The following is a 54441-nucleotide window of genomic DNA, read 5'->3' as shown; positions in this document are numbered from 1 at the left end:
ATGCACGGCCTCATCCCGCACGATGCCCTTCTTCACGTGATCTCGCCCGGCCTCGAATTGCGGCTTTATCAGAACGGCGAGCTTCGCGTGCGGCTTCAGCAAGGCGACAGCTTTCGGCAAGACCAGCTTCAACGAGATGAAGCTCACATCGGACACGAGAAGATCCGCCGGCTCGGGGGTGAGATCGGTATTCAGCGAGCGTGCATCCGTGCCTTCAAGATTGGTCACGCGTGGGTCGCTTGCCACCTTGGGGTGAAGCTGCCCGTGGCCCACATCCACGGCATAGACATGCTTGGCATCGCGCATCAGCAGCACTTCGGTGAAGCCGCCGGTTGAGGCGCCGATGTCGAGGCAGACGCAACCTTTAGGGTCGATGTTGAAGAAGTCGAGCGCCGCCGCGAGCTTCACACCGCCGCGCGAGACGTAAGGGTGCGGCTGCACGGCGGTGACGACAGCATCATCCGACACGGTGTCGGAGGCTTTGCGCACGACAGCACCGTTCACGGTGACGAGGCCTGCGGCAATGGCTTCCTGCGCCCGGGCGCGGCTTGTGAAAAAGCCGCGCTCGACGAGAACCAGGTCGGCACGTTTGCGGGTCATGGACGCCTCAACTTCATGTGACTTCACAATCCTTCCAAGCCCGGGAACCGGCTGTTGCCGGCATGCGTCTCCGGTCAGCTTCCCAGCAGATCAATGGAGATCCCATGCTCAACCGTCGCCATCTCCTGACCGGTGCAACATTGCTTGCCGCCAGCGCTGCCATTCCTCGGGCCTGGGCGCAAGAGGCTTCCGGCCCCCTCAAGCTCGATCCTCTGCCATATGCCCCTTCCAGGAACGAGCCTCATATCGACGCTCAGACCATGGAACTGCACCATGGAAAGCACCATGCGGCTTACGTCAACAATCTCAATGCCGCTTTGAGCCGGAATGGCGATTTGGCCAAGATGCCGCTCCACGACATGCTGGCGAAGCTCGGCGATATCCCGGAATCGGTCAGAACCGCCATCCGCAACAACGGCGGCGGCCATGCCAACCATACGATGTTCTGGCAGATCATGGGCGGATCGGGCGGCGAGCCATCCGGTGAGTTGAAGAGTGCCATCGACCGGGATCTCGGCGGCTTCCAGAAGTTCCAGGCTGATTTCAACACGGCCGGGGAGAAGCAGTTCGGCTCCGGCTGGGTATTCGTGACGGTGAGCCGCGACGGAAGGCTCGCCATCATCGCCAAGCCCAACCAGGACACCCCGCTCATGGACGGGCAGCGGGTCTTGATGGGTAATGACGTGTGGGAGCACGCCTATTACCTCAAGTATCAGAACCGCCGTCCTGACTATCTGAAAGCCTGGTGGAACGTGCTCGACTGGAACAGGATCGGCGAACGCTACGCCTCCGCGAAGGCGGGCAGGCTGACGATTTGAGTTCTCGTCATGCCCGCACTTGTTGCGGGCATCCACGCCTTTGATCCGCTGTGTTTTCCAAGACGTGGATGGCCGGAACTGATTCCCGGATCAAGTCCGGGACGGCCGTGACGTGGTGAGTTGTTATGCCCTTGCCTTGCGGCTCTCTTCCTGGCCGAGAGCCTCGAACACCTTGGTCACGATGCCGGCCGCATCGAGGCCTGCCTTGGCATACATGCGCTCCGGCTTGTCGTGATCCTGATAAGTGTCGGGCAGCACCATGGAGCGCAGTTTCAGCGTGCCGCGATCGAGCGCACCCTTGTCGGCGAGAAGCTGCATCACGTAGGAGCCGAAACCGCCGATGGAGCCTTCCTCCACCGTGATGAGAACCTCATGCTCGCGCGCGAGCTTCAGGATCATCTTTTCATCCAGAGGCTTGGCGAAGCGGGCATCGGCCACAGTCGTGGAGAGGCCGCGAGCATCGAGCTCTTCCGCAGCCCTCAGCGCTTCGGCGAGGCGCGTGCCGAGCGAGAGAATGGCGACGCGGCTGCCTTCCTTCACGATACGGCCCTTGCCGATCGCCAGCGGAACGCCGTGCTCCGGCATGTCGACGCCAACGCCTTCGCCACGCGGATAGCGGAAGGCGATGGGGCCATCGTCGTAAGCGGCAGCGGTAGCGACCATGTGCACCAGTTCCGCCTCATCGCTTGCTGCCATGATCACCATGTTCGGGATGCAGCCGAGATAGGCGACATCAAAGGAGCCTGCATGCGTCGGCCCGTCCGCACCGACGAGGCCCGCGCGGTCGAGCGCGAAGCGCACCGGCAGATTCTGGATCGCCACATCGTGCACGACCTGATCGTAGGCACGCTGCAGGAAGGTGGAATAGATCGCGCAGAAGGGCTTGTAGCCTTCCGTCGCCATGCCGGCGGCAAATGTCACCGCATGCTGCTCGGCGATGCCCACATCGAAGGTGCGGGTGGGAAATTCCTTGCCGAAGAGATCGATGCCTGTGCCGGTCGGCATCGCCGCCGTGACGGCGACGATCTTGTCGTCCTTGTGCGCTTCCTTGATCAGGCTTTCGCCGAACACCTTGGTGTAGGAGGGCGCATTGGCCTTGGGCTTTGCCTGCGCACCCGTCACCACGTCGAAGGTGACGACGCCGTGATACTTGTCGGCGGCGGCTTCAGCCGGCGCGTATCCCTTGCCCTTCTGCGTCACCACGTGAACAAGAATCGGACCGGTCTCCGAGTCACGCACGTTCTTCAGGATCGGCAGCAGGTGGTCGAGATTGTGACCGTCGATGGGGCCGACATAATAGAAGCCGAGCTCCTCGAACATCGTCCCGCCGGTCCAGAAACCGCGGGCGAATTCCTCGGCCTTGGCGGCTTTGTCGTAAAAGAACTTCGGCAGCCTTTTCGCCAGCTGCTTCGCCGTCTCGCGGATACCGCGATAGGTGCCGCCGGAGACGAGGCGGGCGAGATAGGACGACATGGCGCCGGTGGGCGGCGCAATCGACATGTCGTTGTCGTTGAGGATCACGATCAGGCGCGAATGCATGGCGCCCGCGTTGTTCATGGCTTCATAGGCCATACCCGCCGACATGGCGCCGTCACCGATCACGGCGATCACATTGTTCTGGTTGCCCTCGAGATCCCGCGCCACGGCCATGCCGAGGCCGGCCGAGATCGAGGTCGAGGAATGGGCCGCGCCGAAGGGGTCGTATTCGCTTTCCGAGCGCTTGGTGAAGCCGGACAGGCCCCCCGCCTGACGGAGCGTTCGAATGCGGTCGCGCCGGCCGGTGAGGATCTTGTGCGGATAGGCCTGATGCCCCACGTCCCAGATCAGCCGGTCGCGGGGCGTATCGAACACATAGTGGAGCGCCACGGTCAGCTCAACCACGCCAAGGCCCGCGCCAAGGTGTCCGCCAGTGACGGACACGGCGCTGATCGTCTCCGTGCGCAGCTCGTCCGCCACCTGCTTCAGCTGGTTCTCGGGGAGCTGGCGGAGATCTTCCGGGGTCTTGATGGTGTCGAGGAGAGGTGTGGACAAGGTTACTCTCACCAGGGGTTAGCCGAAGGCCGTTCAAACTTGGACATAGGGATTGCAGGAGGCAGGGTCAAACCGGGGCCCGACCTTTTGCCTTTGAATCTTTGCCTTATTCCGCCACGTCCAGCGGGGCCGTGCCGGAGGCTGCCCCATCCGGGCCGATGGTGATCTTCTCGATCCGGGCCTCGGCTTTCTTCAGAAGCTGCTCGCAATGCTTCTTCAGGGCCTCGCCGCGCTCGTAAATGGCAATCGAATCCTCGAGGGGCACATCGCCGCGCTCGAGACGCCGCACGATCTCCTCCAGCTCGGCCAGGGCCTTCTCGAAGGGGAGGGTCTTGATGGAAGTGGTGTCGGTCATGCAGCTATCCGTCAAAAATCGTTGTTGGACCGCTCTCCTCACGAGATTGCGGCGTTGCCCGGCCGGCGGACGAGGAATCTCTGATAAACGAGACCGATGCCGATGAGAACAAGCCCGAGGCCAATAAATGACAGGGCCCGCATCACGCCGTCCAAGTTGGCCAGGTCGATGATGAATACCTTCAGAACGGCCAGCACAAGATAAACCGCCGAGGCAATGCGCGCAAAGCGGTTATCGCGGCTGATTCCAAAGCCCAGCAGCGCGATGCCGATGACGAGGAGGGCGACCGAGTAGCTCCACTGCTCGCCCTGGGTGAACCTGCGCCAGAAAAAGCCCAGGTTCGGACCTTGGAAGACCCGCCGGATTTCCAAGGCCACATAAGCCCATTGCAGGAGGAGACTTAAGGTAGCGGAGGCGATGACGTAGTAGCGGGGGCGGGCATCGCGCTCCACATAGGCCAGCCCGCCTGCCAGGATCGAGGGCAGGAGGTAGGCCAGGATCAGGCTGTTGAAGAGGATGCCGCCTGTGATCGCGTCATTGGTCAGAAGTGGGTTTTCGATCACGAGCAGTCCGATGCCGGACAGCGCGAAGGAGACGACCTTGAAGATCAGGGAGCCCCATCGGTAGACCGGGTCGGCCCTCCGAATATCCAAGCGCGTCAGCAGGATCGCGAAAGCGAGACTTTCCGTCGCAATCAGGCCGGCCTCCAGGAAGCTGAAATCGGCCGCCAACGGGTCGCCTGCGTGAAGGGCGTGCCGGATCTCGAAGAAGACCAGGAACACCGCGAAGACGATGCTGAGGCTCTCAGTAAACTGGACGATACGGTCGCGTCCGGTCCGCTCCAGAAGGCGGCTCGCCAGCCAGAACGCCACGGCGGGAACGCCATAGCCCCAGAGAAGCCAATTGACGATGACAGGTCCCGGATCGCCGCCCACGATGGTGGGATCCCAGATCAGGCGACCCAGCACGATGAGGCCGATGACGCCCACCGCATAGCGCAGGGCCGGGATGGCAATGCGGTTCGCGACCCAGGCGTTTCCGAAAGCCATCAGCGCGAAGGCCACCGTCAGCATGCCCTTCTCCAGGGTGAAGGTCAGGCCGAGAGCCACGGCTCCCAAAGCCGCCGAGGCTGTGGCGCCGAGGCCGAGGCGAATGGCGGAATCCTCTTCCGCTCTCCCGCCGCGCATGAGCCATTGCGAGGCCAGCACGAAGGCGAGCGCCAGAACGCCCGCAACGAGAGCGAAGGAGAGGCTGCGCTCGAACTCGGTCACGCGCCAATAGGCGGCGACCAGGGCGAGCAGCGGCCCTACGCTCGCCGCCACCGCATACCAGGCGGCGACCGGCAGGCGCAGGCCCTGAGAGCGCGACAGCCGCAGCAGGGACGTACCGGCGATGACGGTCGGCAGCAGCGCGCCCAGAACAAGATAAGTGTCGAGGGCATAGGGGCGGACCGCGAAAACATCGCCGCTCCGGTAGAACAGGTTTTCAGGCTCGCCACCGATCTCGGTGGCGAGCGGCCAGATCAACAGGGCCCCCGCTGCCAGCAGTGCCGCACTGGTAGCGGCTGTTGAGATCGAGGCAATGCGTATGCCTGCTGCCAGCAGGACGAGCACCATGGCTGCCACGAAGACCGATCGCCCGTCACCTGTATAGACCGAACTCGTCACGACGATTCCGGCAAAGGCGAAGGCGAGGAGCACCGCGCTCGCAGCCCTGTCGATCCGCGCCTCGGTATCTGGAATGTGGCGGTAGGGATCAATTGCGAGAAAGACGGCGGCAAGGCCTGCCTGGAGCACCAGATGCACCATGGCCGGCAATACGTTCGATCCGTCGATGAAGAAGATCGGCGCAGCCCAGAGCAGCACACCCACTGAGCCTGCCAGAGCGAGCCAGCGCCAAAACCGCAACCGCGCGACGCCATAGGCGGGCAGCACCACGAAGGCGAGATAGATCACGAGCGCCCAAGGCTGCGGCCTGTCCGATGAGACGAGAAGCGGGCTTCCCATGGCGCCGAGAAGGCCGAGAGCCGCCAGCGTGGGACCATGGAGTGTCGAGGCGACCATCGCGAGAACCGCGATCAGACCAAGGAGCACAAAGGTCGTTCCGGGTCCGATCAGGCCATAGAGGGCGTACGCGGCGTAGGCCGAGGCGAAGGCCGTACAGGTGCCGGCGGCGGTAAGGATGCTCGGTACGTTGGCGCTGGGGATGCCGAGCAGGCCGAAGCGGCTTGCGCGACGGCGCATCCATTCGCCTGCGCCGATGAGGGCGAGCGCGAAGAGGATTCCGAGGGCGACGCGGGTCTGCGGGGTGAGCAGGTTCTGGTCGATGGAATAGCGCACGAGGAAGATGCCGCCGAGCGCCAGCGCCACGCCACCGACCCACACGGCCCAACGGGAGCCGAGCTTTTCCTCGAAGCCTTGGCGGGGCGGAACGGGCTGGATTGCAGTCGCGGGGATCGGCGGAACGGAAGTCGGCTTGGGTGCTTCGGGCTCTGGCGGGGCTGCCTCGGCCGGTTGAGCGGGGATAGGCTCTGGAGCGGGCGCGGGTGCTTGCTCCGCCGCCAGATCGCTCGGCCTTGGAGCCGTGCGCATTTCCGTCTCCAGCCGGTCCAGACGAAGCTCGATGCGATGAAGGTCCCGGCGGGCTCGCATGGCGAAGATCAGGCCGAGGAGTGCGGCGACGGGGGTGCCGATCCCGATGAGAGCAGCCAGAAGGATGGCAAAACCGAACAGCACGTCGTCCACGAAGAGGCCCTCGCATTCACAATCGGGGCAGCCATCGCACAGGCGGAATCGTGCTAGCCCCTGTTAAGCTGTAACATGAAGGGCGTGCCCTCCATAGCCTCCGTTCCCCGGCCAATGGCGCGGATGGCCTCCACCATGCGGCCCTGTCGACCGAGAAGATCGTCGGCGAGCGCGACGAAACGTGCGTTCGGCGTGGCTGCGGGGGCGGCTTGCCGAAGGGCTAGGGCTAGTTCTGGCTCGTCCCGCTCAGGCGCCAAGGCGCAGGCTGTGATATAAGCCGCCGCCGTCGAGCGACTGATCCCGGCCCAGCAATGAAAGAGCAGGGGGCTTGTCCGGTCCCAGGCCCGGATGAAGGCGAGAAGCTTCTCCATATGCTCGGGTTCCGCCAGCACATGTCCCTCCAGCGGTTCCACGATGTCGCTCACGCCGATGAAGAGGTGTCGGTCCGGCGCGATGGAGACAGGCCGCTCCACTGTCGTGCCCACGCCCATGAGGCTCACGACGTGGCTCGGATTGATCGCTGAAATCGTGTCGTGCAGGCGGGAGAGGGGACAGACGTGCAGTGTCGGCATGAGCCTTCTCACGCGATGACAGTGAGAACGCGCTCGCGGAAGCGCTCCTCGGCTTGCGCCACGGGCCAGGGCTCAAGAAGTGCGTGAACGCTGCGGGGCAGAGGTACGGGGCGACCGAAGAACTTGATCGCTTCCTCGCGACCGAAACCTGCGAGATGCGTCGCTTCGAGAAACGCAGCCTGTCGGTCCGCCTGCTTGATGAAGCGCTTCAGCACAGTGCTCGGCGCTGCAGGCAATCCGAAGTGGAGATGGATCGCGCCGAGCAATCCCGCTTCGATGGCTTTGTACGCATCGCCGATCACGGCCTTGAAGGGCGAGATGATGTCGCCGATCACGTATTCCGGCGCATCGTGCAGCAAGACCGCAAGGCGCGTGGTGCGCGGCATCTCGGGATCGAGATGATCGGCAATGGCCTCGACGAGAAGAGAGTGCTGCGCCACCGAGAAGATGTGGCCGCCGATGGTCTGCCCGTTCCAGCGCGCCACGCGCGCAAGGCCATGCGCGATGTCGTCGAGTTCGACGTCGAGGGGCGAGGGATCGAGCAGGTTGAGGCGGCGGCCCGAGAGCATCCGCTGCCAGACGCGAGGTTCCTTCGCCATTTACGGTTTCTCGGCCGGAGCATCGGATCCAAAAGTGGAGGCCCCTTTTGGGGTTGATCCGATGCTCTCGTTTGAATGTGGCGCATCGTTAGGAGCGGACAACCGGGGCCACTTTTCGCTGGCGCGGCCCTTCGGGTCCGCACGATGCGCCATGGCTGCGCATTCCGCATGGCGGTAGCAGCCGACGAGGTGATCGTTCACCATGCCCACAGCCTGCATGAAGGCATAGACGATGGTGGGGCCGACGAAGTTGAACCCTTCCGCTCGCAGCGCCTTCGAGATGCGCTTCGACACGTCCGTTTCCGCCTGCACGTCGCTCCGGCTCTTCAGGTTGTTCTGGACCGGACGGCCGTCGATGAAATTCCAGAGGAAGTTCGAAAAGCCGCCGCGCTCCTGAAGGCTGAGCCATGCGCGCGCGCCTGCGATCGTCGCTTCGATCTTGGCGCGGTTGCGCACGATGCCTTGGTCGAGCATCAGCGCTTCGACCTTTGCCTGATCGAACCGGACGATCTTCTCGGGCTCGAAACCCGCAAAAGCCGTCCGAAAGTTCTCGCGCTTGCGCAGGATCGTGATCCAGGACAGGCCTGCCTGGAAGCCGTCGAGAATGAGCTTCTCGAAGAGAGCCCGGTCATCGAATTCGGGCACGCCCCATTCGTTGTCGTGATAGGCGACGTAGAAAGGGTCCGTGCCGGGCCACCAGCAGCGGTGCTTGTTGTCAGGGTGAAGGATCAGTCCGTCGGTCATGGCATGAGGTGTAGCGGCCTTAAGCGAAAACGGAAAGGTCTCCGCAATCTGAAATCGTCAACGAGAGCGGAGGGGCTTTCGGTAATAGACGACCCGCTCGGTTTCCTCGAAGCCGACGGCGACATGCATGCTTTGGGAGATCTCGTTGTGGATCTCCACGTCGGAGGCAAGCTCCTGGCAGCCAAGGCCCCTGGCCCAATCCTCCACAGCCTTGCAAAGGAGGCGGGCGATGCCCCGTTTCCGGTACGCCGGACGAACGTAAATCCCTTCCAGGAAAGCGACCGGAGACGTAGTGCAGCCATTCACATAATCGCGGCGCAGCGCCACCTCGGCGAAGGCTATCGCGGCAGCTTTTGCATCATAAGCCAGAAAGGCGACGGCTTGCTGCGGATTATGGAGGATGGCTTCTGCTTCCAGGGTATGCTCAGCCAAGTCTGTATCAGGCCATAGCTCCTTCCGAAGAGCCGCCCATGCATTCAGGGATTGAAGATCGGAGGGAATGATCTGCATCATGCCCCTCGCTTGTCGACCAGATCCGCCATGTGGCGGGCGCCCTCATCACCCAGGGTGCGCAGTCCCGTGGCAACGCCTCTGCGGTCGGCCTCGCTGCGGTTCTGGCTCACCTTCCACTTGCCTTCGATCCGCGTGATCTCGATCTCCACGCCCACGATGCCTTTCAGCTGCGCGGCCAGGAAATCGGCTGGTGCATCGTTCACGGCCCAGGGCTCGGCTCGTGTTGATTCCTGAGCCGAGGTCATGGCCGTGATTTGTTTCAGGAGCCAGTCGGAACCGTCCATGACCCGCATCCGCCCGTAAGTCTGCACGATGGCGTAGTTCCAGGTCGGCACGACCTTGCCGTGCTCGCGCTTGGCCTCATACCAGGACGGCGTGATGTAGGTTTCCGTGCCCTGAAAGACCACAAGCGCCTCCTGATCAGGATCGAAGTCGCGCCATTGCGGATTGGCGCGGGAGAGATGAGCCCGCAAGGTGCCATGGGGCGAGGCCGTCGCATCCAGCACGAAGGGAGTGGGATTGGCGAGGAGGCCTGTGCTGCCATGGGTCACGAGCAGCCCAAGCGGATGCGCCTTGATGAGCGCGTGCTGGACCTCAAGGCGATCTTCACGAAAATGCGGCGGCTGATACATGGCATTCCCATTCCGGTGTGACGGGAATGCTAGACACGAAAGTGCAGGCAGGACCAATCAAAAAACCCGATCCAGTCCATCAAGGTGATGGATCAATGGCTCAAGTGCTGGTGCGCAGCGAGCGTAGCTTGTCAGCCAGCTCCGTCCAGCGATAGGGCTTGCTGATGAAGGACACGCCATTGTCGAACCCTTCCGACGGCAGCGCCGACATAGGATAGCCGGAGGCGAGCAGAACCTTGATCCGCGGCCGCAATTGGCGGGCTTTGCGAGAGAGCTCGACACCGTTCATGCCGTTGGGCATCACCACGTCGCTGAACAGCACGTCGATGAGGGTATCGGTTTCCAGCACTGCTATAGCGCCGAGAGCGTCCTTCGCCGTGAGCACGTCGTAACCCAGGCTGTCGAAGATCTCCGTTGCCACCTCCAGAACGGCAGGCTCGTCCTCGACGATTAGCACGGTTCCGGCGCTGTCGCGGGCGGGGCGCACAGTGTCGGATTGCTCCTCGTCGCCCGTTTCCTGTCCCTCGCCGTGAGCAGGCAACAGCATGGTGATCGTCGTCCCTTGGCCAAGCGTGCTGTCCACCTCGATATGGCCGCCTGACTGGGTGATGAAGCCATAGACTTGGCTCAGGCCAAGACCTGTGCCTTTGCCGACTTCCTTCGTGGTGAAGAAGGGTTCGAAGACACGCGAGGCAACATCCGGCGTCATGCCCATGCCCGTATCCTTAACCGTGACGACCACATAGGGTCCCGCAGGAATGCTCCGGATCGCAGCGCGATCCTCGGTCAGATTGGTTTCGCCGATGGCAATCGTCAGATCGCCGCCATCCGGCATGGCATCGCGCGCATTCACCACGAGGTTGAGAAGCGCGGCCTCGAACTGCGCACCGTCCACATTGATCATGCTGATCCGCGAGGGGAGGGAGAGCTGCAAGTTCACTGCCTCTCCGCAGGCGCGGCGCAACACCGTCTCGAAACCTTCGATCAACCTGACGGGATCGTGCAGTGCCGACTGCAGCGGCTGGCGGCGCGAGAAGGCGAGCAGCTGCTGGGTCAGCTGGGCGCCTCGCTCGGCGGCGTGTTGCGCGCTCTCGATGAGGCGGGTCTCGCGGGCGCCGGTCACGCTGCGGGTCAGCAGGTCCAGATTGTTGACGATGATCGTCAGCAGATTGTTGAAGTCATGCGCGATGCCCCCCGTCAGCTGCCCGACGGTTTCCATCTTCTGCGACTGGAAGAGAGCGGCCTGAGCCTGTGCCAGGGCTTCCTCGGCGTTGCGGCGCTCGGTGATGTCGCGCGTGATCTTGGCGAAGCCAATCAGCCTCTTCTGGTCGTTGTAAATCGGATCGATGACGACGTTGGCCCAGAACCGCGTGCCGTCCTTGCGCAGGCGCCAGCCTTCCGCTTCGAACTTGCCTTCGCGCCGTGCGATCTGGAGTGCGCGCTGTGGCAGGCCGGTGGCACGATCCTCTTCCGTATAGAAACGCGAGAAATGCTGCCCGCGGATCTCGTCTTCGCTGTAGCCCTTGATGCGCTGTGCACCGGGGTTCCAGTTCGAGACGTAGCCTTCCGGATCGAGCATGTAGATGGCGTAATCAGTCACGCCCTGCACCAGAAGCCTGAAGCGCTGCTCGCTTTCGCGGAGAGCCTCTTCGGCCTTGCGGCGTTCGGTGAGATCGCGGGTGATCTTGGCAAAGCCGAGCAGGTTGCCCTTGGCATCCCGGATCGGGTCGATGACCACATGGGCCCAGAACCGCGTGCCGTCCTTGCGCACGCGCCAGGCTTCGGTCTCGAACTTGCCCTCCCGCGCGGCCGTCTCGAGAACGCGCTGGGGCAGGCCGGCGGCGCGGTCCTCCTCCGTGTAGAAGCGGGAGAAATGCTCCCCGAGGATTTCGCTTTCGACATAACCCTTGAAGCGCTGGGCTCCGGAATTCCAACTTGCGATGATGCCGCTGGGATCGAGCATGTAAATGGCATAATCCGTGACGGCGTCGACGAGGAGCTGGAAGCGTTCCTTATCGTGCGCCGTCTCGTGCGCTTGAACAGCAATCATCGAAAATCCCTTGATCAGGCCCCCTTCGCGCATGGCTTTCGGCGCGTAAGAGGTCCATTCGCGGCTAACGCAGATTTGATCACCCGGTTCCTTGGAACCCAGTCCTAGGCCGAACCCGCGCCACTTTTGCTGCCAGTTTCCCCAGGGTAAGGAAAGTTTACCCAGAGGGGCTTTTCCAAACGGACGGGAATGCCTCCCGCCAGGATGGGCTCGCCCGCTGCCAGAGCATCGGCGGCGCGGTCCAGGCGGATCATGACAAGACCCCGACCTTCTGCCCCGGTGCCGGTCTTGCCCAGCGCTTTCCCGCCCGCTGTCACCTCGACGCCCACATCGGCGGCAAAGCCGCCTTCGTAGACGGCGGGCACGATGCGTGTGCGGGCCGTGCCCCGGTGCTGCATGCGCGAGACGACCTCCTGGCCCACATAGCAGCCCTTGTCGAAATCGACCCCGTGCAGTTGGTCCATGAGCGCCTCATGCGGGAAGGCATCCCCGAACAGGAAGTCGCGCCCGCCCTCGGGGACACCGAGTGCGATGCGGCGGGCATGGTAGGCCTCGGCCGGGATCTTCGCGAATTCGGCCGCGTCCTGCGCGGCGATGATGGCGCGCCAGCCGAGTTCGGGCCGGCGAGGGTCTTGTGCCACGAGGCCGACTTCGTCGTCTGGCCTCTGCTCGTCCCAGCCCGCCACGACGGCCATGGCGTCGGACAGGTCCTCGATCCCCGCCTTGGCCCGGAGCTTGTAGAAGGTCAGCCGTTTGGCGAGATCGGGAGCAAAGACCCTGAAGGTATCGAGGTAGTAACCGCCGCCGATCTCGTCCGGCGCCTGAAACACGATGAAGTCGAACAGGATTTTTCCTTGCGGCGACAGCAAGGCGCCGAGCCGCGCGGCTTCGGGCGAGACCCGGTCCAGGTCGCAGGTGATGAGGCCATCGAGAAAACTCTTGGCGTCCTCGCCCGAAACCCTTACCACGCCACGGTCGGCTAAATGGACTGACGGCATGTTCCGCTCCAGTTGCTCCTGCTGGTGCATCGGACCTAAAAGTGGAAACCACTTTTAGGACCCATCCGATGCTCTCTGGTCAATTGGCGCATCGTTGGATGCGGAAAACCGGGTCCACTTTTCCGCACGATGCGCTACAAGCGTGACATATGCCCCCTTTGCTCGAGCCTCAAGGGACGAGATTGCCATGCCCCAAACCTTCGACCTGATCCTCAAGGGCGGTATCGTCGTGAACCACGACGGACGCGTCGAGCGCGATATCGGCATCCGGGCCGGCACCATCGCCGCCATCGGCGATCTCTCCCAGGCCTCCGCCGGCCGGGAGATCGATTGCCGGGGGCTGCACATCCTGCCCGGCGTCATCGACACGCAGGTGCATTTCCGCGAGCCCGGTCTCGACCACAAGGAGGATCTGGAATCAGGCTCCCGCGCTGCCGTCATGGGCGGCGTGACCGCAGTCTTCGAAATGCCGAACACCGACCCGCAGACCACCACCCCTGAGACGCTCGCGGACAAGGTGAAGCGCGGGCATCACCGCATGCATTGCGACTTCGCCTTCTGGGTCGGCGGCACGCATGAGAACGCGAAGGATGTCGCAGAACTCGAACGTCTTCCGGGCGCTGCCGGGATCAAGGTGTTCATGGGCTCGTCCACCGGCTCCCTGCTGGTGGAGGATGACGAGGGCATTGCCAATATCCTGCGCAACACGCGCCGCCGCGCCGCTTTCCATTCGGAGGACGAGGCGATGCTGCGTGCGCGGAAGGACCTGCGCGTCGAGAAGGATCCGCGCTCCCATCCCGTCTGGCGTTCGGCGGAGGTCGCACTCACCTGCACGCAGCGTCTCGTGCGCATCTCTCAGGCGACCGGCGCGCGCATTCACGTGCTCCACGTCACGACGGCGGAGGAGATGGCGCTGTTGAAGGAGCATAAGGATCTCGTCTCCGTCGAGGTCACGCCGCATCATCTGACGCTTGTGGGGCCGGAGGATTACGAGCGCCTCGGCACCTATGTGCAGATGAACCCGCCCGTGCGCGACGAACATCATCGTGCCGCGATCTGGCAGGGGCTCGACGAGGGCATTGCCGATATTCTCGGCTCCGATCACGCGCCGCATACCCGCGAGGAGAAGGATAAGGCTTATCCCAATACGCCTTCCGGCATGACCGGCGTGCAGACGCTCGTTCCCATCATGCTCGACCACGTGAATGCGAGCAGGCTCACGCTCGAGCGCTTCGTCGACATGACGAGCGCAGGTCCCAAGCGCCTCTTCGGCATTGCCCGCAAAGGCCGCATCGCCGTGGGCTATGACGCGGATTTCACCGTGGTCGATCTCAAGCGCACCGAGATCATCACCAACGACTGGATCGCCTCGAAGTCCCAGTGGACTCCGTACGATGGCAGGAAAGTTACCGGGTGGCCCATCGGCACTGTCGTGCGCGGCAATGTCGTGATGTGGGACGGCGGATTGGAGATGCCGTCGCAGGGTGAGGTGGCACGGTTCGAGGAGACGCTGCGCCCCTAAAAGCGCAGCGTGATCATACGTCCCACACAGCGTTCTGAAGCACGACGCGGTAACCGTCGGGATCTTCGAATGTCATCCCGTGGCGATCCCAATAAGGGTTGAAGGAGGGAACGGGCGAGAAGCCATTGGCACGCATCCGTTCGATGGCAGCTTCCCATGCTGTGCGGTCGGGCAGATAGAAAACGAGGAGATTGTCCTGTGTTGGAGCCCGTCCGGCCCTGTGTCCGGGATGCTGCGTGAATTCCAGGTGCCAGGGTGCGCCGGGATGCCCGAGCATTCGGCCATCGAAGCCATCGTGATCGTCGAATGAGGCGATCATCTCGAAACCGAGACCGTCGCGATAGAAACGCACGACTTCTTCGAGCCTGTCGGTCGGTCTCGCGACCCGTAGCTTCACATCTTTCATGCGTCCACTCCTCGATCCGGGTGATAAGCCTCAACGGCGAATCGGAGACGCATCGCCTGCCAGGGCGAGGCGCAGGCCGAGAGCGATCATGATGATGCCGGCGCACCTCTCCTGCCAGGCGATGAGGCCTGGTCGACGTGAAAGCCAGTCGCCGATCGTTCCCGTGCCGACCGCAACAGTTCCGAGAACGAAGAAGCCGGAAGTCTTTTGGACGCCCCCCAGGAACAGCAGCTGTGCCGTCACGGACCAACCATTCGCCGGATCGACGAATTGCGGAAGGAAGGCCAGCATGAAGACCATCGCTTTCGGGTTGGTCAGATTGTTGATCATTCCCTGACGCAGAGCGGTGAAATCCGAAATCGGCTGCGGTGCCGTCCGTACAAGGGCGTGAGTGCGAAGGGATCCGATGATGAGTTTGGCTCCAAGCCAGACGAGGTAAGCCGCTCCCGACCATCGCAAAAGCTCGAAGGCCATTGGCGAGGCTTGAATCAAAGACGCGACGCCAAGGGCCAAGAGCGGAAGCTGGATAAGGCCGGCCACCAAGGTCATGCCGACTGCCGTAAGAACTGCCGTGCGCCGACCCTGACCGACGCCGCGGCTCAGCAGAAGGATCATGTCGGGTCCGGGGGCGAGCTGCAGGGCCAGCACGGCCGTGTCGAAAGTCAGAAAGGTCGTTAGAGCCGTTTCCCCTTACGTGGAATCAGCTCTCTTCTTTGGTCTGCCGCATTTTCTGACGGCGAACCGGATCCACTTCGCCGGAAAATGCTCTAGATCCGGCATGAGGAGGCTCTCTCTCGACATCTCGTTGGACAAAGCGCCGACACCGCGAAGTTGCTCAATGCTACCCGGATCGCGAGCGGTGGTCACGAAGACACGCAATTCGCACGGTGCTCGGGTGTCCTCGATGACGATCGGGCGCATGGTTTAGAGCATCGGACGAGAAAAATGGATCCGGTTTTCCGCCTCGAACGATGCACTGCTCTATAAAGGGAGCATCGGATTCAACCCAAAAGTGCAAGTCCACTTATGGGTCCGCTGCTCTAGCGAGCGGCAAGGGCTCAGGATTCTCCCCGGCCGGCAGCGATGCCACACGAGGTGAGCACTGGGTCGCGCAGCAGTTCCTCTGCCTTAATGCTTCAACGAACCCGCCATCGAGAACGCCCCGCTGCGGATCTTGTCCGCGAGCGATGAGGCGTATTGGGCCACGGCGTCCTCGCCGTAAGTGGCGACGAGTTCGGTGAAGGCTGCGAAGAGCGCGGCTTGCGCCATGCAATCGGCGTCAAGCCCGTCGAACTCGGCCTCGGCAAAAGCCTCGGTCACATAGCTCAATGCGGCCTGCTTGATGGCGCTGAGTTCGGGCAGCTCGGTGAGAGGGACGTCGTTATCGTTCATAAATCCAGGCCCCTTTAGGGGGTCGGCGCGGGTTCGGTTGATTCGACTCTTAAGGCATCGCGCCGTCCCACCGCCAGCATCACCTTGCAAAGAGGTTAACGCGAGGGGGGAGGGTTCTAATAAATGTGGATAAAGCCCTTGGTCCGCCAAGGATTGCGCGGTGACGATTCCTAGCCGCCGTAGCGCCCGGTGATGCTGCGGGCGATCTGCTCGCCTTCCCGGATGAACCGGACCGAGGCTTCCTGGGCCGAAGGCGTGCAGACGCGATAGGTGAGGGCATAGGCTTGGTAGCCCTTGTTGTAGGCTCCGGCCAGACGTTCGCGGCGGCCTGGCGTCGTGCCCTCCGTATCGAGCAGGATCTGCATGCGCCGACCCCATTCTTGGGCGTCGGGAGCAGTGCAGAGCGGACGCAGCATGGCGAGAGCCCCCATGATTTCGGCGAGCCGCAGAAGCTCCTTTTCGTAAGGAGCTGGCGGCGGCTCGACCGCGGGAGCGGGTTCGGCCTGCTGCTGTTCCGGCGGCGGCTGTTGGGCTCCCGGACGCGGCTGCGGATTGCTCTGTTGCTGTTGACGCCGCTGCTGTGGCTGGGGCTGGGGTTGAGGGCGATATTGCGGCTGCGGCCGATATTGCGGCGGGTAGGGCTGCTGCGGGTAAGGCTGTTGGGGCATGTTCGGATTACGAGGGGGGCCGAACAGGCGCTCGAAGAAACCCTGCGCCGCCGCCGGCTGGAAGGATGCCGGTCCCATCGCCAGAACCGTAAGCAGCACGACGGCGTGCTTCATGAGCGTGAATCCTCGCGGGCGAGCTCGAAGGCCCGCTGCAGAATTCCCGTGAGCCCCGCTGTCATGGGCAGATCGGCAATGTCCCGTTCCGTGACCCAACGGATATCCTTTGCTTCCGGTCCTGTCTGGGGTTCGCCGGAAACCCAGCGGGCGGCATGGGCGGCGATGACGACATGGTGCTTTATATGGCCCATCTCGTCTCTTTCAATGAACTCCACAGGCGCGATCAATCCGATGATCTCGGCCTCGACTCCAACTTCTTCGCGCAGTTCCCGCAGGGCCGCCTCACTTAAGCGTTCGCCGGTCTCCACCATCCCGCCAGGCAGCGAATAGAGGCCCTCGCTCGGCGGTTTGCCCCGTGCTGCGAGCAGGATCCGCCCATTCCGGATCACTGCCACCGAGGCGGCGAGGATGGGACGTGACGGATAGAAGCGCTCGCTCGTCATGGAATAACGCTCTCCCACCGCCTCAGGGCTTAAACGTGCTGGCCGCCATTGATGTGCAGCTCCGCGCCGTTCACGTAGGAACTCGCGTCGGTGCAGAGGAAGTAGATGGCCTTGGCCACCTCGTCAGGCGTGCCGAGACGGCGCATGGGGATTTGCTCAACGATCTTTTCCGTGCCCGGTGAGAGGATCGAGGTGTCGATCTCGCCAGGGGAAATGGCGTTCACGCGAACGGCGAGAGGGCCGAAATCGGCAGCCATCTCTCGGGTCAGCGCCGCGAGCGCCGCCTTGGAGGTGGCGTAAGCCGCACCGGCGAAGGGATGGACGCGGGAGCCCGCGATAGAGGTGACATTCACCACCGATCCCTTGGCGCGGGTCAGCTCGTCCTGCAGGCCACGGGCCAGCATGATCGAGGCGAAGAAGTTCACCTGGAACACCCGCAGCCAGTCCTCATAGGCCGTGTGGATAGCGTCCAGACGCGTGCCGCCGGGACCCTTGGGCGAGATGCCCGCATTGTTGACGAGCGCATGCAGGCAGCCGCCCTCGGCGGCGAGCCGCTCCTTCACCTCGGCGATGGCGCGGCGGGTATCCTCCGCATTCGCGAGATCGACCTGCAGATGGTCCTCCGGCCCCATCTCCCACGGGCAGTTTTCGGGAAAGCCATGGCGTGAGCAGGTGATCACCCGCCAGCCGGCGGCGGAGAAGCGCTTCACCGTGGCATGCCCGATCCCGCGGCTGGCGCCGGTGAGCAGCATGATGCGGCGGGAGGTGTTGGACGAGGAGGACATTTCAAAATCTCTCTGAGGGTGAGGTCACCCTTATCTCATCGGTGAGCGGAAGTCTTATGGATAAAGGCGGACTTTGCGCCAGCCGTCTCCCTCGCGGGTGAAGACCACGCGGTCGTGGAGCCGAAATGGTTTGTCCTGCCAGAACTCGATGGAGACAGGCGCGATGCGGAAACCCGTCCAGTAGGGCGGGCGCGGCACTTCGCCTAAAGCGTACTTCGCGGCGTTCAGGGCGACAGCCTTTTCCAGCGCGAAACGGCTCTCCAGCGGGCGCGACTGCTGGCTCGCCCAGGCGCCGATGCGGCTGTCTCGGGGCCGGCTCTGGAAATAGGCGTCGGCTTCCTCGTCGCTCACCACGGTCACCGGGCCACGGGCACGCACCTGGCGGCGCAGGCTCTTCCAGTGCAGGACGATGGCGGCCTTCTTCTGCCCCAGAAGCTCGCGGCCCTTGTTGGATTCCGTGTTGGTGTAGAACACGAAGCCGTTCTCATCGAAGCCTTTGAGCAGCACCATGCGTACGTTGGGCAACCCCGTCTCGTCGACGGTCGCGAGCGCCATGGCGTTCGGATCGTTCGGCTCGGAGGCTTCGGCCTCCGTCAGCCAGGACTGAAACAGGTCAAAGGGTTCTTCCGCTTCAGTGAAGTCACCGGTTGTTAACGGGTTCAATGGAATATCTCTGCGTGTGACTTTTCGATCTGGGGGATCCGACGCGTGCCGTGGACCAATCCGCGCCGTTATAGATCAGATGCTTTCCTGCGCGAAGCCGGGAAAATTCTGGCTGCGGGATTGATCGCCCTGTCGACATCGGCGTGCACGCTTTCCCTCGGCATGGCGGGGTTGGACGATGAGGAGCCCAGGACCACGGGCGCCATCGCCCAGGCTGCCGTCACTCCCGTTGAACCGGTTCTGCTTTCGCCCGATCTGAACGAGGAAGACTGGCGCCGGGCCAAGGCGGCTCTTGCCGTCGCCCTCGATCCGCAAGGGGCGGGAACGCAAGTCTCCTGGGATAATCCCGAGACCTCGATGAAGGGTACCTTCACGCCGACCGGCGTGCCCTTCGTGAAGAACGACGAGATCTGCCGCACCTTCACTGCCCAGCTCAGCGGCCCCAAGAGCGCCAATCTGCATGGCACCGCCTGCCGGCCTTCGGGCGAGGAATGGGCGCTCAAGGAGGTCAGGCCGGCGGCATCCGAGACGAAGCCGGGGAAGGCCCCGGCCAAGCTTCTGAAAAAGATCGCGAAAGCTTAAGCTGCTGCCAGCTTCTTGTTGCCAAGCAGCAACACTTTTCCCATATGAACCTCAATCCCGTAGGGCGGTTCTGCCCTCATCTGACGGTTCATGGATTTTCCACGATGCGAAACCCCTACGACGTTCTAGGCGTGTCCCGCTCCGCGAGCGAAGCGGAGATCAAGAAGGCGTTCCGCAAGCTGGCCAAAACCTATCATCCGGACAGCAACAAGAACGACCCGAAGACCAAGGACAAGTTCGCCGAGGTCAATGCCGCCTATGAGATCCTGGGCGATGCGGAGAAGCGCGCCCAATTCGACCGAGGCGAGATCGACGCGGAAGGCAAGCCGCGCTTCCAGGGCTTTGAAGGCTTCGGTGGCGGCCGGGGCGCGGGCGCTCAGGGCTTCGAGGGTTTCGGTTTCGGTGGCGGCAGCCCGTTCGGACGGCGTGGCGCGCGCGGCTTTACAGGCGGGGATACTAACGATTTCTTCTCCGAGCTCTTCGGTGAGGCATTCCGCTCGGCCGGGGCCGAGGGCATGCGCCAGCAGCAGAACCGCGCCCGTCCCCAGAAGGGCGAGGACGTGTCGGCCACCCTCACCGTGACCCTGGAGGAAGTGGCTGCGGAGGCGAAGAAGCGTATCCGGCTGCCGACGGGCCGCGACCTGGACGTGGTCATTCCCAAAGGCGTCAGCGACGGGCAGGTGATCCGCCTGCGCGGCCAGGGGCAGGGGGCTCCTGGCGTGAACCCGGGCGATGCGCTCCTCACCATCAGGATCGCGCCTCATGAGCGCTTCACCATGGAGGGCGCGAACCTGCGCTCGCGCCTGCCGATCCAGATCGAGGAGGCCATCCTCGGCGGCTCGGTGCGCATCCCGACCCTGACCGGCGCGGTGAGCATGAACATCCCGCCCATGACCGATTCCGGCCGCACCTTCCGCCTGCGCGGCAAGGGCCTGCCCATGAAGGGCGGGGAGCGCGGCGACCTTTTGGTCACGGTGGAGATCAAGCTGCCTGAAGTCGTGGACGAGGAGCTGATGGATTATGCCCGCAAGCGGCGCTCCGCGAAGGCAGAACGATAAAATTCACGATGAAGCCCCTGGATTCGGCTGCAGAACCCTGAAGCAGCGGATCGTTGTCAGCGGAAAACCGGGGCCCTTTTCCTCACCATGCGCTAAGAGGGCTTCCACACTCTTGCCGGGTCGGCTAAAGAAGCCGCTCTTTTTGCTGTCCAGCGACGATTTAGGTGAATCATGGCGGAGACAAAAGCCACCGGCATCCTGGCCGGTAAGCGTGGCTTGGTGATGGGCGTGGCGAACAACCGTTCGATCGCCTGGGGCATTGCGCAGGCTGCTCGCCAGCAGGGTGCTGAGCTTGCCTTCACCTACCAGGGCGACGCCCTCAAGAAGCGTGTCGAGCCCCTGGCGAAGGAACTCGACGCTCATGTGGTCGGCCATTGCGACGTGACGGACGGCGCTACGATCGATGCCGTGTTCGAAGAAGTAAAGCGCCTCTGGGGTTCCATCGATTTCGTGATCCACTGCATCGCCTTCTCCGACAAGGACGAGCTGACCGGCCGCTACGTGGACACCACCGAGGGCAACTTCAACAAGTCGCTCCTCATCTCCTGCTATTCGTTCACGGCCATCGCCCAGCGCGCCGAGAAGCTGATGAACGACGGCGGTTCGCTGGTCACGCTGACCTATTACGGCGCCGAGAAGTGGATGCCTCATTACAATGTCATGGGCGTCGCCAAGGCTGCTCTCGAGGCTTCCGTGCGTTATCTCGCCGCCGATCTCGGCCCCAAGAACATCCGCGTCAACGCCATCTCGGCTGGCCCCATCAAGACGCTGGCCGCCTCCGGTATCGGTGACTTCCGCTACATTCTGAGGTGGAACGAGTACAACTCGCCGCTTCGCCGAACGGTCACCATCGAGGAAGTCGGCGAGACCGCCGCCTATCTCGTCTCCGACATGGCGCGCGGCATGACCGGCGAGATCCTGCATGTGGATGCCGGCTATCACGTCGTCGGCATGAAGAACCCGGAAGCTCCCGACCTCTCCCTCGACAAAGAGTAATCCGACCGATCATGGTACTGTCTCGCCCGACGATCTATTTCATCCGCCATGGCGAGACGGATTGGAATCTCGAGGGCCGTCTCCAGGGTCAGAAGGATATCCCGCTCAATGATCTCGGCCGTGTTCAGGCCGAGGAGGCGGGCCGTCGGCTTAAGGACATCGCTCCGCATTGCGAGGATCTCGCCTACGTGGCGAGCCCGATGCGACGCACCCGCGAGACCATGGAGATCCTGCGGGCGGCCATTGGCCTTCATCCCCAGAGTTACAGGCTGGACGAGCGTCTGATCGAGCTGACCTTCGGCTCCTGGGAAGGCATGACCTGGAAAGAGGTTCGCAAGGCCGAGCCGCAACTTGCGGCGCTTCGCGAGCGTGACAAGTGGAACTACGTTCCGCCGGGCGGAGGCGAGAGCTACGCCATGCTCACCGACCGCATCCGCCCGGTCCTCGACTATCTCACCCGCGACACGGTCATCGTCGCTCACGGCGGCGTGGCCCGTGCCTTCCTCGCCATCTGCTGCGGCGTCTCCAGCCGGCAGGCCGCCAGCATGGACATCTGGCAGGGCAGGGTGCTCGTGATCGAGGGGCGCAATCACCGGTGGGTGTGAGAGGCCGCTCCGATTTCCAAGGTGCTCGCGACACTCGCCTCGCGTGCCTTGGCGAAGCGCTTGGCTCCCGCAACGCAGAAAATGACGGCGACGGTCACGGCGATCATCTGCCACCCGACGGCTTCCTTCAGAAGCAAAGCAGAAAGCGTGAGTCCAAAGAAGGGTTGAAGGAGTTGTAGCTGACCCACTCCGGCAATGCCGCCAAGAGCCAAGCCCCGGTACCAGAACACGAAACCGATCAGCATGGAAAACAGCGAAACGTATCCGAGACCCAGCCAGGCTGGCGTCCCGATGTTATCCCATGCCGTTGGAAGAGCAAGAAACGCCCCCATGGCCGTCATCGGCAGCGAGAGGACAAGCGCCCACGAAATCACCTGCCAGCCTCCGAGCTTACGTGAGAGTTTTGCGCCTTCCGCATAGCCGAGACCGCACAGCAGGATCGCTGCCAGCATCAGAAAATCCCCTGCTGCAGAAGCGGAGCCTCCGTGGATGAGGGCATATCCGGTCACCAGGGCTCCTCCCAGGCCGGAGAACGCCCAGAACGCCGCCTGCGGGCGTTCTCCGTTTCGTATTACACCGAAGATGGCTGTCGTGAGGGGGAGAAGGCCGATGAAGACGATGGATCGGGCGGATGTGATGGATTGCAGGGCAAACGCCGTCAGCAGCGGAAAACTCACAACCACGCCGAGCGAGACGAGCGCGAGTGGGACGTAATCCTCTCGATCAGGCTTTCTTTGCCGTAAGGCGGCGAGCAGCGCAGCCCCCAGAACGCCCGCGATGGTTGCCCGCGCCAGAGTGAGGAAAAGTGGATCGAAGTCCGATACGGCGATGCGTGTTGCAGGGAGTGATCCGCTGAAGATCAACACGCCAAGAAAACCGCATATCCACCCTTCCATTGTCCTGTCCATGCGCCCGCCTCCCGACTTCACCTCTTTTCGGTGAGGCGACGTGGCTTTCCCAGGTACGATCCAGTACAGTTCATCCGAACTGTAGCGGGATGGAGAGCAGTACAGTGGATGATCCCTCAATCCGGCATCGTTCCGGAACGCAGATTGAGCGCGTCATGCAGGCAATCCGCAGCCAGATCGCCAGCCGGTCGCTGACCCCGGGCGCGAAACTCCCTTCGATCCGCTCCACCGCCGAAATGATGCAGGTGTCCAAGTCCACCGTTGTTGAAGCCTATGACCGGCTGATGGCAGAGGGCATCATCCGATCGAGGCCAGGCTCAGGCTTCTACAGTGCCGCCCCGCTTTCCCCCTTGTCCTTGGCGGAGCTTGCCCCGCGTCTCGATCGCTCCATCGATCCGTTCTGGGTCTCGCGGCAGTCGCTCGAAGCCGGAAGCGATATGCTGAAGCCTGGGTGTGGCTGGCTCCCGAGCCACTGGATGCCCGAGGAAGAGATACGCCGTTCATTGCGCTCTCTCGCGAGGCTGAGGGACCGGACAGGGCTCACCGATTATGGCTCTCCTCTCGGATTGACGGCCCTGCGGCAGTACCTATCGCGGCGAGCGGCAGAGCAAGGTTTTGAGGCGGCTCCCGACCAGATTTTGCTGACGGATTCGGGCACGCAGGCGATCGACCTAGTCTGCCGGCTTCTGCTTCGTCCGGGGGATACCGTTCTGGTGGACGACCCCTGCTACTTCAACTTTCTTGCCCTGCTGCGCGCCCATCAAGTTGAGGTCATTGGTGCTCCTTACACTGCTACAGGTCCTGACATCAGCCTTTTCGAGAAAGCGCTGTCGGACCACCGGCCCCGCCTCTACATCACGAATTCTGGGATCCATAACCCCACGGGAGCAGCGCTGTCCGCTGTGACTGCGCACAAGCTCCTTAAACTGGCCGAGGCTCATGATCTCCTCATCGTCGAGGACGATATCTTCGCGGACTTCGAGATTGATCCCGCACCGCGATTGGCTGCTCTCGATGGTCTCAACCGCGTGGTGCGGGTCGGCAGTTTCTCCAAAACCTTATCGGCGGCGTTCCGATGCGGTTATATTGCCGGCAACCGAAGTTGGATCGACAAACTCACCGATTGTCGGATCGCGACGGGTTTCTCCAGTAACCGCCTCTCGGAAGAACTCGTTCTGAGTGTTTTGAGCAGTGGTGCTTATCACAAGCACAAGGACGCTCTCCGGGCACGCCTCGCCAAAGCAAGGGCGGCGACGATCCCACGGTTGAGAAGCCTTGGCATCGAGCCATGGATAGAACCCAAAGCAGGCATGCTTCTCTGGTGCCGGTTGCCCCACGGCATCGATGCTGCCGAGGTTGCACGCCACGCCCTGGCCGATGGTGCCGTTCTCGCGCCCGGGAATGTCTTCAGCCCTTCGCAGACGGCCGCCGGCTTCCTTCGGTTCAACGTCGCCCAATGTGCCGACGACCGGCTTTTTCCAATCCTTGAAAAAGCCCTGCGGCAGACAGGCTGATATCTCTGGGCCAGGGGGCGGGATATGGCCTCTTAACCTGCTCCGCAATCAACGGACCATGTTGGACGTGACACCCGCTCGCTTTGGTCTTAAGACGCCTTGAACCCTGAAGAAGCGCCATGTCCTACAATACGTTCGGTCATCTTTTCCGCGTCACCACCTTCGGCGAGAGCCATGGCCCGGCCTTGGGCTGTGTCATCGATGGCTGCCCGCCCATGATCCCGCTGGAGGCCTCCGAGATCCAGGCGGAACTCGACCGCCGCCGGCCGGGCCAATCGCGCTTCACTACCCAGCGCCAGGAGCCGGACCAGGTGAAGATCCTCTCCGGCGTGTTCACGGATGAGCGCACGGGCCGGCAGGTCACCACCGGCACGCCCATCGCCCTGATGATCGAGAACGTGGACCAACGCTCCAAGGACTACTCGGAGATCAAGAACTCCTACCGACCGGGGCACGCGGATTTCACCTATGACGTGAAGTACGGCATCCGCGACTATCGCGGCGGCGGACGCTCCTCGGCCCGCGAAACGGCGGCCCGCGTGGCGGCTGGCGCGGTGGCCCGCAAGGTCCTGCCCGGAGTCGCCATTCGCGGTGCGCTCGTGCAGATGGGACCCCACGCCGTCGATCGCGGCAACTGGGATTGGGACGAGGTGTCCCGCAATCCGTTCTTCTGCCCGGATGCGAAGGCGGCGGCCTTCTATGAGGAATATCTGGATGGCCTGCGGAAAGCTGGCTCCTCCATCGGCGCGGTGCTCGAGATCGTGGCCGAGGGCGTGCCTGCGGGCCTCGGTGCGCCGATTTACGGCAAGCTCGATTCCGATCTCGCCGCCGCTCTCATGTCGATCAATGCCGTGAAGGGCGTCGAGATCGGCGACGGCTTCGCGGCTGCGGCCCTGCGCGGCGAGGAGAACGCAGACGAGATGCGCCCCGGCAACCAGGGCGCGCCGACCTTCCTGTCGAACCATGCGGGCGGCATTCTCGGCGGCATTTCCACCGGCCAGCCGGTCATCTGCCGCTTTGCGGTGAAGCCCACCTCGTCGATCCTCACCCCCCGCTCCAGCGTGACCCGCACCGGTGCCGAGGCCGAGGTGATGACCAAGGGGCGGCATGATCCCTGCGTCGGCATTCGCGCCGTGCCGGTGGGTGAGGCCATGGTGGCCTGCGTTCTGGCAGATCATTTCCTGCGCCATCGGGGGCAGGTGGGCGAGGGGCTGTCCTGGCCGTTCAAGGCTTGAAGCCGCGATTTTAGTTTTACTAAAATCGCGGCTTCCATTAAGTCGGCGGCATGAAGCTGGCTGAATGGTTGTCCCGCAACGGTGTGTCGCGCGTTGAGTTCGCGCGGCGGATTGGCGTCACTCCTGGCGCCATCACCCAGATGTGCAACTCCGGCCATGCCTGGCTTTCGCGGGACACCGCGGAATTGATCGCCCGCGAAACCCGCGGGGCCGTCACGCCCAATGATTTTCTGCCCCAATCCGCCCAGGAGGCCCTGATGCCCAAATCCGTCACAGATGCCATCGAGGCTTTCGCTCGTGGTGAAATCGTCATCGTCACGGATGACGACGACCGCGAGAACGAGGGCGATCTCATCGTCGCGGCCTCCCTCTGCACGCCGGAGAAGATGGCCTTCATCATCCGAAACACCTGCGGCATCGTCTGCGCGCCGCTGACGGCGTCCGAAGCGCGCCGCCTGCGTCTCGACCCGATGGTGGCCTCGAACGATGCCCCGCTGGGCACCGCATTCACGGTGACCGTCGATGTGAAGCACGGGCTGACCACCGGCATCTCCGCCGAGCAGCGCTCCAACACCGTGCGCGCGCTTGCCAACAACAACATGGGCGCGGCCGATTTCGTGCGCCCCGGCCACATCTTCCCGCTGATCGCCAAGGATGGCGGCGTGCTCATGCGCTCAGGCCATACGGAGGCTGCCGTCGATCTCTGCAGGCTCGCTGGCCTCCCGCCGGTGGGCGTGATCTGCGAACTCGCCAACGACGACGGCACGGTGATGAAGGGCGCGCAGATCGATGCCTTCGCCGAGAAGCACAATCTCAAGCGCATACCGGTCGCCGATCTCATCGCCTACCGCCAGTCGCGCGAGAAGCTCGTCGAACGCATCGCCACCTTCCCGGTCGAGACGGCTTGGGGCTCGTTCACGGGCTATGCCTATTCTACGCCGTTCGACAGCGTGCAGCACATGGCGCTCGTCCATGGCCGCATCGGCGACGGCGCCAACATCCCCGTGCGCCTGCACCGCGCCAATGCGCTCACCGACGTCTTCGAGGGCGGCAAGACAGTGGCTGCCGCCATGCAGCGTTTCGTGAAGGAGGGCAGGGGCGTCCTCGTCTACCTGCGTGACGGAACGGCGGGCGTGCCCACCACGAGCTTCACGGAGAGCGAGGAGACCGCATCGGAAGCCGTACGCTCGAGCCAGTGGCGCGAGATCGGATTGGGCGCGCAGATCCTGAAGGATCTCGGCGTCACCTCCATCCGCAATCTCGCGACCTCAAGCCGGTCTTACGTGGGTCTCAGCGGCTTCGGCATCGAGCTTCTGAGCCAGGAGCCGATCGAGTGCTGATGGATACTGGCGTGGATGGCCGCAACAGGTGCGGCCATGACGAGGATGTTGGCTGAACTCAGGTGTGCATCTCACGCCCCATCAGGGCGTCGAGATGGAACGCGGTTGATTTTGCCAATCCTTCGAGATCGTAGCCACCCTCCAGCACCGACACGATCCGCCGGCCGCAATGCCGGTCAGCGAGATCCATCAGCTTCTGCGTCGCCCAGGCGAAGTCCGTCTCGGTGAGATTGAGGCTGGCTAGCGGGTCGCGCCAATGCGCATCGAAGCCTGCGGAAACGATGATGAGATCCGGCGCGAACGCATCGATGCGCGGCAGGATCGCTGTTTCCACGGCTTCACGGAAGGCTTCCGTGCCATCACCGGCATTGAGCGGTGCATTGACGATATTGTTGTGCTCGCCGGTTTCCGAGATCGCGCCGGTTCCTGGGTAGAGCGGCGCCTCATGCGTCGAGCAATAGAGCACGCTCGCATCGCTCCAGAAGATGTCCTGCGTGCCGTTGCCGTGGTGAACATCCCAATCGAAGATCGCGACGCGCTCGGCGCCATGCTTCTTCTGCGCATGGCGCGCGGCAATCGCCGCGTTGTTGAAGAAGCAGAAGCCCATGGCTCTCACCCGTTCGGCATGATGCCCCGGTGGGCGCATCGCGACGAAGGCATTCGCGACATGACCGCCCATCACCTCATCCACAGCCTTTACCGCGCCGCCAGCACCTCGCAGAGCAGCCTCGTAAGTGCCGGGTGACATCACGGTGTCCTCATCGATCCGGACCAAGCCCTCTCGCGGGGAGATATCGCGCAGCCGAACGACGTAGCTCTCAGGATGAGCGAGGATGAGGCTCTCCATCTCCGCCATGGGTGCCTGATCTCGGATCAGGGGCGTGAAGCGCTCCTTCTCCAGGGCGCGCTCGATGGCGCGGATGCGGTCCGGCCTCTCCGGATGGCCGAGAGGCGTCTGATGGTCGAGGCAGGCCGGATGGCTGATGTAGAGCGTGGACATTCAAGCACTTGATAAGGAGGTGGAAAACAGTGTCGCAGCCGTTCAAGCAATTGTCCATGTTGTTGCGACGCAACACATCTTGCAATTCAACCATGGCATTGTTCGGGTGATTCGCTCATTGACCGAGGGTCATTCAACCCAAGCTTAAGAGCTTTACCTTCCATCCCTGCTGTCTTCGTGACGGCAAAGCAGAGCTTTGTTCCGATGCGCCTCTCCAGCCTCTTCTTCCTCGTGGCAACCATGGCGGCCCTGGCCGGCTGTACCTACAAGGGTGTCCCGGAGCCTCAGGTTTCCGCCCGCGATACGGAGTGGCTGGCGCAGGTTCCCACGTCGCAGGAAGAGCCACGCTATGGTCGGTACCTCATCGAGGATCCGACCGGCGAGGCGCCCGGCACCATCATCGTCGATACCAAGCAGCGCTTCCTCTACTACGTGCTGGATAACAAGAAGGCGATCCGCTACGGCGTGGCTGTCGGTGACGAGGCCTATGGCTGGACCGGCACGTCGCGCATCGCCCGCAAGGCTGAATGGCCGGATTGGAACCCACCCGCCGAGATGAAGGCCCGCTGGCCGCATGTGCAGTTCACGAAGGGCGGCCCCGGCAATCCGCTCGGCGCACGCGCTCTCTACCTCTACGAGGGCAATCGCGACACGCTCTACCGCATCCACGGCACCAACGAGCCGGAGAAGATCGGTCTGGCCGTTTCCTCAGGCTGCATCCGGATGCGCAACATCGACGTGATCGATCTCTACAATCGCGTGTCGCTGAATACGAAAGTCATCGTCCGCTAAAAAGAAAAGCGCCCTTCGGGGCGCTTTTTGTTTTGTGCTTTGGCTTAGAGCATCGGACCCAAAAGTGGAATCCACTTTTGGGTCCGATGCTAGGTCCCTAGAGGAGCGCATCGTTGAGAGCGAAAAACCGGGTCCACTTTTTCGCACGATGCGCAAGTCAGCGGCCGAGCACTGCTTCCTTGCGCAGAATGGCAGGGGGAGCGGGCGTCTTGGCCTTCGCCGACTGATATCGCGCTGAGCGCATCGCAGCGGCCAAAGCGGGAAGAGCGACAGGTTTGAAGGCCGGGATGGCCTGAGCCTCCTTGGAGCCTGGTCGGAGATCGTGTTGCGAAGCATGCAAGGTCATGGGGGTTCCTCCTGTGATGGCAGGCTGTTCACGCCTGCCTTTCATGATCGGGAGAGCCATGACCTCATTGAGGCACGCTTTCGATCATGTGCCGGTTGTCCAAGGAATGGTCTATTCAGGCTTAATCCAGGATTAACGCTGCAACACCCCAGCGCTGTCGGGTAGCGGGTTGCCGGTGAAAGCCGCCGGCACGGTCGGCTTCGAGCGAGTGGCCAGGATCGAGACCAGAATCAGCGCGCCGATCATGCCCATGTGCTCGCCGGCCGTATGGAAAGCGGCAAGGGCGCGCTCGCCTTCGAGCCGCCAGAAGGCATGGACGATCGGGATCGTCAGGAAGGTGAAGACGCCGAGCATGCCCGCGCCGAACCATGTGCCGCGCTTGAAGATGATCATGGCCGAGCCGGTGAGCTGTACGAAGATAGTGAGGCTGTTGAAGAGCCCTGCGGGCTCGAGCCCGAACTGGCTCATCTCCGCCATGCCGCCGGAGAAGTCCAGGAGCTTGGCGAGGCCGCTGCCCCAGAACGGGAAGGTGAAGAGAATGCGAGCGCCGATTTCGGTGATGCGGCTCGACAGAATGGCCTCGACCCAGCTTGGCGTCATGATCAGTCCCCCTTGAGTGATTGACGTGAAGATAAGCTGAGACGGTACGTAAGGCCAAGCTCTGTTATATTATGTGCGCGCTCGCACGTTTCGCGAACTCCTCGCCATCCTGCAGCCCCATCTCGAAGGCTTTGCGAATGCCTGCAGGATTGGTGATGTCGAATTGTCCGATGGGCACGGGCTTCGACGGCTGGATGTAGGTGCGCCCCTTCACGTGGGGAAAGGCGCGGTAGAGGCGGGACAGAACGACGAGCGTCTTGCCGCCCTGCGCCTCCACCGGCAGTAGTGGTTCCGTCGGCACGTTGTCCACGAGGCCGCCGTCGAGAGCCGCCATGCCGCCGATGCGGCCCACGGGCATGAAGGGTGGAACGCTGGCGCTGGCCATGAGGGCGGCCGATAGGTCGGCAGCGGATTCCAGATCCTGCACGCGCACGAATTCGGGGCTGAAGCCGAGGGCTCTCCCACCGCGCGGATGCACGGGCGAGCGCCACTTCTTCTCGATTTGATAGGTCGCGATGCCGAGCGGGACGGCGAGGGACAGAGGCAGACGGCGGGGCTTGCGCGCAAGGCCGATCAGGATTTCCGGGCCTTGCTTGAGGCGCGCGAGCGCCGCCTCGTCGATGATTGCTTCAATCAGGCTGCGATACATGAGGGAAACGGGCCAGGGCGATCCTTCACTGCGCCATGCCCTCCATTCGAAATTGCGGCGGCCCTGGCTGCAGCCTTCCGCCACCATCTCGTTGACCTTCCGGCCGAGCCCCAAAAGGCTGTAGCAGGCGGACCACGCGCCCGCGCTCACGCCGACGACCATGGATGGCTTGAGGCCGAGCAGTGGAGCGGCCGCTTCCCAGAATCCGCCCTGCCAATAGCAGCGATTGCCGCCGCCTGCGAATGCCACCGCGTCGAACATGGGTCCTTATCGCTGAAGTTTCGCGAGCGTCGCGTCCTCCTCGGCGCGGGCACGCTCGCGCCAGGCGAGCACGATGCGCTCGAGATCGACAAGATCCTGCTCAGGGAGTGAGCCCAGCGTACGCTGCACGTAGGCGCGTTGCGCGGCGATGCCTTTCTCCGCGAGGTCCCGCCCTTTCCTCGTGAGGTAAAGCGCATTGGAGCGCCGGTCGCCAGGAATGGAGCGGCGCTCGACGAGGTCTGCTTCCACCATCCGGTCGAGAAGGCCGGAGACGTTGCCCTTGGTCACATAGAGCCGCTCCGCCAGTTCCTGCTGGCTCAATCCCTCGCGCTCCGTCAGCGTGGACAGAAGATCGAATTGCGGAATCGAAAGGCCGAGCGCCTTCAGTTCACTGGAAACGGTGTTGACCGCGCGGCGGTGAAGGCGAATGACGCGAAACCAGATGCGCAGCGGATCGGCGCCAAGATCGTCAGGGGCGGGAGAAGGGGACGACGTCAAAGATGATGGCTCCTGATGGGGCGGACAGTTTATAGCGAAACGAACTCTTCCGTCATCCCTGTACAGAGGCTATTCGACCAAACATGGACGAGCCTGCCGTTCTAATATCCGTGAATAGATGCGGCGCAATGTTCTGAAGTGGCAATGTTGTGCCAGAGCATCGGAGCCAAAAATGGGAGCCACTTTTGGGATTCGATCCGATGCTTCCTTCTTAGAGCAGCGCATCGTGAGACGCGAAAAACCGGGTCCACTTTTTCGCACGATGCGCTAGGTCTCTCACTGGGCCGGCCCAGGTATCCCATGGTATCCCATGGCGCTGTTGCTCAAACGCATTGAAGCGGATGAAGATGATGAGGAGGATAAGGGGGAGGGGAACGAAAGGAGCATTCCCGCTTTTCTGTCTACCCACCCGATCACCGATCACCGCTTGAAAGCTTTGGAAAAACAGGTGCCCTCCCGGCCCGGCGAGCCCCTTCTCAGCCAAGGGCAGTGGCGCGCACTCAAAGAGATTTGTAAGACCTCCTGATGCGTCGTCTCATCATCGAAGAACCGTATTCCCGGCCGGCCAAATGGTCGCCCATGCTGGCTTGGTTCGCGCTCGTCGTGACGGTTCTCTCCGCGCTGATGATCCGCTTCGGCCGCATCGATTACCAGGCCGGCTTCGTTGCTCTTGGTCTTGGCCTCGCCATTGCCGTCGTCGCGGTGGGGCTCTCCCTCGTCGCCTTCATCCGCATCTGGCAGGAGGGTCGCCGTGGCTTGGGAAGTGCGATCAAGGGACTGGTGCTGGCCGCTCTCGTGCTCGGCTACCCGGCCTTTCTGGGCCTCAGGGCCGTGACGCTGCCGGCGATCAACGATATCAGCACCGACACCGAGGACCCGCCTGCCTTCTCGCGTTCCCGCGCTGCGCTCGATGCTCGCCGGGGACGCGTGCCGCCCGACGTTCCGCTCCAGGAGCGCGAATTGCAGCGTGAGGCCTATGTGCAGATCGCGCCGCTCACCCTCGACATTCCGCCCGAGGATGCGTTCCCTCTGGTGCGCAAGGCCGCAGAAGATCTCGGATGGCAGATCATCGAGGCCGTGCCGCCCGGAGGACGGACCGGCATCGGAAGATTGGAGGCGGTGGATCGGACGCTTCTGTTGAAGCTGCCCGACGACATCACGATCCGTATTCGACCCCGCGCCGACGGCACGCGCATCGACATCCGCTCCGCGTCCCGCATCGGCCATCACGATCTCGGCACGAACGCCAAGCGCATTCGCACCTTCCTCGAAGAGGCCTCCAATCTGGCTCTGGCGGTGAAATAGCAGCGTCAGGCGGGACGGTACTCGCTATCGAGGCTAGGGACGCCGTCCGTCGCCGCCTGTCCCTTGGCGACCAGATCTTCCAGATGCGCAAAGACCGAAAGGCCTGCGGCGTTCACGAGGGCAGGATTCAGGCCCTGATAGATCGCGGCGACGATCTCGGGGATCGTCCGATCGCCTGCATTCAATCGATTGAGAATCGAGGCCTCCCGCAGGCGCCGGTGATGGATCAGGGCACGCACGAAGCGCTGGGGATCCTGTACCGGGCCGCCATGGCCAGGCCAATAGACTGATTCCTCGCGGCCTTTGAGCTTGTCGAGGGAGGCCATGAACTCGCTCATGGAGCCGTCAGGCGGCGCGACGACGGTCGTGGACCAGGCCATCACATGGTCGCCGGAGAACAGAGCCTTTTCTTCGGGCAGGGCGAAGGCGAGATGATTGGCCATGTGCCCAGGCGTCGCCACGGCTTCCAGGGTCCAGCCGGGGCCTTGCACCACCTCGCCCTCGGCGAGTTCTCTGTCGGGGGCATAGTCCTTGTCGGAGCTGGCTTCGAGAGAGTTCACCTCGCCGCTGAACAGAGGGCGGGAGCTCCGGTGCGGGCTGCAGCCGACGATCAGTGCGCCCGTCGCTGCCTGAATGGCGCGAGCGGCTGGCGAGTGGTCGCGATGGGTGTGGGTGACGAGGATGTGGGTCACCGTCTCTCCACGCAGGGCGTCGAGCAGTGACTCGATGTGACCAGGATTGTCGGGGCCGGGATCGATGATCGCGACCTTGCCGGAACCCACGATGTAACTGCAGGTGCCGGTGAAGGTGATGGGCCCGGGATTGTTGGCGACGATTCGGCGGACGAGGGGGCTCACCTGCAGGCATTCGCCCGATTGAGCCGGGGGGCGAACATCGAAAGTGAGGTCGTCTGCCATGAGGGATCCTTGGAAATCTCTACCTGTTCCGGACATCTTGGCCGTTCGGCTGCTTGAGGCGTTGGCCAGACCCTCCTATAAGGCGTCTTGAGCCGCCTGCGAATGGCGGAATGCTCTGGAGATTAATTTCATGTCGACTGGCGCTACCTCGCTGTCTTCTCCGTCGACCCTCGTCGGCCTCCTCTGGCCGTCCCGGGACGATGCCCGTTTTGCCGCGCTGCGCGCCATCGTCCTGATGGCTGTGGGTACGGCGCTTCTCACCCTGTCCGCCAAGGTCCAGGTTCCGCTGCCTTACGTTCCCATGACCCTGCAGACCCTGGTTGTGCTCATTATCGGCGCGTCCTATGGCTGGCGTCTTGGCGGCGCCACCGTCGGCCTTTATCTCCTGCAGGGCGCGATGGGCATTCCCGTCTTCGCAGGTCCGACGGCCGGTATCGGCTACATGATGGGCCCGACCGGCGGCTTCCTCTTCGGCTTTCTGGCCGCAGCCATCGTCATGGGCTTCATGGCTGAGCGCGGCTGGGACCGCTCGCTCCTGCGCGTCATCGTGATGATGAGCCTCGGCCATGCGCTGGTCTTCGCGTTCGGCCTTGCCCAGCTCTCGCTGGTGATGCCCTTCGCCAAGGCCTGGACCGTGGGCGCTGCTCCGTTCATCGCCGCCACGGTGGTGAAGACCGCTCTGGCCGTGGCCCTGATGCAGGCAGCCTGGGCGGTGACCCGCCGCGATGAGGACGCTCGCTAAAAGCCCTCGCGCATCGAGACAAAAAGGAAGCCGCCTTCGGGCGGCTTCTTTCGTTTGAGAATGGCTGAGTGGCTTAGCGCCTCGTGCGGAACCGGAGGTCCGCGTCAGCGACCCGAAAGGCCACGTCGGTAAAAAGTGGATTCGGCTTTCAGCGTAAGACAATGCGCTGCTCTATGAAGGAAGCAGCGGATCGACCCAAAGTGGAAAATCCACTTTTGGATCCGATGCTCTAGCCTACCGAGTGGACGAGCCTGAGATTGGGTTTGGTCTTGATGCTGCCATGATGGAAGGTGATCTCGACCCATTCCTCATCGCCGCCGGCCTCAATGGCGCGGTAGCCCATTTGCTTGGCGATGGCCTCCACTTGGCCCAGATTGGCGCGGGAAATCCAGCGCGAGAACTCAGGGATTTCCTGATCCATGAGGACCGCAAGCATGCCGATCTCGACCCCCTGGTCGAACTCTTCGCTGCGGCCGGGAAACCGCAACCGCAAGCCGTCATCAAGATGGATATGTCGCATGATGGGAGCCCCCAAATCGCCGTGTACGGCATTCTTTTGCTGAACTGTAGCAACATTCCGTCTGGACAGGAAGGCGGCATGGGCGCGCAGCTCCGCAACAAAACTTGGCCGTGATGCAAGAAAGGCCGGAACTGTGCCCGAGACCGCTCATTAGCCTTCCGAGTTCGAATGAGAATTTGTGGAGGCGACCCATGGCTGAGCGCAGAATCACGGCCTTCTTCAACACCTATGACGAGGCGGCCAAGGCCGTGCAGCGGCTGGAGGCTGCGCACATCCCGGATTTCGAGATCAGCCTTGTCTCCAGCAACGCCGACAACACCGTATCGCACCACGCGGCGCACTCCTTCGGCGAAGAGGGGGCTTCGCATGAGTTCGCCGGCGCGGGGGCCGCAGCCGGCTCGATTGCAGGGGGCGGCGCCGGGCTCCTGGCCGGCCTCGGCACGGTCGCAGTTCCGGGTCTCGGACCGGTGATCGCGGCGGGCTGGCTGGTTTCGACCCTGATCGGCGCCGGGGCAGGGGCTGCCCTCGGCGGCCTCGTCGGAGCGCTGGCCGATGCAGGTCTCAGTGAAGAAGAAGCCAAGGCCTATGTGGACGGCGTTCGACAGGGAGGGACGCTCGTGACCGTTCGCGTGGACGAAGGCGACATGGACCGCGTGGTGGACATCCTTGATGACGAAGGACGTGTCGAGCCCGGACAGCAGGAGCGGGACTGGCGCTCCGAAGGAGCGGCTCCGCCGATTGGCGCCGCAGCCTCCACCACCACGGGTCTCACGACGGACCTCATGCCCAATCCTCTAGACGAGGAGGATGATCGCACGCTGCATGTCGAGCTGGAGGATGAGCGCGTGAGGCGGATGACAGGATCAGGCAGCGACCAGACCTGATGCAAGAAGCGAGAGGTCGAAACAACCTCTCGCTTTCTTCTTTGAAAAAATGTGCTGAGGTTCAGCGGCTCTTGCCCAGGAGGTTGTCCAGGCTCCAGACACCGCCACCCGCTGCCACGAAGTAGAGGAACACGAAGCAGTAGAGGATGGCTGCATCGCCGCCGTTCAACGCAGGGAAAACGCTCTTCGGCGCATGGGCGATCCAATAGGCGGATGCCATCAGACCTGAGAGCACGAACGCGACAGGGCGGACGAAAAGCCCAAGCACGAGAAGAGCGCCCCCGAACAGTTCGAGCACGCCTGCGATCCATGGCAGGCTGAACATCTCCGGCGAGGCGCCTGTCGGGAAGCCGAGGATCTTCTGAGTGCCGTGCGCCATGAAAATGAGGGCTGCGATGATGCGCAGGACGCTGAGAAGGCGCGGCGACCAAACGGACTCGAGCGAGGTAGTCTTCATCAAATGTGTCTCCGGTGAATGGGATAACGGCGCTGTCATCGCCATGCGCCGGTAGTGAGGGCATCGGTTAGCGGTCTCGCTTCTGCTTTTCCAGGTGCGAAGGCACACGCGTCAGTAACGATTTGCTTACCAAGTTCGCAGGACACTTTGACCGTTCTCGGCGTTCAGGCGTTTCCCTTATGCCAACAGCACAGGAGGCTGCCATGACCATCCTCGATCCTTTGACCGGTCAGCTCGTCACGATCGATCTGACCCCCCGTCCGCGTCGCTGAGAAGGAGCGCATTTTCTACTGCCAGTAACCTGCGTTCCACTTTCTTTCGACTGTTTCTCTCCCGCACAGATGACTTTGACGCTCATCGCATTCTTTTGAATTCGAGCGGGTTTGTGCGGCACATCACCTCCCGACGATGCGACGCTCGGTTCCGGCGAACATGCCGGAACCCGAAGGCTCAACCTGCATTTGCCCTGTAGCGGCAAGGTCCGATGGACGTTGTAGCCGAGGTTTTACTCGCTTCACGTTCAGTAACCTTGGCTTTGGAGCGCACTTTTTGCAGGGACGATAATTTCGGGAGAGTTGAATGGGTCTGACAGGACGTTTTAATCTCCGCAAGACTTTCACGGGCCGGATCGTCTTGCAGGTCGAGGAGGAGGTGCCGAGCTTCTGGGGACGTCTGACGGGCCGTCCTAAGCTGCACCGCCGGTGGCGTGACGCCAATGTGCTCGATCTCGCTGCGCCCGAACTGCGCTCCCTGGTCGATCTGCGCTTCCGTCCCCGCTACATGCCTCAAGGCCAGGAGCCCGCTCAGGACTGGCCCAAGTCACCGCGCCAGCTGGAGGCCATGCCGGCCCAGACCCTTCACTACGAGACCTATGACGAGAACGGCCGCTTCTCGACCCATTGAATTTCACCTCGACGGGCCTTGGTGGAGCAGCAGCGGCCCGCCTGTCTGGGGTAAGTTGGTTGCCTCGCCACGGCGAGGTGCTTCGGTATGTTTGACTAGTTTCGCACACTTGGGCGGTCAGGCGGCAGTTTTAGGTGCTCGCTCAGAACTTGCACGATTTCGGCGACTTCAGCTCTGGAAATCACAAATCCAACGGCGCCAAAGGCGGGATGGTCGAAGGCAAGCAGGGAGCCATCGATCTTTGCCACCTGAATGTACCACCTTGGGGCATATACGGTTTCAATCGTTCGGCCCTCAAGCGGCGGCACCGGTCGACCGTTGACCATATGGCATCTGGTCTGCCCCAAAAGCCTGATCAGGGTGCTCAGCTGATCCAGGTCCAGCTCCACCGGGGAGGATGATTGTCCCACTGGTGCGATCTCGATGGACACTGACGTTCGGTTTTCCGACACCTGGATTCCCAGCTTAACCTCAGCCATGGCCGTCACGCCCTTTCTCTTGAAGCCCTATAAACTCTGGCCGTAACCAAACCCTCACAACGACCATAGAAGACCGGTATGGGGAGGATCAAGATCTCCCTGGTAAGGGTAGCTTCTGCGGCCTGGACCACGTGGTCCAAGCCAGAGTTGGTTGGATCAGCGCGTCCTGGCGCTGACGTGCCTGTTTGCGGTTGCGGGGCCACCATGTCGCCCGCAATCGACGTCGGATACGCTTTGTCTTGACGATGATCAGGCCGGAAACTTACTGCTGCCTTTGCATCAACGTTGGATGCAGTCTCTCTTCTTCCACCGGGGATTCTACGATGAAGGTTGAAACTGATACGGGGCACTCTGGAGGAGCTTGGGTGGTGTTCTCACGATCGGCGCCTCTGTTGGGTGGGGCTGCTTGTGTGGTCCGCGACAGCCAACGGTATAGCCGCGCCATAGCAGTTGGCGGAAGGCAAAGATGCTATAGCGGCATGACAGCGACTATCACCCCGGTCTCGTGATGGGTTGTCCGGGGTCCTTCTCTCGAGAGCGTCCTCTTTGTCGCTGTCCGGAGCTGTGTAATTCCAGCCCATGGTTTCTATGTGAAACGCTGCCCAACAACACTACAGCCGAGATTGCAAATGCACAAAGACGCTCTGCTCCAGAAATTGAACGCTAAAACAGCAGTGATCGGCATTGTTGGGCTTGGTTATGTTGGGCTGCCACTTTCAGTTCGCTATGCCGAGGCAGGCTATAAGGTGGTCGGGTTTGATATCGACCCAGCAAAGATCGATCTGCTCAACAACGGGCAGACTTATATTGCGCATATTGCTGCCACAGGGATTATGAAGGCGATCGAGAACGGGTTTGAGCCGACTTCGGATTTTTCGAAGGCTCACGATGTCGACGCCCTGATCATCTGTGTTCCGACGCCGCTGTCGAAGCACAGGGAGCCTGACCTGAGCTTCGTCCTGAACACTGTCGAGACTCTTTTGCCGCACTTGAGGGGTGGCCAGGTGATGGCCCTGGAGAGCACCACCTATCCCGGAACGACCGAGGAGGAACTGAGGCCCCGGATCGAGAAGGCCGGTTTCAAGGTGGGGGACGACTTCTTCCTGGTCTTCTCGCCGGAGCGGGAGGATCCGGGCAACGCGACGTTCAGCACGCGCACTATCCCAAAGATCTGCGGCGGCACGACCGCTTCCTGTCTGGAGGTGGGCCTTGCTCTCTATGGTCAGGTGATCGATACGGTCGTCCCGGTCAGCTCGACCCAGGCGGCGGAGCTGACCAAGCTGCTCGAGAACATCCACCGCGCCGTCAACATCGGTCTGGTCAACGAGATGAAGATCATCGCCGACCGGATGGGCATCGATATCCACGAGGTGATCCGGGCAGCGGCGACCAAGCCGTTCGGCTTCGTTCCCTATTATCCGGGCCCCGGATTGGGCGGGCACTGCATCCCCATCGACCCGTTCTATCTCACCTGGAAGGCGCGCGAATACGGCTTGCATACGCGCTTCATCGAGCTTGCGGGTGAGGTCAACAGCACCATGCCGGAGTGGGTGGTCGCGAAGATCGCCGATGCCTTGAATGAGCGCGAGAAGGCGATCCGCGGCAGCAGGATTCTCGTGCTGGGCATTGCCTACAAGAAGAACGTCGACGACATGCGGGAGTCCCCCTCCGTGGAGCTGATGCGTCTTCTCCAGGCGAAGGGGGCTCATATCGCCTACAGCGACCCTCACGTGCCGCGATTCCCCAAGATGCGCCGCTACGCGTTCGATCTTGCCAGCATCGATCTGACGCCGGAGGAGCTGACCAGCTATGATCTGGTGCTGCTGGCGACCGACCATGACAAGTTCGACTATGAGGTCATCGAGAAGCATGCGAAGCTCATCGTAGATACCCGCGGACGGTACCTAGGCCTCCGACGCAACGTGGTGAAAGCCTGATGCGTGCTGAGACCACGATCCGAGCCAAGCCTTCATTGCCCGGCCGGACAAGGCAGCGGGAAAGGGCCGCTGGCTGACACAAGGATGCCGGCCGCGGGCTGTTGACGGAGGCCTGGCTGAAACGTAGTGGTCCGCCGAATGATTTTTCGATACGAACCCTCCCACGTGCCATGAGGCATACAATGAATGGCGGAACCAGCCCCGCAACACCCAGGCGGTCTCTAAGCGGTGTTCTTGCCATCGTCGCTGCTGTTGGATGGGGCGCATTTGCGTGGTCCTGGACAGCCGGCGATCCAGAGGTGCCATCAGCCCAGGCAAAGCTTGAACGGGTCCAGAACGCCCTGGATCGGGTAACCGCCGAGCGCGATCAGCTGGCGGTCAAACACAACCAACTTCTAACCCAGGTGCGGGACCTGCAAGAGGCCGAGAGACGCGTGGTGCGGGCCCAGGAGGAAGTGGCCAACCTCGAGCGCATGCGGGTGCGGCTGACCGAGGCCGTGGATCGTGCTCGAGCGCAGTTGGGCGGCGGGCAACCCCTGGTGGCGGCAAGCCCACCTCCTGCGCAACCTCAGGTACCTGCGATGAGGCTCTCGGAACAACAGATCCGCGCTGCTCAAGAAGCCCTCATCGGCCTCGGCTATGGACCACTCCAGGCTGATGGCATGATCGGTCCCGGAACGCGGACAGCCATCAAAACCTTTGAACGGTCTGGCGGACTAGCGATCACTGGGGAGCTGACCGCTGCGACGGTCGAAGCGCTGGAGGCGGCGGCCGGGGTGTCCCTGCAATAAAGGTTTGTTGGCCTCAGCCGGAGGCTATCAGGCACCCAGAGCCGATTCTGCGCCGGCGAGTCGAGGACTCGGTGATCATGCGGGATGGCAGTCGCTTGCGCCTTGAGACGCGTCGCTGCGTGGGGACGCCCTGTTTGGTGCGAGCCTGGCTCGTATTGTCCTGCGTCTGCGATGGGGCTGATGCAGGCTTGTTCCGCAAAGCGACGTAGCTGCAGTGCCAGCCGTCAACATTGCGGCAACGAGGGACGGGAACCTGGTTGGATAAGGGCGCGCATGCCCACGGTAGTCACTCATCATGAACGTTGTCAGGCTACGGCTTGCACAGGGATGAGACGGCCAAAGGTGTTGTTGGCAAGCACGATGCTGCATAGTAAACCGCAAGCTCAGGTGCGGTGGCCACGGCACTTAGGGCAGCCGTCAAATAGGGGCCGCAAGCTGACCAACGAAAATTCTTGGCCCCAATCGAAGGCCAGGCCCATAACGAGGCCCGCCAGAATGATTCTGGGAAGTTGATGCCAGTCAGCCGCCGCTGCCCGTTGTTCGAACATGGCACCTCCGCTGGTCTCTGTTCGATTCCGGTGAAGCCTCACAGGCCGGGGGTCGCTTTCGCTGGAAGTGTTCGGACACTCGTCCAAGATGCCAGGAGGTGTGTTCATCGTTTCCTCTCTTCCCAGCGAAGGGAGGAGCAGCCTGAGTGCGAGGCCTCAATCCTGGTTGAGTATGGTCGGCGGTGCATTTGTTTCGGTGAGTGAGGGGCCTGCCTTCGCAGCAAGCAGCCCAAGGCCCAGGCCAATGAGTGGCCCGAGAATGATGATCACCACCAGTTCATGCCATTGTCGGGACTGTCTCACGAAACGCTTCCTGCTCTCACATGGGGGCTCACGCGTACGCGATCCTCTGGGCCCGCGCAAGGCAGGGTTTCGGCGGGCGGCATTGCACGGCACGCGTGGCTGTTCGCAAGAGGGGTGCTCCAACGCGACTTTAACAACCATCGTGGAGCAGGGTGAGACACCTGTTGCACCGGATCCCCGAGGTGTGAATTTCGGGATTCAGCTGAGCCTTTGAGACAGATGTCCGAGTGATATGCAGGGATCGAAATGGGTCCTGGAGCCCGCAAACTGCGGGAAACAGGGACACCGGGGGTATGGCATCAAAATGCGGGACGAGCTGAGGACGACACCAGAATGAATAGAAGCTGCAGAGATCGTTCGGCTTCGCTTCAAAGGTTGAAGGGCAATCTCCTGAGCGATGGATCACTCAGCACGAGGTGGGTCCTGTCAGGAGGGTTCTCATGAAGTTCGGATTGAAAGCGGTTGTGTTTGGTGCTGTGGCCACTCTAGGATGTGGCGGTGCCGCTCAGGCGTCCGAGTTGAGTTTCACCGTCAGCTCAAACAGGTATGGTCTGCATCAGGATGTTGCGGACGTCGGTGGTGAGTCGTTGGAGCGCCACGATTACAGGCGTCCCGAACATAGATATGAACATCGTGGGCCCCACCGTTTCTACGGGCGGCCTGTACTTGCTGGGCCAGGGTGGGGCCCTCGCGACACGTGCAGGATCATCATCAAGGAACGGGTGAACCGCTGGGCCGAAGAGGTTCAGGTGCGCCGGACAGTCTGCCGGTGAGCCTGAGAGAGCGCTGGTGCAGGAAGTATGAACGGGAGGAACCTGGACCTAAAGTAGCCGTTAGATCAGTGACAGACTTGGTCTTCCCTTTCGATTGAACTTGAGCCTGACGGTCCTTCCCATCAGGCTCTTTTCTTTTGATGGGCTGACCGTTGCTTTAGCCAACTTCTCAGCCGAAATTTCGCGCTGAGAAGCGAATCCCTCAAAAACATCTGAGGGGCACGGTGGCCGTTAATGAGTGCTGTTCACTGAGGCTGAGGCCAAAATCCCGGTAACAGCAATTGTGCCATCCGGAAGGTTCCTCCGTAAGGCACCATACAGACCAGAGCGACGACATGTAGGTCTGCGAGAGTTTAAGGTAAGCGCTCGTAATCGCGCACCAGACGGCGAAAGCGGGTGGCCATGCGAGGGTTCACTCGGCCACCTACCTGCGCTGTCATCACAAGCTGAAGCTCATTTCCGGCGCATAGCCTGGTGATGCTCTTCATAGATTGCTGCGGTGATCATGCAGTTCCTCAGAACTCTCGAAGCATGCGGAATGAGCGTATGGAACCGAGGGTCTCACGCGCAAGCTCACGTTCGGGAGCACGAGCCGACAATTTCAGGTCTGCGGCTTCGGAACTGGGGTTGAGTGGCGCGGCTTCGGCGCCTCAACCAACCGGAAAAAAGCCGGAGGTGATTTCCAGTCGAACGGCAACTGGAGTGGGACGGTGCAGGCAGTCAACAGACTCTGTCCCTCCTTGTTCTTGACCTCAAACACGAAGCCCGGCCGCTCCATCTGTGCGCAGTCTTGCCACCGGTCGAAATGGACCCAATCGCTCATTGATTACCTCCTCGGGTCGATCAGAGATAAAGGTCCATCAGTGCCAGCATCGACACGCCCGGGACATGAATGCGGAAATCGCCGACTTTATCGCCGTTCACATCGCCCGACAAAACATTGTTGGTGAAGTTCAATTGCCCCACCTGACCTGTGAAAGACTCAGCGCTGATGAATGAGAAAGCTTGGTCTCCGGCCGCCATGGTGTTGGCATCAATGGTGCGCAGGTCGATATGATCACTCCCCGGCACAAAGTCTTGGATTGTATCCTGCGCTCCCGGGAGAGCATCCCCCACAGAGTTGAAGTTGAAGACATCTGCTCCAGAGCCTCCAAAGAGCGCATCGGCTCCCGTGCCGCCGTCCAGCGTGTCATTCCCACCCCACCCATACAACGTGTCCGTCCCACCCCCGCCAATGAGCGAGTTTGCCGCGTCATTTCCAGTCAGGCTATCGCTGCCCGAGCCGCCAATGGCGTTCTCGATGAGGGAACGCACGTCACCCTTGTAGAGCAACGCGTTTGCAATGTTTCCAGCCGCGACCTTCGAGCCGTCATAGTGCAGTTTCGCCAGCTGGGCCGCCGAGGTGGTGGTCCACTGTCCCGGTCGCAGATCAACCTTCAGATTGCTGGTGTAATTCGAGAAGTCATAGGTGTCGGATCCGCCGCCATCCCACACCGTCAGGAGGATCTTATTGCCGCCGGGCGCCCCTTGGCCGACGCCGTTGACCATCATCTCGCCGGTGGTCGGGTTCCACTTGTAGGTCGTGTTGCCGCTGTTGGTGGTGTAGTTGGCGCCGTACATGTGCTGGAGAGCAGCCATGTCGTACATCATGAGCGACTGCGCATAGCCCCAGCTTTCGTTGACAAAGCCGCTGGTGGTGGAAGCGCCGACATACGAGCGATAGCTCATCACCGTGTACTCCATCGAGTCCCGGTCTGCCGGCATGCCGCTCTCGTGCGGATGCTCCAGACCGAGCGCGTGCCCGATCTCGTGCAGGAAGACCTCGTAGGCGTAGCCGCCTTTCACTGGGCTGGTGTAATAGCCGCTGGAACCGCTGAACCAGATATCACCGCCCTCGGCCGCGGTGCTCGGGAGGTAGGCCCAGGCAGTCCCCGGCTTGTCCGAGAGGGCAAAGCGCAGGTCAGCATGCTGGGTCGCAGTTTCATCAATTTTTGCAAAACTGAGATTCGCGACGGAGGAGAACATCTTCAGGATATTGCGGGCAGTGGCCTGCTGGGCGGGGTTGAGAACCCCGAAGTTGGTAATATTCTCATCGGCGCCATACGAGCCGCCGTAATACGATCCATCTGTAGGAAAGCTGTAGGTTAAGCCATTGGTGGCCCATTTGTAATTGCCAAGGACACCATCGATGTACGCGTTGCCAGTCAGGCTGTTGGAAGTAATAGCAGGCATAAACCATCCAATTCGGAAAATATTCTAAATGAATAAACAAACAACGGTAGAGTTGGACTAGTCAGGTTCACCTCTGAACGTGGAACTGGCAATTACTCGAAAGGGGTAGCCTGCAATTCTGCAACCACGATGCCTCGGCAGCGGCTCGGCCACAGGATCGCCTGACAGGACTGGCCGGACGGGCGTAGAGTACGGGAGTACGGCTCATCTCCCATGCTGGACACCAGTTCCCGCCTGAGATCATCCGGCACGCCGTCTGGCTAGCTCCGCCCTCGGACGGCTGGTCCGCCACCTGAAAAATTCTCTCACGCGTTGGTCAAGTGGGCTTTCCGTTGGTCCGCGGTCTCGCCGGGATCGCAGTTCTCTCCGCGGTCGATGGAAGGGATCGCCGCGTACGGGGTTTTGGTGCCAAGCTGCGCCAGCCACTCCCGTGGAGCCCTGGCGACCATCGAGAGCATGAACGTGAAGGTCACGACTATGAACGAGCTGATGCTCCAGGGGCAGGGGGCCAAGGTCAGCCGCTGGATCGGGCCCGGGCTGTCGGCGGTGATCGCCTTCTCTGTCTCGCAGCTGGGCGGGTTCATTCACCGGCCAAAATAACTGGCCTTGCCGCCAAGCTGATCGACTCCAGGTCGACCCTTCCCAGGAGATGTGGCACATCACATCGACACAACACGCCCCGCTGGCTTCGGTCGGCGGGGTTTTCTTTGTGTTTATGGCCCGGGCTTCGAGCCATCCCGGAGGTCCGGGCCTAGAGCTCAGACCGGTTGATCATTCTTGATGTATTTTGCCCGCATTTCGAACAGCGGAGCTCTGCCTTTAGTAGAGCTTATAGTCTAGGCCATCAGGTATAAGGAAACGAACGATGCGATAGGAGTTGAAGGATCAAAGAAGCATATCAGAGGAGCCATGATGGGCCTGGACCAGCAAATTGAACATGTTGCTCGCGCATTCTACGGCGTCGACAACGATGAGCAAACTTGGGATCGGGCGCCGGACGACCTCAAGGAAGAGTTCCGCAGATTTGCAAATGACGCGATCGCGATGGTCACCATCTGCCGTGAGAGCAGCATTAATCCATCATCCACGACATGCGCGGGCCCTCATGAGATGGTCCCTGCCTGACCCTAGCCTGGTGGCTTCGCATTCATGCTGCCATTCCTCGGACCGGGTTCTGATGGGCTGGCCTGTGATCTGGGAGGTGGCGGTGCTGTCTCGGGAATAGGTCATACGCGATCTAACCGTCGTCACCTGAATAACCTGTTATGATCCATGCGCCAGCGACGGCACACCCGCCACGTGGCCAATGAGCAGGCCAACCGCCAAGACAGCAAGGAAGGTGAGAAAACCCAGGATGATGCCGATCAGACGCTCATGTTTGGTGAGCTTGGTCCGAGCAAATGCCTGCCTCTGCCGCAGGTCATCTGTGTCCCAATCGTATTTGGTCATTCTGCCTCTGCCGAAGGAATATCACCGCATCAGACGGACAATACTCCGGCAGGTTCCGACAGAAATCTCACGAGGCTGTGACAACCCGATAGGCTGTGGGTAAGGCAGGGAAGGCTCTACAAAGGAGCGCCCCAGCCGTGGGGACCCAATGGACCTCCGGACTGGGGCGCCGCAGCCCAGATCTTTCAGCAAGGGACCATAGGCTACCGATCGAAGCTAACCTATGCGTGGCTTGCTTCAACGTCTCTTAGGAGGAGAAGCAGTCGCGCTCCTATGTGCCGAAGAGGTACCCAGAAAGTGGCGGTGCGGCTCTACTGCTGTGCCTGCCGAAGGACGCTTGCAGACCCTCAGCTAGGGCAAATGCGGCCTAAGGGGGTAGGAGGGCCACACGGGCAACCTTAGCCGCTCAACCGTGGCCATATTATGGACGCCTGAATGCCCACAGCCGGACAGCTCAAAGACCGCATTACGTTGCAGGCCCACTTGTGAACAGAGCGGGAGCCTAATTCCGTTTTTTGCCGGGGAGAAGCGCCGATTTCTCGGGAAGGGGCGCTAAGTCCTCAAGATCAATGGTCGGAGTGATAGGATTCGAACCTACGACCCCCTCGTCCCGAACGAGGTGCGCTACCAGACTGCGCTACACTCCGACACCGATCTTTCATCGGGAAGGCCGGTCTTATAGCGGCGGTAGCTAAGGGCTGCAAGGGGAGATTTGCGTCTCCCGGCAGATATCTTTCCAAAGTTGACTCCTCGCAAAACCGGGTTGCCAGGGAGGCTTTCGCCGATTATGTACACGCCCACCATTGGGGCGTCGCCAAGCGGTAAGGCAGCGGTTTTTGGTACCGCCATTCCCAGGTTCGAATCCTGGCGCCCCAGCCATCTTCTTGTGGCATTGGAAAACTCCACAGATCTCAAGCTGTTGACACAAGATCTACTGTCGGTGCGTACCCAAAAGAGTTTCCATGAAGATGTGATCACCAGGGTCGATTCCCTACAGCCCTGGGTGCAACACCAACATCACGCTCTTTAGCGGCTTTTCGGAACATCGGGGCAGGGGCTGACACCCCGGGGTATGGCTTGGGCACTGGAGTCCCGGACCACCCTGAGCGACCAGGGCACAACTGAGCTCAATGCCTGACGCCGTAAGGGTGTGATCGCCTCGTCTGTCCCGAGATCCGAAAATGGCGCGCCATCAAGCGAGATGCCGCACCACTGAATGCACGAAGCCTATGGAACCGTTACCAACGGGATCTTCCGACTCTGGAGCGCTGATTGACCCAGTCCTCCACAGCACTCAGATCGGCAAAGGTCGGGTGGCTGAGTTCGCTCAGCCGACCAAAGCCGACCTCCAAGTACCATTGCCCGGGAGCAACCTCGTTCTCCGGCGAGAGCTGGACCAGCACGGCCAGAAGCCGTTGGTCACGGTCAAAGAGCAGCATGTCTTCTTCTTCAGCTCCCGTGGCGACCTGCACCGGCTGAAGTGTGAGGGTCATGCGGCTGCTCCGCCTTGCTTCAGATGAAGGTAAGTCTCATCAAAGTCGCCCGCCTGCTTCAGCCTCTCCCAATCGGGAATGATCAGCCGGGTCCCCTTCGTCTCAATCAGGCCGTCGGCCCGCAGCTCCTGCAGCACCCGGTTGACATGCACCGTCGAGATGCCGAGCGCATCGGCAAACTCAACCTGGGTGATCGGCAGATCACAGACATGATCCTCGGCCAGCGCCACTGCCCTCAGGCGTACCAGCAACTCGCATAAGATGTGCGCCATGCGGTGGTAGGCTTCGCGCCGCCCGACATTGAGGATCCACTCGCGGAAGGCAGCTCCCTCCACCAGGGTCTCGCGCCAGAAGGCGGCGGTGATCCGGGGATGGCGCATGCAGAGATCCCACAGCGCCTCATGGGTGACGAATCCGACGCTGCACTTGGTCAGGGTGGCCACGCTGATGTCGAGCACCTTCAGATGCAGGCTCTGCACGTCTGGCATGTCACCGGGGATGCAGAAGGCCACGATCTGGCGCTTGCCGTCGCCGGTCATCTTATAGGTGCAGGTAAAGCCGTTTAAAATTGCAAACGATCGGGAGGGGCGGTTGCCTTCGCGGACGATGTCCTGATCCTCCTCGATGACAGCCACCTGCATCGGTAGGTCCAGCACGGCCTGCCGCTCGTCATCGGTTAGGGTGAAGATGCTCTCCAGCTTGCGGACGAGCGGATGGTGATCGGATCGAGAAGCTGCAGGCAACATGACGTTCTCTGTTCTGCAGGCGGGAACTCTCTTATGGTTCCGCTCCCGGCACCATGGCTATTGTTGATGATCCGCCACCGTTACAGACAAGCACGGGTCTGTCTTTGACCCATGTTACTTTTTGCGATTTCGCACAGCCGCTACTTGTTAAAACGAAAGCCGACAGCACTTCGCGTTTAGGCGGAAGATTGTCCGCGAATGATGCTTCACCGCAATCCGGTTAGATGGCCCTTGTAAAACAGCCAAGCGTTGGTTTGGATCTTCTACATATTAGGCTTTACGCAGTCATGCAGTTGAGACTTCAGGCTGTTCACTGCTCACCCAGGTCCAACAAGAAGAACAAGACCTTTAACCCTGTCTTTGAAGATACCCCTACCATCCCACACCCGGGGGTATCTGGGTGACTGGAGTCCCGGGTTTCGGTCCAACTCGGTCTCGCCTCTGTCGGTGTGCTTGCAATCTTGAAGGCATCGCCACCAGGGGTTGTCCCTTGGCGAGTAGAGGACAAAAGATACAGAGGTTTCCTTGCAGTCAGAGACGGGCATATCCCTGAACCCGGATTGAGGTGTTGCAGGCGGTCAGACTCTGGCTCTTCGCCACCCAGAATTTCGAGCGGCATTCTCAGAGCAAAACCAACGCTCGCCAGCGAGCCAGTTGATCCTGGTGGCCCAGTAATACTCCTGGCCAGGAACGTGATAGATCCGCTCTCCAGTACTGGAGCTGATATTCCCTTTGATACCGCATCCAACCAAGGGTGGGCCGACCTCAAGACCTACAAACCCTGCCAGGAGTGAGCTGCCGAGTATCATTGGGAGCCAAGAGCGTACTCGGTGACGTCGTTTATACGAGGCGCGCTTCCAGTCTGCTTGCGGAGACTTCCGTGGTAGAGGTCTATTCCCGAGCGGATGGTCCTTTGGCGGACGTTTACGGAATTGAACTACCTGCCCCATTGCCCCTCCGGCACAACCCGTCAATGAACTGTGCCGTTCAGGAGCCGGTCGCGCAAGTGGGATCGGCTCACCGTTTGGTCGCTCGGGCTTGTTGAAGCCTCTCCATGTCGCTCTTCAAGTTTTCTGCAGCCTTCAATCCTCGAAGGGCTATGATCCCGTACTCCTTGCCGCTGTCTTCAATTCCCAGCGCGGGTTGGGAGCCTCGAAGAGTTTCCATTTAGAATGTCCACCACGTCCGGACGTCCGCCCTTCGGGGAGACGACCCTACTCACAGGCGTTCTCCCCGTGCAGCCGTCCTTTGTGCAGTCCACCCGGCACCCAGCGTCCCTCGTACATTGCTTGCTGCAACTCCATCTGCCGCCTCCCTCACTGTAATAACCATTGTTGTCTCGGCACGTTTTGAGGAGGTCATCGGCTGTGGGCTTTGAGTCGAGCTTGGTTGTTACAAATCGAACGGCTGCAGCGCCGTTTGTCAGAAAGCCGTTTGTCAGAAAACAGTACGTGGCAAGCGCACAAATCATCATAAGTCTGCGCATTTGACCCTCCTGCGAGTAGACCCTGATCGGCGTAGACTCCATTGCGAAGATTGGCTCGCATCTGCTGGCAATTAGCATAACAGTCGCGTATCGCGAGCGCTGTGACGGACATCACATGACCAGTAGGGACCAAGAAGGCTTGTGCGTCTGTCTCCCGGATTTGACCACAAGCACAGCCAGGGCTCGACCCTCCATAGGCACCAATATCCAAGGTTGCAAAAGGTGCCCTTGGTCTCTCTGGGAAGACTGGGGTGAGGCTGTAGTCGCATCGAGGGAGTATGGCCCCCAAAGATCACGGGAGATTTCTGGGAAGGCACAGGGCCTTGCGGAGTCGAACAACAACGGCAACACCTTTAACCGGATTTTCAAGGACACTCCCCACCATCCCGCTACCGGGGGTGTGCCTGGGCGGCTGGAGTCCCAGGCTCTGTGTCGCCTTGGTCTCGGCCCTGTTGTTCTTATGATGGTCTTGCCGTCAGACGAACGGCACACTGCGTCAATTCGGACTAACTTATGTTAACGCCACGCTGAAACATCAATCATCTCCAGGGGTTCCCCTCCCCAACGGTAACAAAGATTGCGCTGGACCTGGGAGAAAGCCCGTTTAGCGGAGGTGGGAAATTATGCTGATCAAGGACGACCTACAGTGGAAAGGAGATGGAGGTAGCCTGTCGAACCTCGGCTTCTGGGATCTGAAACTACGTGCCCAGATCGGCAGAGACCTGCGAACACAGTACGAAGAGACCATGGACGAGCCGTTGCCGGAGCGGCTGGCCACCCTCTTGGAGCGACTGGAACAGCAGGAACGAGGCGAATAGTCTCAAACTCGACCATGAGCCTGACTAGTTCACCCACCTTCGGGCGATGGCGGCCAATCGAAACGGCTCCCCGGGACGGTTCGCCTGTCCTGATCTTCACGGCGTGGTCGGACCGGACCGTGGGTTGCTGGTCTCCACATCGAGGCATCTGGGTCGATCAAAGTCATGGCGTGGTGGTGGCGACCCACTGGATGCCGCTGCCGGATCCACCGGAGGAAACAGCCTGATCCTTGTGTCGATGGCTGACATATCCTTCGAATTCAGAGCGCCGTGACGTGGATGAGCTGATCACCCTCATTCGTGACGGCAACAGTCCAGCAGCAGCCATGCTTGCTTTCATGAAGCAGACCACCGCGAAGTTCGGCCGCCATCTTGTCCGCTGATCCTTGGGCGGTTGTGGCATCAGGCAGATCAACACCTTCCTGGTCCCAGATGAAGTGATCCTTGGAGCGGAGGTGGAAGAAGTAGCGGGGCATCGTCGTCCCCATGGGGCATGAGGTGCAGCCAGGAATGGTTCGCCCTACAACTCCACGACCTGTTACTTGTTCAGTATCGCCAGCAACAATCGTCGGTTTCGTTAGTTTGAGGCTTGAAGGTACTCCTCCCAAACCTTCTCACTGGCCCCATCAGTCGAGCGATCCTGGTGGGGCTTCTTTGTGCGCCCGTGAACCAACTCAGGCTGTCCACAGCTTCGGCTGGTAGGTTCTAGAAATCTCTAGACGCCACACTCTGCTCTCTCAGGTCCAACAACAAAAACAAGACCTTTAGTCCTGTTTTCGAAGATACCCCTGCCACCCCACCACCCGGGGGTGTGTCTGGGTGACTGGACTCCCAAATCGTCTTGGGTGGAGCAGGGCACACCTGAACTCGACATTGTGTGCCGCAAGGCTTGGATTGTCGCGTGCCGGATGCTGAAAATAGCGGGACACGGAGCGAGATACTGGACCCTGAGTTCGCTAGAAGCTTCTTATAGAGCTGAGTCGCGCCGTCTTCGGAGCTAATCTCGACGAGGTTCGATCTCAAGGTAAAGAATCTTACCGCGCCTCTGACCTAACCAGATCGAGAACCGGTCGTCATCTGGATCCGAAGGATGGCGACGGGTGAGGAAGATCTGGTCTGGCCCAGGGTTCACGGTCACCTGCACGATGTTCAGCAACCAGTTGTCGTCGCGGTTCTCCGGCTCAAACCGAATATAGGCAGGAAATTTCAGGACATCGTCTGTAACGAGTCGCTGCATTCGCGGGTCGTTGAACTCGGCATGGAGGATCGAGGCGCTGTCACCAAGGATGTAGATGTGGTCGTCTTTCTTCTCGAAATCATCCCGGTCTTCGTCGATGTAGAACTCCCGTCCAGCGATGCCGAGGAAGACATCTCCGTCAGTTCCCACGTCTTCGCCGTTAGGTGTCGCAAGCCGGAGCTGGATCTGTGTGATGTCGGCCATGGCAGTCCTCCGTTTTGGATCGACGCACTCAAGCAGCAGCAATGCACATTCCGATCATGCTCTTGGACCAAGGAACCTGTCTCGACCGAGAAGAAGAACAACGGACTGCCTGCCCTCTCCTCCATGTAGATCACGTAATGACGACCCCAGTGAAAACGATCCGTCCAAGGAGATTGATATTGTAGCTTATCCCATACCAGCGAGTGTTCTGATCAGCGACGGTGAAATCCACTTCAACTCCGTCGAATATACGCGTGACCTCCCGCTGCGAGAGAACATCGGTTCCATACCTGAAGGGACTTGCTCTCCACCGTCTGATCGCGAACTGGTCCCAGTCAGCATCAAGGTTCCTGGTGTGCGCGAAAGTGACGAACAGGGACCAGTTCTCAAGTTCGAAGCCCAGTCGGTATTGGAGGCCTTCGTTGCCAGGAGGCTTCGGAATGCCATGGCGACCGATGACATAGTCGCAAGGTTCTTTGATCTCCGGGAGGAAGCGAAGGGTTTGAGTAGGCGGCGAGTGTTCGAAGGCAGTCCCGCGCTGGGTGAACTCGGTGGCCGCGATCCCAGTTAGAACCAGCAGCCATTTTTGATCGGAGATGCTTGCCGGAACCGCCTCGGTCAAAGCGAGTGCTGCTGGTGTGATCACCCAGTGCTGACTGGAAAAGTGTGTCAGTTCCAGCATGGCGGCCCTCTCTGTGCGGTGGACCCAGGAAGCCAGCAACTTTGTCCGGCTTGGCTCAAATCATAGTTGAAGGATCGCTTTTCAGCCATTTCTCATAGGGAGGAAGGCAGACACGAAGGTAAGGTTAGCCTGCCATGGAACCCTGATCGTATGGCAGAGCTTCCTGTGGATCATTCTGTCTGCCACTGAAGTGGTTCTTGCTTTCTGGCAGGCATCCCGCCTCTCTGTCTAAGCCATCAATGGCAGGAACGCAGATGACGATGCTGGTTGGCTACGGACGCACAAGCATCCTCGATCAGGTGGCTGGCCTGGAGGTCCAGGAACGCGATCTACAGGCTCTTGGGTGCGGCAAGATCTTCCTGGAGCAGACGTCCTCTGTCGGTCCCCGGGAAGCCCTGGACGCCGCCCTGGATTATGTGCGTGAAGGAGACACCCTCGTCGTGACCAAGTTGGATCGCCTTGCTCGATCTGTGGTTCACCTGGGTCAGATCCTGCAGCAGCTGGAGGCGAAGAAGGTCGGCCTTCGTATCCTCAACCTCGGCATCGATACTAACACGCCAACTGGCAAGCTGATGCTCAACGTCCGGGGCAGCGTGGCCCAGTTCGAGCGGGAGATGATGCTGGAGCGCCAGCGCGAGGGCATCGCCAAGGCGAAGGCTGAGAACAAGTACAGAGGCCGCGCCCCGACCGCTCGGGCTCGGGCCGACGAGATCAAAATGCTGGCGTCCCACGGTGTGTCCAAGCGCGAGATCGCCCAGAAGCTGGGCATCGGAGAGCGCTCGGTGTTCAGGGTCTTAGCGTCCTAATGGGCCTAACCAGATGACTGTGTGCCTCTCAGAGAACATCATCCCACTTGTCCGACGCCCCTAGACCAATCTCGTCACTCTTAGCAGTCGGTCGCTTGGGCTGGATGTCCCGGCGGTGGGTCAGCCTGTCAGTCATCCGCTTGATGGCATCCGTGACCCTGTGAGCCATGTCGCTCATGTTCATCGGAAACCTCCCTGGGTTTAGCACAGCTTGCTCTATCCCGATGATAACGCTGGACCTTGGGTGCCGTTTAGGATCTTGGTTAGATAGGGCCTTACGCACACCCGAATGAAATGACGTAGCTTTCTCTTGTGCGGAGATCTGGGCATGCTGTTGTCAGCATAGCGAAATAAGTTGATCAAACATTATGGTTGGACAGTTGTATTTCTGGCCATCTGACCAGCAAGCAGCCATGCATGTGAGACAAAACGCGCCTATGTAAGCTTGCGTTTACTAACGTATAACCTCGTTACTTCGAATATTGGGGGTGACGATTGCAGGTGTACGAGCAGGTAGGACAGGTGGAGGCTGAGAATGCAGCCACAACTTCCCACCGGTGCCAAGACGGCTACACAGATCCTCAAGATCTCCTGACCGCCCCTATGGCGACCCTTACCCGACGGGCTGAGAGCGTCGAGGCGCGGTCCTTCGTTTCTGCCGCTGTAAGGCTTCTGGAGGCGCATGAGGCCAGTGCAGGTGTTCGACAGCGCAAGCGCACTGGAGCTACTCAAACTGCGTTTCTGAGGGCTGCAGAGGCCTTCCTGGGCGATCTCCTGCTGGCAGCGAAGATCGGTCGTGGTGGCTGGGTTTTCCGCTCACGACAAGCTAAGTCGTTCTCCGGTGGCGAGGTCACCTACCGCCAGTTCATGGCCATCACGAAGGCTATGGAAGCACTCAGGCTGATCGAGGTTGTCGATGGCTTCAACGACATGAAGACCATCAACTGGGAGGTAGGGCAGACCAGCCGATACCAAAAAGGTAAAGCCGCACGGTTCAGAGCCACCAGGCACCTCCTCGATCTGGCAGCTGGCTTGGGTGTCGAGGCGAAGGATGCTGGGCGGCACTTCCAGAGACGACCCCCACCAAACGCAGAGCCTTCGCTGATCATGCTTGGCGCTTGCGGACCCAATCTGCGCACCCGCCGCCCTGGATAGGCTCTTCACATGTGTTATCGAGGGGACCGGGCCAATTGAGCGGTGGTTATTTGCGGGGACCAAACGGCCTTAAGAAGGGGCTGAGCGACGATAGCGCCAATCAGCGCGAAGGATNNGATGATGCAGGTAACGCTTTGAGCTCATAACGGTTGCTTCTGCTCGTATCCGTTCCGAAATGAACTTGAGGCGGCTGTTGATGACAGTTTTCATCGACAGCTCCCTATGTGCATTTTGAGTCGTAGAGAGATTTTTATTATTAATTCCAGTCAGGTAGAAGTAGTCACCTCTGCATAGTTGAGTGGTTGCCTGAAATATCTACAGATATGGATGGCAAATCAACGACCTACTTGTTGCCAAGCTACGAGAAAACATGGCTGGATTATGGCGTTGTTAATCAACAAACATAAACCCCCTATGGGAGCAGAAGTGCTTGGGTTCTCTCTTTCTCTCCGTTCCTTCTCCTTCACCTTTGACAGGCCTGATCTTCGCGCCGCATGGGAAGCCTCCTGGCAATGCTCTTGGGTACCTGGAGATGGCC

The 54441-nt window shown here is 61.2% G+C and carries 60 protein-coding genes, 2 tRNA genes and 1 pseudogene (1 of these 63 cut by a window edge); 23 read left to right on the top strand and 40 right to left on the bottom strand.

Annotated elements, in window-relative coordinates; translation table 11 throughout:
* On the bottom strand, nt 1-600 hold the 5' portion of the coding sequence (locus AA309_RS10420; protein WP_150117481.1) for a TlyA family RNA methyltransferase. It extends 129 nt beyond the left edge of the window; 600 of the gene's 729 nt are visible here — the first part of the coding sequence; it begins with the start codon at nt 598-600; its stop codon lies off the left edge, out of view.
* Nucleotides 601-704: 104 nt separating this feature from the next.
* On the opposite strand from AA309_RS10420, the gene AA309_RS10415 reads away from it, so the two are divergent.
* On the top strand, nt 705-1418 hold the full coding sequence (locus tag AA309_RS10415; RefSeq protein ID WP_047188949.1) for a superoxide dismutase: 714 nt from the start codon (nt 705-707) through the stop codon (nt 1416-1418).
* Between the two features lie 123 nt (nt 1419-1541).
* Here the strand turns inward: AA309_RS10415 and dxs are convergent, their stop codons facing one another.
* From dxs to ygfZ, 10 genes and pseudogenes are all read right to left on the bottom strand, one after another.
* Entirely contained in the window at nt 1542-3449 is a 1908-nt protein-coding gene (gene dxs, locus AA309_RS10410; protein WP_244470316.1) for a 1-deoxy-D-xylulose-5-phosphate synthase, read from the bottom strand.
* Between the two features lie 106 nt (nt 3450-3555).
* Nucleotides 3556-3804 (bottom strand): exodeoxyribonuclease VII small subunit, encoded by a 249-nt coding sequence (locus AA309_RS10405; protein WP_027315191.1) that lies wholly within the window; start codon nt 3802-3804, stop codon nt 3556-3558.
* Between the two features lie 38 nt (nt 3805-3842).
* Nucleotides 3843-6548: a DUF2339 domain-containing protein gene (locus AA309_RS10400; RefSeq protein WP_052954619.1), complete on the bottom strand. Its 2706-nt coding sequence runs from the start codon at nt 6546-6548 to the stop codon at nt 3843-3845.
* A gap of 53 nt (nt 6549-6601) precedes the next feature.
* Nucleotides 6602-7120, bottom strand: a complete 519-nt coding sequence (locus tag AA309_RS10395; protein WP_047188947.1) for a tyrosine phosphatase family protein — start codon at nt 7118-7120, stop codon at nt 6602-6604.
* An 8-nt stretch (nt 7121-7128) separates the two neighbouring features.
* Nucleotides 7129-7719 carry an HD domain-containing protein gene (locus tag AA309_RS10390; protein WP_047188946.1) on the bottom strand — a complete coding sequence of 197 codons (591 nt, stop codon included), beginning with the start codon at nt 7717-7719 and terminating at the stop codon, nt 7129-7131.
* 147 nt (nt 7720-7866) lie between these two features.
* Nucleotides 7867-8463, bottom strand: a pseudogene (locus tag AA309_RS10385) (DNA-3-methyladenine glycosylase I); the annotation flags it as partial.
* A 57-nt stretch (nt 8464-8520) separates the two neighbouring features.
* Nucleotides 8521-8973, bottom strand: coding sequence for an aminoglycoside 6'-N-acetyltransferase (aac(6'), locus tag AA309_RS10380; protein ID WP_047188945.1), 453 nt, complete (start codon nt 8971-8973; stop codon nt 8521-8523).
* A complete protein-coding gene (locus tag AA309_RS10375; RefSeq protein WP_047188944.1) occupies nt 8973-9608 on the bottom strand; it encodes an FMN-binding negative transcriptional regulator in 636 nt (211 codons plus the stop codon). The genes aac(6') and AA309_RS10375 overlap by 1 nt, the downstream gene beginning before the upstream one ends.
* A gap of 100 nt (nt 9609-9708) precedes the next feature.
* A complete protein-coding gene (locus AA309_RS10370) occupies nt 9709-11658 on the bottom strand; it encodes a hybrid sensor histidine kinase/response regulator (protein WP_047188971.1) in 1950 nt (649 codons plus the stop codon).
* A gap of 104 nt (nt 11659-11762) precedes the next feature.
* Nucleotides 11763-12656: a CAF17-like 4Fe-4S cluster assembly/insertion protein YgfZ gene (gene ygfZ, locus AA309_RS10365; protein ID WP_047188970.1), complete on the bottom strand. Its 894-nt coding sequence runs from the start codon at nt 12654-12656 to the stop codon at nt 11763-11765.
* A gap of 187 nt (nt 12657-12843) precedes the next feature.
* Here ygfZ and AA309_RS10360 point away from each other — a divergent pair, with 187 nt between their 5' ends.
* Nucleotides 12844-14178 carry a dihydroorotase gene (locus tag AA309_RS10360; protein ID WP_047188943.1) on the top strand — a complete coding sequence of 445 codons (1335 nt, stop codon included), beginning with the start codon at nt 12844-12846 and terminating at the stop codon, nt 14176-14178.
* Nucleotides 14179-14191: 13 nt separating this feature from the next.
* Here the strand turns inward: AA309_RS10360 and AA309_RS10355 are convergent, their stop codons facing one another.
* The 7 genes from AA309_RS10355 to pdxH all read right to left on the bottom strand — a co-directional run bounded on the left by AA309_RS10355 (nt 14192) and on the right by pdxH (nt 18658).
* Nucleotides 14192-14584: a VOC family protein gene (locus AA309_RS10355; RefSeq protein ID WP_047188942.1), complete on the bottom strand. Its 393-nt coding sequence runs from the start codon at nt 14582-14584 to the stop codon at nt 14192-14194.
* Nucleotides 14585-14614: 30 nt separating this feature from the next.
* The gene (locus AA309_RS10350) at nt 14615-15232 is read right to left on the bottom strand and encodes a LysE family translocator (RefSeq protein WP_342027940.1); all 618 of its coding nucleotides are present in this window, start codon (nt 15230-15232) and stop codon (nt 14615-14617) included.
* A gap of 480 nt (nt 15233-15712) precedes the next feature.
* Nucleotides 15713-15976: a hypothetical protein gene (locus tag AA309_RS10340; protein ID WP_047188939.1), complete on the bottom strand. Its 264-nt coding sequence runs from the start codon at nt 15974-15976 to the stop codon at nt 15713-15715.
* Nucleotides 15977-16146: 170 nt separating this feature from the next.
* Nucleotides 16147-16758, bottom strand: a complete 612-nt coding sequence (locus tag AA309_RS10335) for a TIGR02301 family protein (protein ID WP_244470315.1) — start codon at nt 16756-16758, stop codon at nt 16147-16149.
* Nucleotides 16755-17204 carry an NUDIX hydrolase gene (locus tag AA309_RS10330; protein WP_047188938.1) on the bottom strand — a complete coding sequence of 150 codons (450 nt, stop codon included), beginning with the start codon at nt 17202-17204 and terminating at the stop codon, nt 16755-16757. Before AA309_RS10330 ends, AA309_RS10335 begins: the two co-directional genes overlap by 4 nt.
* A gap of 29 nt (nt 17205-17233) precedes the next feature.
* Entirely contained in the window at nt 17234-17956 is a 723-nt protein-coding gene (locus AA309_RS10325; RefSeq protein WP_150117483.1) for an SDR family NAD(P)-dependent oxidoreductase, read from the bottom strand.
* Nucleotides 17957-18043: 87 nt separating this feature from the next.
* Complete coding sequence (pdxH, locus tag AA309_RS10320) at nt 18044-18658, bottom strand: pyridoxamine 5'-phosphate oxidase (RefSeq protein ID WP_047188936.1); 615 nt, start codon at nt 18656-18658, stop codon at nt 18044-18046.
* Nucleotides 18659-18697: 39 nt separating this feature from the next.
* Here pdxH and AA309_RS10315 point away from each other — a divergent pair, with 39 nt between their 5' ends.
* The 4 genes from AA309_RS10315 to AA309_RS10300 all read left to right on the top strand — a co-directional run bounded on the left by AA309_RS10315 (nt 18698) and on the right by AA309_RS10300 (nt 21893).
* Nucleotides 18698-19234 carry an RT0821/Lpp0805 family surface protein gene (locus AA309_RS10315; RefSeq protein ID WP_047188935.1) on the top strand — a complete coding sequence of 179 codons (537 nt, stop codon included), beginning with the start codon at nt 18698-18700 and terminating at the stop codon, nt 19232-19234.
* 104 nt (nt 19235-19338) lie between these two features.
* Nucleotides 19339-20292 (top strand): DnaJ C-terminal domain-containing protein, encoded by a 954-nt coding sequence (locus AA309_RS10310; protein ID WP_047188934.1) that lies wholly within the window; start codon nt 19339-19341, stop codon nt 20290-20292.
* Nucleotides 20293-20463: 171 nt separating this feature from the next.
* Nucleotides 20464-21288, top strand: coding sequence for an enoyl-ACP reductase FabI (gene fabI / locus AA309_RS10305; RefSeq protein WP_047188933.1), 825 nt, complete (start codon nt 20464-20466; stop codon nt 21286-21288).
* Nucleotides 21289-21299: 11 nt separating this feature from the next.
* On the top strand, nt 21300-21893 hold the full coding sequence (locus AA309_RS10300; RefSeq protein ID WP_047188932.1) for a histidine phosphatase family protein: 594 nt from the start codon (nt 21300-21302) through the stop codon (nt 21891-21893).
* Here the strand turns inward: AA309_RS10300 and AA309_RS10295 are convergent.
* Nucleotides 21878-22801 (bottom strand): DMT family transporter, encoded by a 924-nt coding sequence (locus tag AA309_RS10295; RefSeq protein WP_047188931.1) that lies wholly within the window; start codon nt 22799-22801, stop codon nt 21878-21880. The genes AA309_RS10300 and AA309_RS10295 overlap by 16 nt on opposite strands.
* A gap of 155 nt (nt 22802-22956) precedes the next feature.
* Here AA309_RS10295 and AA309_RS10290 point away from each other — a divergent pair, with 155 nt between their 5' ends.
* From AA309_RS10290 to ribB, 3 genes are all read left to right on the top strand, one after another.
* Entirely contained in the window at nt 22957-24315 is a 1359-nt protein-coding gene (locus tag AA309_RS10290) for an aminotransferase-like domain-containing protein (protein ID WP_244470317.1), read from the top strand.
* Between the two features lie 119 nt (nt 24316-24434).
* Nucleotides 24435-25550 (top strand): chorismate synthase, encoded by a 1116-nt coding sequence (gene aroC, locus AA309_RS10285; RefSeq protein ID WP_047188929.1) that lies wholly within the window; start codon nt 24435-24437, stop codon nt 25548-25550.
* Between the two features lie 50 nt (nt 25551-25600).
* Nucleotides 25601-26890: a 3,4-dihydroxy-2-butanone-4-phosphate synthase gene (gene ribB, locus AA309_RS10280; protein ID WP_047188928.1), complete on the top strand. Its 1290-nt coding sequence runs from the start codon at nt 25601-25603 to the stop codon at nt 26888-26890.
* A 58-nt stretch (nt 26891-26948) separates the two neighbouring features.
* Here the strand turns inward: ribB and AA309_RS10275 are convergent, their stop codons facing one another.
* Nucleotides 26949-27890, bottom strand: coding sequence for a histone deacetylase family protein (locus tag AA309_RS10275; protein WP_047188927.1), 942 nt, complete (start codon nt 27888-27890; stop codon nt 26949-26951).
* Between the two features lie 204 nt (nt 27891-28094).
* On the opposite strand from AA309_RS10275, the gene AA309_RS10270 reads away from it, so the two are divergent.
* On the top strand, nt 28095-28682 hold the full coding sequence (locus AA309_RS10270; RefSeq protein ID WP_047188926.1) for a L,D-transpeptidase: 588 nt from the start codon (nt 28095-28097) through the stop codon (nt 28680-28682).
* 157 nt (nt 28683-28839) lie between these two features.
* On the opposite strand, the gene AA309_RS10265 is transcribed toward AA309_RS10270, so the two are convergent.
* The 4 genes from AA309_RS10265 to AA309_RS10250 form a co-directional block, all read right to left on the bottom strand.
* On the bottom strand, nt 28840-29028 hold the full coding sequence (locus AA309_RS10265) for a hypothetical protein (RefSeq protein WP_150117480.1): 189 nt from the start codon (nt 29026-29028) through the stop codon (nt 28840-28842).
* A 132-nt stretch (nt 29029-29160) separates the two neighbouring features.
* The gene (locus AA309_RS10260; RefSeq protein WP_047188924.1) at nt 29161-29628 is read right to left on the bottom strand and encodes a DoxX family protein; all 468 of its coding nucleotides are present in this window, start codon (nt 29626-29628) and stop codon (nt 29161-29163) included.
* Between the two features lie 64 nt (nt 29629-29692).
* Entirely contained in the window at nt 29693-30538 is an 846-nt protein-coding gene (locus tag AA309_RS10255; protein WP_047188923.1) for a patatin-like phospholipase family protein, read from the bottom strand.
* Between the two features lie 6 nt (nt 30539-30544).
* Nucleotides 30545-31036: a MarR family winged helix-turn-helix transcriptional regulator gene (locus AA309_RS10250; RefSeq protein WP_047188922.1), complete on the bottom strand. Its 492-nt coding sequence runs from the start codon at nt 31034-31036 to the stop codon at nt 30545-30547.
* A 310-nt stretch (nt 31037-31346) separates the two neighbouring features.
* Between AA309_RS10250 and AA309_RS34185 the strand changes: the two genes are divergently transcribed.
* Nucleotides 31347-31562 carry a hypothetical protein gene (locus AA309_RS34185; protein ID WP_150117479.1) on the top strand — a complete coding sequence of 72 codons (216 nt, stop codon included), beginning with the start codon at nt 31347-31349 and terminating at the stop codon, nt 31560-31562.
* A complete protein-coding gene (locus AA309_RS10240; RefSeq protein ID WP_047188920.1) occupies nt 31562-32341 on the top strand; it encodes a DUF1499 domain-containing protein in 780 nt (259 codons plus the stop codon). Before AA309_RS34185 ends, AA309_RS10240 begins: the two co-directional genes overlap by 1 nt.
* Nucleotides 32342-32346: 5 nt before the next feature.
* On the opposite strand, the gene AA309_RS10235 is transcribed toward AA309_RS10240, so the two are convergent.
* Complete coding sequence (locus AA309_RS10235; protein ID WP_425286863.1) at nt 32347-33294, bottom strand: MBL fold metallo-hydrolase; 948 nt, start codon at nt 33292-33294, stop codon at nt 32347-32349.
* A 94-nt stretch (nt 33295-33388) separates the two neighbouring features.
* Here AA309_RS10235 and AA309_RS10230 point away from each other — a divergent pair, with 94 nt between their 5' ends.
* Nucleotides 33389-34000: a biotin transporter BioY gene (locus AA309_RS10230; RefSeq protein ID WP_047188918.1), complete on the top strand. Its 612-nt coding sequence runs from the start codon at nt 33389-33391 to the stop codon at nt 33998-34000.
* Nucleotides 34001-34229: 229 nt separating this feature from the next.
* On the opposite strand, the gene AA309_RS10225 is transcribed toward AA309_RS10230, so the two are convergent.
* Nucleotides 34230-34520, bottom strand: a complete 291-nt coding sequence (locus AA309_RS10225; protein WP_047188968.1) for a hypothetical protein — start codon at nt 34518-34520, stop codon at nt 34230-34232.
* 191 nt (nt 34521-34711) lie between these two features.
* Here AA309_RS10225 and AA309_RS10220 point away from each other — a divergent pair, with 191 nt between their 5' ends.
* On the top strand, nt 34712-35404 hold the full coding sequence (locus tag AA309_RS10220; RefSeq protein ID WP_047188917.1) for a hypothetical protein: 693 nt from the start codon (nt 34712-34714) through the stop codon (nt 35402-35404).
* 61 nt (nt 35405-35465) lie between these two features.
* Here the strand turns inward: AA309_RS10220 and AA309_RS10215 are convergent, their stop codons facing one another.
* The gene (locus tag AA309_RS10215; protein WP_047188916.1) at nt 35466-35861 is read right to left on the bottom strand and encodes a DoxX family protein; all 396 of its coding nucleotides are present in this window, start codon (nt 35859-35861) and stop codon (nt 35466-35468) included.
* A gap of 579 nt (nt 35862-36440) precedes the next feature.
* On the opposite strand from AA309_RS10215, the gene AA309_RS31870 reads away from it, so the two are divergent.
* The gene (locus AA309_RS31870; RefSeq protein ID WP_052954617.1) at nt 36441-36764 is read left to right on the top strand and encodes a hypothetical protein; all 324 of its coding nucleotides are present in this window, start codon (nt 36441-36443) and stop codon (nt 36762-36764) included.
* 95 nt (nt 36765-36859) lie between these two features.
* Here the strand turns inward: AA309_RS31870 and AA309_RS10205 are convergent, their stop codons facing one another.
* Entirely contained in the window at nt 36860-37252 is a 393-nt protein-coding gene (locus AA309_RS10205; protein WP_052954616.1) for a hypothetical protein, read from the bottom strand.
* Nucleotides 37253-37872: 620 nt separating this feature from the next.
* Here AA309_RS10205 and AA309_RS10200 point away from each other — a divergent pair.
* Both AA309_RS10200 and AA309_RS31865 read left to right on the top strand, forming a co-directional pair.
* Nucleotides 37873-39180 (top strand): nucleotide sugar dehydrogenase, encoded by a 1308-nt coding sequence (locus AA309_RS10200; protein ID WP_047188915.1) that lies wholly within the window; start codon nt 37873-37875, stop codon nt 39178-39180.
* 182 nt (nt 39181-39362) lie between these two features.
* On the top strand, nt 39363-39971 hold the full coding sequence (locus tag AA309_RS31865) for a peptidoglycan-binding domain-containing protein (protein WP_052954615.1): 609 nt from the start codon (nt 39363-39365) through the stop codon (nt 39969-39971).
* A gap of 704 nt (nt 39972-40675) precedes the next feature.
* Here AA309_RS31865 and AA309_RS35155 read toward each other — a convergent pair.
* The 3 genes from AA309_RS35155 to AA309_RS10180 form a co-directional block, all read right to left on the bottom strand.
* Complete coding sequence (locus AA309_RS35155) at nt 40676-40822, bottom strand: hypothetical protein (protein WP_160310437.1); 147 nt, start codon at nt 40820-40822, stop codon at nt 40676-40678.
* A gap of 1374 nt (nt 40823-42196) precedes the next feature.
* Complete coding sequence (locus AA309_RS10185) at nt 42197-42418, bottom strand: hypothetical protein (protein ID WP_047188913.1); 222 nt, start codon at nt 42416-42418, stop codon at nt 42197-42199.
* Nucleotides 42419-42438: 20 nt separating this feature from the next.
* Complete coding sequence (locus AA309_RS10180; protein ID WP_047188912.1) at nt 42439-43827, bottom strand: M10 family metallopeptidase; 1389 nt, start codon at nt 43825-43827, stop codon at nt 42439-42441.
* Between the two features lie 405 nt (nt 43828-44232).
* Here AA309_RS10180 and AA309_RS34180 point away from each other — a divergent pair, with 405 nt between their 5' ends.
* Both AA309_RS34180 and AA309_RS10175 read left to right on the top strand, forming a co-directional pair.
* Entirely contained in the window at nt 44233-44427 is a 195-nt protein-coding gene (locus tag AA309_RS34180; protein ID WP_160310436.1) for a hypothetical protein, read from the top strand.
* Between the two features lie 309 nt (nt 44428-44736).
* Nucleotides 44737-44952, top strand: coding sequence for a hypothetical protein (locus AA309_RS10175; RefSeq protein WP_047188911.1), 216 nt, complete (start codon nt 44737-44739; stop codon nt 44950-44952).
* A gap of 138 nt (nt 44953-45090) precedes the next feature.
* Here the strand turns inward: AA309_RS10175 and AA309_RS10170 are convergent, their stop codons facing one another.
* Complete coding sequence (locus tag AA309_RS10170) at nt 45091-45276, bottom strand: hypothetical protein (protein WP_047188910.1); 186 nt, start codon at nt 45274-45276, stop codon at nt 45091-45093.
* Between the two features lie 570 nt (nt 45277-45846).
* Nucleotides 45847-45923: transfer RNA gene (locus tag AA309_RS10165), tRNA-Pro, on the bottom strand.
* A gap of 157 nt (nt 45924-46080) precedes the next feature.
* Between AA309_RS10165 and AA309_RS10160 the strand changes: the two genes are divergently transcribed.
* A tRNA-Gln gene (locus AA309_RS10160) sits at nt 46081-46155 on the top strand.
* Nucleotides 46156-46514: 359 nt separating this feature from the next.
* On the opposite strand, the gene AA309_RS10155 is transcribed toward AA309_RS10160, so the two are convergent.
* The 3 genes from AA309_RS10155 to AA309_RS38040 all read right to left on the bottom strand — a co-directional run bounded on the left by AA309_RS10155 (nt 46515) and on the right by AA309_RS38040 (nt 48324).
* Complete coding sequence (locus AA309_RS10155; RefSeq protein WP_047188909.1) at nt 46515-46769, bottom strand: hypothetical protein; 255 nt, start codon at nt 46767-46769, stop codon at nt 46515-46517.
* Nucleotides 46766-47515, bottom strand: coding sequence for a Crp/Fnr family transcriptional regulator (locus AA309_RS10150; RefSeq protein ID WP_150117476.1), 750 nt, complete (start codon nt 47513-47515; stop codon nt 46766-46768). The genes AA309_RS10155 and AA309_RS10150 overlap by 4 nt, the downstream gene beginning before the upstream one ends.
* 578 nt (nt 47516-48093) lie before the next feature.
* Entirely contained in the window at nt 48094-48324 is a 231-nt protein-coding gene (locus AA309_RS38040; protein ID WP_084731062.1) for a sunset domain-containing protein, read from the bottom strand.
* A 1300-nt stretch (nt 48325-49624) separates the two neighbouring features.
* Here AA309_RS38040 and AA309_RS10145 point away from each other — a divergent pair.
* Nucleotides 49625-49819 carry a NepR family anti-sigma factor gene (locus tag AA309_RS10145; RefSeq protein ID WP_047188908.1) on the top strand — a complete coding sequence of 65 codons (195 nt, stop codon included), beginning with the start codon at nt 49625-49627 and terminating at the stop codon, nt 49817-49819.
* A gap of 260 nt (nt 49820-50079) precedes the next feature.
* Here AA309_RS10145 and AA309_RS10140 read toward each other — a convergent pair whose 3' ends face one another.
* The 3 genes from AA309_RS10140 to AA309_RS10130 form a co-directional block, all read right to left on the bottom strand.
* Nucleotides 50080-50295, bottom strand: a complete 216-nt coding sequence (locus AA309_RS10140) for a DUF6894 family protein (protein WP_150117474.1) — start codon at nt 50293-50295, stop codon at nt 50080-50082.
* Nucleotides 50296-50816: 521 nt separating this feature from the next.
* Nucleotides 50817-51260, bottom strand: a complete 444-nt coding sequence (locus AA309_RS10135; protein WP_047188906.1) for a hypothetical protein — start codon at nt 51258-51260, stop codon at nt 50817-50819.
* Nucleotides 51261-51390: 130 nt separating this feature from the next.
* Complete coding sequence (locus AA309_RS10130) at nt 51391-51942, bottom strand: hypothetical protein (protein WP_047188905.1); 552 nt, start codon at nt 51940-51942, stop codon at nt 51391-51393.
* Nucleotides 51943-52202: 260 nt separating this feature from the next.
* On the opposite strand from AA309_RS10130, the gene AA309_RS10125 reads away from it, so the two are divergent.
* Nucleotides 52203-52748, top strand: coding sequence for a recombinase family protein (locus AA309_RS10125; protein WP_047188963.1), 546 nt, complete (start codon nt 52203-52205; stop codon nt 52746-52748).
* 28 nt (nt 52749-52776) lie between these two features.
* Here the strand turns inward: AA309_RS10125 and AA309_RS35150 are convergent, their stop codons facing one another.
* Nucleotides 52777-52932 carry a hypothetical protein gene (locus AA309_RS35150; RefSeq protein WP_160310435.1) on the bottom strand — a complete coding sequence of 52 codons (156 nt, stop codon included), beginning with the start codon at nt 52930-52932 and terminating at the stop codon, nt 52777-52779.
* Nucleotides 52933-53351: 419 nt separating this feature from the next.
* Between AA309_RS35150 and AA309_RS10120 the strand changes: the two genes are divergently transcribed.
* Nucleotides 53352-53903, top strand: a complete 552-nt coding sequence (locus AA309_RS10120) for a hypothetical protein (RefSeq protein WP_150117473.1) — start codon at nt 53352-53354, stop codon at nt 53901-53903.
* The last annotated feature ends 538 nt before the right edge of the window (nt 53904-54441 follow it).

This window comes from Microvirga vignae (genome assembly GCF_001017175.1).
GTDB lineage: Bacteria > Pseudomonadota > Alphaproteobacteria > Rhizobiales > Beijerinckiaceae > Microvirga > Microvirga vignae.
The sequence above is the reverse complement of the archived record's forward strand: the minus strand, read 5'-3'. Positions and strand labels throughout refer to the sequence as shown.

Bases quoted from the DNA above. Each gene is read 5' to 3' on its own strand.
- AA309_RS10415 (WP_047188949.1), top strand. From the start codon at position 705: ATGCTCAACCGTCGCCATCTCCTGACCGGTGCAACATTGCTTGCCGCC.
- AA309_RS10405 (WP_027315191.1), bottom strand. From the start codon at position 3,804: ATGACCGACACCACTTCCATCAAGACCCTCCCCTTCGAGAAGGCCCTG.
- AA309_RS10395 (WP_047188947.1), bottom strand. From the start codon at position 7,120: ATGCCGACACTGCACGTCTGTCCCCTCTCCCGCCTGCACGACACGATT.
- AA309_RS10390 (WP_047188946.1), bottom strand. From the start codon at position 7,719: ATGGCGAAGGAACCTCGCGTCTGGCAGCGGATGCTCTCGGGCCGCCGC.
- AA309_RS10375 (WP_047188944.1), bottom strand. From the start codon at position 9,608: ATGTATCAGCCGCCGCATTTTCGTGAAGATCGCCTTGAGGTCCAGCAC.
- AA309_RS10370 (WP_047188971.1), bottom strand. From the start codon at position 11,658: ATGATTGCTGTTCAAGCGCACGAGACGGCGCACGATAAGGAACGCTTC.
- ygfZ (WP_047188970.1), bottom strand. From the start codon at position 12,656: ATGCCGTCAGTCCATTTAGCCGACCGTGGCGTGGTAAGGGTTTCGGGC.
- AA309_RS10360 (WP_047188943.1), top strand. From the start codon at position 12,844: ATGCCCCAAACCTTCGACCTGATCCTCAAGGGCGGTATCGTCGTGAAC.
- AA309_RS10355 (WP_047188942.1), bottom strand. From the start codon at position 14,584: ATGAAAGATGTGAAGCTACGGGTCGCGAGACCGACCGACAGGCTCGAA.
- AA309_RS10340 (WP_047188939.1), bottom strand. From the start codon at position 15,976: ATGAACGATAACGACGTCCCTCTCACCGAGCTGCCCGAACTCAGCGCC.
- AA309_RS10335 (WP_244470315.1), bottom strand. From the start codon at position 16,758: ATGAAGCACGCCGTCGTGCTGCTTACGGTTCTGGCGATGGGACCGGCA.
- AA309_RS10330 (WP_047188938.1), bottom strand. From the start codon at position 17,204: ATGACGAGCGAGCGCTTCTATCCGTCACGTCCCATCCTCGCCGCCTCG.
- AA309_RS10325 (WP_150117483.1), bottom strand. From the start codon at position 17,956: ATGCTGCTCACCGGCGCCAGCCGCGGGATCGGGCATGCCACGGTGAAG.
- AA309_RS10310 (WP_047188934.1), top strand. From the start codon at position 19,339: ATGCGAAACCCCTACGACGTTCTAGGCGTGTCCCGCTCCGCGAGCGAA.
- fabI (WP_047188933.1), top strand. From the start codon at position 20,464: ATGGCGGAGACAAAAGCCACCGGCATCCTGGCCGGTAAGCGTGGCTTG.
- AA309_RS10300 (WP_047188932.1), top strand. From the start codon at position 21,300: ATGGTACTGTCTCGCCCGACGATCTATTTCATCCGCCATGGCGAGACG.
- AA309_RS10295 (WP_047188931.1), bottom strand. From the start codon at position 22,801: ATGGACAGGACAATGGAAGGGTGGATATGCGGTTTTCTTGGCGTGTTG.
- AA309_RS10290 (WP_244470317.1), top strand. From the start codon at position 22,957: ATGCAGGCAATCCGCAGCCAGATCGCCAGCCGGTCGCTGACCCCGGGC.
- aroC (WP_047188929.1), top strand. From the start codon at position 24,435: ATGTCCTACAATACGTTCGGTCATCTTTTCCGCGTCACCACCTTCGGC.
- ribB (WP_047188928.1), top strand. From the start codon at position 25,601: ATGAAGCTGGCTGAATGGTTGTCCCGCAACGGTGTGTCGCGCGTTGAG.
- AA309_RS10275 (WP_047188927.1), bottom strand. From the start codon at position 27,890: ATGTCCACGCTCTACATCAGCCATCCGGCCTGCCTCGACCATCAGACG.
- AA309_RS10270 (WP_047188926.1), top strand. From the start codon at position 28,095: ATGCGCCTCTCCAGCCTCTTCTTCCTCGTGGCAACCATGGCGGCCCTG.
- AA309_RS10265 (WP_150117480.1), bottom strand. From the start codon at position 29,028: ATGACCTTGCATGCTTCGCAACACGATCTCCGACCAGGCTCCAAGGAG.
- AA309_RS10260 (WP_047188924.1), bottom strand. From the start codon at position 29,628: ATGACGCCAAGCTGGGTCGAGGCCATTCTGTCGAGCCGCATCACCGAA.
- AA309_RS10255 (WP_047188923.1), bottom strand. From the start codon at position 30,538: ATGTTCGACGCGGTGGCATTCGCAGGCGGCGGCAATCGCTGCTATTGG.
- AA309_RS34185 (WP_150117479.1), top strand. From the start codon at position 31,347: ATGGCGCTGTTGCTCAAACGCATTGAAGCGGATGAAGATGATGAGGAG.
- AA309_RS10240 (WP_047188920.1), top strand. From the start codon at position 31,562: ATGCGTCGTCTCATCATCGAAGAACCGTATTCCCGGCCGGCCAAATGG.
- AA309_RS10235 (WP_425286863.1), bottom strand. From the start codon at position 33,294: ATGTCCGGAACAGGTAGAGATTTCCAAGGATCCCTCATGGCAGACGAC.
- AA309_RS10230 (WP_047188918.1), top strand. From the start codon at position 33,389: ATGTCGACTGGCGCTACCTCGCTGTCTTCTCCGTCGACCCTCGTCGGC.
- AA309_RS10225 (WP_047188968.1), bottom strand. From the start codon at position 34,520: ATGCGACATATCCATCTTGATGACGGCTTGCGGTTGCGGTTTCCCGGC.
- AA309_RS10220 (WP_047188917.1), top strand. From the start codon at position 34,712: ATGGCTGAGCGCAGAATCACGGCCTTCTTCAACACCTATGACGAGGCG.
- AA309_RS10215 (WP_047188916.1), bottom strand. From the start codon at position 35,861: ATGAAGACTACCTCGCTCGAGTCCGTTTGGTCGCCGCGCCTTCTCAGC.
- AA309_RS31870 (WP_052954617.1), top strand. From the start codon at position 36,441: ATGGGTCTGACAGGACGTTTTAATCTCCGCAAGACTTTCACGGGCCGG.
- AA309_RS10200 (WP_047188915.1), top strand. From the start codon at position 37,873: ATGCACAAAGACGCTCTGCTCCAGAAATTGAACGCTAAAACAGCAGTG.
- AA309_RS31865 (WP_052954615.1), top strand. From the start codon at position 39,363: ATGAATGGCGGAACCAGCCCCGCAACACCCAGGCGGTCTCTAAGCGGT.
- AA309_RS10185 (WP_047188913.1), bottom strand. From the start codon at position 42,418: ATGAGCGATTGGGTCCATTTCGACCGGTGGCAAGACTGCGCACAGATG.
- AA309_RS10180 (WP_047188912.1), bottom strand. From the start codon at position 43,827: ATGCCTGCTATTACTTCCAACAGCCTGACTGGCAACGCGTACATCGAT.
- AA309_RS10175 (WP_047188911.1), top strand. From the start codon at position 44,737: ATGATGGGCCTGGACCAGCAAATTGAACATGTTGCTCGCGCATTCTAC.
- AA309_RS10170 (WP_047188910.1), bottom strand. From the start codon at position 45,276: ATGACCAAATACGATTGGGACACAGATGACCTGCGGCAGAGGCAGGCA.
- AA309_RS10155 (WP_047188909.1), bottom strand. From the start codon at position 46,769: ATGACCCTCACACTTCAGCCGGTGCAGGTCGCCACGGGAGCTGAAGAA.
- AA309_RS10150 (WP_150117476.1), bottom strand. From the start codon at position 47,515: ATGTTGCCTGCAGCTTCTCGATCCGATCACCATCCGCTCGTCCGCAAG.
- AA309_RS38040 (WP_084731062.1), bottom strand. From the start codon at position 48,324: ATGATACTCGGCAGCTCACTCCTGGCAGGGTTTGTAGGTCTTGAGGTC.
- AA309_RS10145 (WP_047188908.1), top strand. From the start codon at position 49,625: ATGCTGATCAAGGACGACCTACAGTGGAAAGGAGATGGAGGTAGCCTG.
- AA309_RS10140 (WP_150117474.1), bottom strand. From the start codon at position 50,295: ATGCCCCGCTACTTCTTCCACCTCCGCTCCAAGGATCACTTCATCTGG.
- AA309_RS10135 (WP_047188906.1), bottom strand. From the start codon at position 51,260: ATGGCCGACATCACACAGATCCAGCTCCGGCTTGCGACACCTAACGGC.
- AA309_RS10130 (WP_047188905.1), bottom strand. From the start codon at position 51,942: ATGCTGGAACTGACACACTTTTCCAGTCAGCACTGGGTGATCACACCA.
- AA309_RS10125 (WP_047188963.1), top strand. From the start codon at position 52,203: ATGCTGGTTGGCTACGGACGCACAAGCATCCTCGATCAGGTGGCTGGC.
- AA309_RS35150 (WP_160310435.1), bottom strand. From the start codon at position 52,932: ATGAACATGAGCGACATGGCTCACAGGGTCACGGATGCCATCAAGCGG.
- AA309_RS10120 (WP_150117473.1), top strand. From the start codon at position 53,352: ATGGCGACCCTTACCCGACGGGCTGAGAGCGTCGAGGCGCGGTCCTTC.